Annotated in this window: 57 protein-coding genes and 2 tRNA genes (2 of these 59 only partly in view); 32 read left to right on the top strand and 27 right to left on the bottom strand. The window is 30.8% G+C overall.

Translation table 11 applies throughout. The features are described 5' to 3' along the window. The 3 genes from FHG05_RS14680 to FHG05_RS14690 form a co-directional block, all read left to right on the top strand. On the top strand, positions 1-151 hold the 3' end of the coding sequence (locus tag FHG05_RS14680; RefSeq protein ID WP_140998859.1) for a hypothetical protein. It extends 191 nt beyond the left edge of the window; 151 of the gene's 342 nt are visible here — the last part of the coding sequence; its start codon lies beyond the left edge, outside the window; it ends in the stop codon at positions 149-151. After that, positions 148-1,539 (top strand): FAD-binding oxidoreductase, encoded by a 1,392-nt coding sequence (locus tag FHG05_RS14685; protein ID WP_140998860.1) that lies wholly within the window; start codon positions 148-150, stop codon positions 1,537-1,539. The genes FHG05_RS14680 and FHG05_RS14685 overlap by 4 nt, the downstream gene beginning before the upstream one ends. Positions 1,540-1,654: 115 nt before the next feature. Further along, positions 1,655-2,350, top strand: a complete 696-nt coding sequence (locus FHG05_RS14690; RefSeq protein WP_140998861.1) for an OmpA family protein — start codon at positions 1,655-1,657, stop codon at positions 2,348-2,350. A 93-nt stretch (positions 2,351-2,443) separates the two neighbouring features. Here FHG05_RS14690 and FHG05_RS14695 read toward each other — a convergent pair whose 3' ends face one another. From FHG05_RS14695 to FHG05_RS14705, 3 genes are all read right to left on the bottom strand, one after another. Continuing rightward, positions 2,444-2,863 carry a nucleoside-diphosphate kinase gene (locus FHG05_RS14695; RefSeq protein WP_140998862.1) on the bottom strand — a complete coding sequence of 140 codons (420 nt, stop codon included), beginning with the start codon at positions 2,861-2,863 and terminating at the stop codon, positions 2,444-2,446. Positions 2,864-2,924: 61 nt separating this feature from the next. Next, positions 2,925-3,329: a hypothetical protein gene (locus tag FHG05_RS14700; RefSeq protein ID WP_140998863.1), complete on the bottom strand. Its 405-nt coding sequence runs from the start codon at positions 3,327-3,329 to the stop codon at positions 2,925-2,927. A 20-nt stretch (positions 3,330-3,349) separates the two neighbouring features. Continuing rightward, positions 3,350-4,114 (bottom strand): NADase-type glycan-binding domain-containing protein, encoded by a 765-nt coding sequence (locus tag FHG05_RS14705; protein WP_140998864.1) that lies wholly within the window; start codon positions 4,112-4,114, stop codon positions 3,350-3,352. A 153-nt stretch (positions 4,115-4,267) separates the two neighbouring features. Here FHG05_RS14705 and FHG05_RS14710 point away from each other — a divergent pair, with 153 nt between their 5' ends. After that, positions 4,268-4,837: a DUF4494 domain-containing protein gene (locus tag FHG05_RS14710; RefSeq protein WP_140998865.1), complete on the top strand. Its 570-nt coding sequence runs from the start codon at positions 4,268-4,270 to the stop codon at positions 4,835-4,837. 60 nt (positions 4,838-4,897) lie between these two features. Here FHG05_RS14710 and FHG05_RS14715 read toward each other — a convergent pair whose 3' ends face one another. From FHG05_RS14715 to bshC, 4 genes are all read right to left on the bottom strand, one after another. After that, positions 4,898-5,896: an alpha/beta fold hydrolase gene (locus FHG05_RS14715; protein WP_140998866.1), complete on the bottom strand. Its 999-nt coding sequence runs from the start codon at positions 5,894-5,896 to the stop codon at positions 4,898-4,900. Positions 5,897-5,997: 101 nt separating this feature from the next. Continuing rightward, positions 5,998-6,849, bottom strand: a complete 852-nt coding sequence (locus FHG05_RS14720; protein ID WP_140998867.1) for a sulfurtransferase — start codon at positions 6,847-6,849, stop codon at positions 5,998-6,000. A 132-nt stretch (positions 6,850-6,981) separates the two neighbouring features. Further along, entirely contained in the window at positions 6,982-7,395 is a 414-nt protein-coding gene (locus tag FHG05_RS14725) for a hypothetical protein (protein ID WP_140998868.1), read from the bottom strand. Between the two features lie 52 nt (positions 7,396-7,447). Continuing rightward, positions 7,448-9,037, bottom strand: coding sequence for a bacillithiol biosynthesis cysteine-adding enzyme BshC (gene bshC / locus FHG05_RS14730; protein ID WP_140998869.1), 1,590 nt, complete (start codon positions 9,035-9,037; stop codon positions 7,448-7,450). A 578-nt stretch (positions 9,038-9,615) separates the two neighbouring features. Here bshC and FHG05_RS14735 point away from each other — a divergent pair. The 6 genes from FHG05_RS14735 (at position 9,616) to FHG05_RS14760 (ending at position 14,784) form a co-directional block, all read left to right on the top strand. Continuing rightward, positions 9,616-11,007, top strand: a complete 1,392-nt coding sequence (locus FHG05_RS14735; protein WP_140998870.1) for an RtcB family protein — start codon at positions 9,616-9,618, stop codon at positions 11,005-11,007. A 285-nt stretch (positions 11,008-11,292) separates the two neighbouring features. Further along, entirely contained in the window at positions 11,293-11,838 is a 546-nt protein-coding gene (locus FHG05_RS14740; protein ID WP_140998871.1) for a nucleotidyltransferase family protein, read from the top strand. Positions 11,839-11,846: 8 nt separating this feature from the next. After that, positions 11,847-12,581, top strand: coding sequence for a peptide chain release factor H (prfH, locus tag FHG05_RS14745; protein ID WP_140998872.1), 735 nt, complete (start codon positions 11,847-11,849; stop codon positions 12,579-12,581). A 140-nt stretch (positions 12,582-12,721) separates the two neighbouring features. Next, entirely contained in the window at positions 12,722-13,261 is a 540-nt protein-coding gene (locus tag FHG05_RS14750; protein ID WP_140998873.1) for a tetratricopeptide repeat protein, read from the top strand. 42 nt (positions 13,262-13,303) lie between these two features. Further along, positions 13,304-14,227 carry a phytanoyl-CoA dioxygenase family protein gene (locus tag FHG05_RS14755; RefSeq protein WP_232338102.1) on the top strand — a complete coding sequence of 308 codons (924 nt, stop codon included), beginning with the start codon at positions 13,304-13,306 and terminating at the stop codon, positions 14,225-14,227. 179 nt (positions 14,228-14,406) lie between these two features. Continuing rightward, positions 14,407-14,784 carry a T9SS type A sorting domain-containing protein gene (locus tag FHG05_RS14760; protein WP_181369180.1) on the top strand — a complete coding sequence of 126 codons (378 nt, stop codon included), beginning with the start codon at positions 14,407-14,409 and terminating at the stop codon, positions 14,782-14,784. A gap of 47 nt (positions 14,785-14,831) precedes the next feature. Here the strand turns inward: FHG05_RS14760 and FHG05_RS14765 are convergent, their stop codons facing one another. Then, positions 14,832-18,890, bottom strand: coding sequence for a DUF7948 domain-containing protein (locus FHG05_RS14765; protein WP_140998875.1), 4,059 nt, complete (start codon positions 18,888-18,890; stop codon positions 14,832-14,834). A 400-nt stretch (positions 18,891-19,290) separates the two neighbouring features. Here FHG05_RS14765 and FHG05_RS14770 point away from each other — a divergent pair, with 400 nt between their 5' ends. The 8 genes from FHG05_RS14770 to FHG05_RS14805 all read left to right on the top strand — a co-directional run bounded on the left by FHG05_RS14770 (position 19,291) and on the right by FHG05_RS14805 (position 27,955). Further along, the gene (locus FHG05_RS14770) at positions 19,291-19,635 is read left to right on the top strand and encodes a helix-turn-helix domain-containing protein (protein ID WP_140998876.1); all 345 of its coding nucleotides are present in this window, start codon (positions 19,291-19,293) and stop codon (positions 19,633-19,635) included. A 23-nt stretch (positions 19,636-19,658) separates the two neighbouring features. Then, positions 19,659-21,890 carry a B12-binding domain-containing radical SAM protein gene (locus tag FHG05_RS14775; protein ID WP_140998877.1) on the top strand — a complete coding sequence of 744 codons (2,232 nt, stop codon included), beginning with the start codon at positions 19,659-19,661 and terminating at the stop codon, positions 21,888-21,890. A gap of 89 nt (positions 21,891-21,979) precedes the next feature. Further along, positions 21,980-24,088: a response regulator gene (locus FHG05_RS14780; protein WP_140998878.1), complete on the top strand. Its 2,109-nt coding sequence runs from the start codon at positions 21,980-21,982 to the stop codon at positions 24,086-24,088. A 135-nt stretch (positions 24,089-24,223) separates the two neighbouring features. Next, positions 24,224-25,180, top strand: a complete 957-nt coding sequence (locus tag FHG05_RS14785; RefSeq protein WP_140998879.1) for an aldo/keto reductase — start codon at positions 24,224-24,226, stop codon at positions 25,178-25,180. Between the two features lie 58 nt (positions 25,181-25,238). Beyond that, complete coding sequence (locus FHG05_RS14790) at positions 25,239-26,384, top strand: peptidoglycan endopeptidase (protein WP_140998880.1); 1,146 nt, start codon at positions 25,239-25,241, stop codon at positions 26,382-26,384. A 151-nt stretch (positions 26,385-26,535) separates the two neighbouring features. Then, positions 26,536-26,901 carry a DUF2200 domain-containing protein gene (locus FHG05_RS14795; protein ID WP_140998881.1) on the top strand — a complete coding sequence of 122 codons (366 nt, stop codon included), beginning with the start codon at positions 26,536-26,538 and terminating at the stop codon, positions 26,899-26,901. A gap of 15 nt (positions 26,902-26,916) precedes the next feature. Next, positions 26,917-27,465: a DUF1003 domain-containing protein gene (locus tag FHG05_RS14800; RefSeq protein WP_140998882.1), complete on the top strand. Its 549-nt coding sequence runs from the start codon at positions 26,917-26,919 to the stop codon at positions 27,463-27,465. Positions 27,466-27,517: 52 nt separating this feature from the next. Then, complete coding sequence (locus tag FHG05_RS14805) at positions 27,518-27,955, top strand: lipocalin family protein (protein WP_140998883.1); 438 nt, start codon at positions 27,518-27,520, stop codon at positions 27,953-27,955. 119 nt (positions 27,956-28,074) lie between these two features. Here FHG05_RS14805 and FHG05_RS18450 read toward each other — a convergent pair whose 3' ends face one another. From FHG05_RS18450 to FHG05_RS14835, 7 genes are all read right to left on the bottom strand, one after another. Continuing rightward, entirely contained in the window at positions 28,075-28,239 is a 165-nt protein-coding gene (locus FHG05_RS18450) for a hypothetical protein (RefSeq protein ID WP_157504276.1), read from the bottom strand. 152 nt (positions 28,240-28,391) lie between these two features. Next, positions 28,392-29,381, bottom strand: a complete 990-nt coding sequence (locus tag FHG05_RS14810) for a metal-dependent hydrolase (RefSeq protein ID WP_140998884.1) — start codon at positions 29,379-29,381, stop codon at positions 28,392-28,394. A gap of 129 nt (positions 29,382-29,510) precedes the next feature. Then, positions 29,511-29,744, bottom strand: coding sequence for a 4a-hydroxytetrahydrobiopterin dehydratase (locus FHG05_RS14815; RefSeq protein WP_140998885.1), 234 nt, complete (start codon positions 29,742-29,744; stop codon positions 29,511-29,513). A 40-nt stretch (positions 29,745-29,784) separates the two neighbouring features. Further along, positions 29,785-30,744, bottom strand: a complete 960-nt coding sequence (locus tag FHG05_RS14820; protein ID WP_140998886.1) for an L-threonylcarbamoyladenylate synthase — start codon at positions 30,742-30,744, stop codon at positions 29,785-29,787. A gap of 4 nt (positions 30,745-30,748) precedes the next feature. Then, entirely contained in the window at positions 30,749-31,585 is an 837-nt protein-coding gene (locus tag FHG05_RS14825; protein ID WP_140998887.1) for a DUF6671 family protein, read from the bottom strand. Next, positions 31,578-31,865 (bottom strand): hypothetical protein, encoded by a 288-nt coding sequence (locus tag FHG05_RS14830; RefSeq protein ID WP_140998888.1) that lies wholly within the window; start codon positions 31,863-31,865, stop codon positions 31,578-31,580. Before FHG05_RS14830 ends, FHG05_RS14825 begins: the two co-directional genes overlap by 8 nt. 234 nt (positions 31,866-32,099) lie before the next feature. After that, entirely contained in the window at positions 32,100-33,536 is a 1,437-nt protein-coding gene (locus tag FHG05_RS14835) for an NADP-dependent isocitrate dehydrogenase (protein ID WP_140998889.1), read from the bottom strand. Positions 33,537-33,631: 95 nt separating this feature from the next. Here FHG05_RS14835 and FHG05_RS14840 point away from each other — a divergent pair, with 95 nt between their 5' ends. Continuing rightward, positions 33,632-34,558: a LysR family transcriptional regulator gene (locus FHG05_RS14840; RefSeq protein ID WP_140998890.1), complete on the top strand. Its 927-nt coding sequence runs from the start codon at positions 33,632-33,634 to the stop codon at positions 34,556-34,558. Here FHG05_RS14840 and FHG05_RS14845 read toward each other — a convergent pair whose 3' ends face one another. From FHG05_RS14845 to FHG05_RS14860, 4 genes are all read right to left on the bottom strand, one after another. Next, a complete protein-coding gene (locus tag FHG05_RS14845) occupies positions 34,559-35,086 on the bottom strand; it encodes a hypothetical protein (protein WP_140998891.1) in 528 nt (175 codons plus the stop codon). Between the two features lie 24 nt (positions 35,087-35,110). Further along, positions 35,111-36,424: a 30S ribosomal protein S12 methylthiotransferase RimO gene (rimO, locus tag FHG05_RS14850; protein ID WP_140998892.1), complete on the bottom strand. Its 1,314-nt coding sequence runs from the start codon at positions 36,422-36,424 to the stop codon at positions 35,111-35,113. Positions 36,425-36,661: 237 nt separating this feature from the next. Continuing rightward, a complete protein-coding gene (locus FHG05_RS14855) occupies positions 36,662-38,170 on the bottom strand; it encodes an OmpP1/FadL family transporter (RefSeq protein ID WP_140998893.1) in 1,509 nt (502 codons plus the stop codon). 55 nt (positions 38,171-38,225) lie between these two features. Continuing rightward, entirely contained in the window at positions 38,226-39,218 is a 993-nt protein-coding gene (locus FHG05_RS14860; RefSeq protein ID WP_140998894.1) for a hypothetical protein, read from the bottom strand. A gap of 98 nt (positions 39,219-39,316) precedes the next feature. On the opposite strand from FHG05_RS14860, the gene proS reads away from it, so the two are divergent. The 7 genes from proS to FHG05_RS14895 all read left to right on the top strand — a co-directional run bounded on the left by proS (position 39,317) and on the right by FHG05_RS14895 (position 45,077). Further along, positions 39,317-40,795 carry a proline--tRNA ligase gene (proS, locus tag FHG05_RS14865; RefSeq protein ID WP_140998895.1) on the top strand — a complete coding sequence of 493 codons (1,479 nt, stop codon included), beginning with the start codon at positions 39,317-39,319 and terminating at the stop codon, positions 40,793-40,795. A 79-nt stretch (positions 40,796-40,874) separates the two neighbouring features. Next, positions 40,875-40,946 (top strand) — tRNA-Glu (locus FHG05_RS14870). Between the two features lie 16 nt (positions 40,947-40,962). Beyond that, positions 40,963-41,034 (top strand) — tRNA-Glu (locus FHG05_RS14875). Between the two features lie 158 nt (positions 41,035-41,192). Then, a complete protein-coding gene (rpsT, locus tag FHG05_RS14880) occupies positions 41,193-41,444 on the top strand; it encodes a 30S ribosomal protein S20 (RefSeq protein WP_140998896.1) in 252 nt (83 codons plus the stop codon). Between the two features lie 152 nt (positions 41,445-41,596). Then, complete coding sequence (gene typA / locus FHG05_RS14885) at positions 41,597-43,393, top strand: translational GTPase TypA (RefSeq protein WP_140998897.1); 1,797 nt, start codon at positions 41,597-41,599, stop codon at positions 43,391-43,393. 13 nt (positions 43,394-43,406) lie between these two features. Next, positions 43,407-44,594, top strand: a complete 1,188-nt coding sequence (locus tag FHG05_RS14890) for a hypothetical protein (RefSeq protein ID WP_140998898.1) — start codon at positions 43,407-43,409, stop codon at positions 44,592-44,594. Positions 44,595-44,645: 51 nt separating this feature from the next. Beyond that, positions 44,646-45,077: a hypothetical protein gene (locus FHG05_RS14895; RefSeq protein WP_140998899.1), complete on the top strand. Its 432-nt coding sequence runs from the start codon at positions 44,646-44,648 to the stop codon at positions 45,075-45,077. Between the two features lie 57 nt (positions 45,078-45,134). Here FHG05_RS14895 and FHG05_RS14900 read toward each other — a convergent pair whose 3' ends face one another. Both FHG05_RS14900 and FHG05_RS14905 read right to left on the bottom strand, forming a co-directional pair. Further along, positions 45,135-46,961 (bottom strand): chloride channel protein, encoded by a 1,827-nt coding sequence (locus FHG05_RS14900; RefSeq protein WP_140998900.1) that lies wholly within the window; start codon positions 46,959-46,961, stop codon positions 45,135-45,137. 48 nt (positions 46,962-47,009) lie between these two features. Then, complete coding sequence (locus FHG05_RS14905) at positions 47,010-47,594, bottom strand: acyl carrier protein phosphodiesterase (RefSeq protein WP_140998901.1); 585 nt, start codon at positions 47,592-47,594, stop codon at positions 47,010-47,012. 110 nt (positions 47,595-47,704) lie between these two features. On the opposite strand from FHG05_RS14905, the gene glmM reads away from it, so the two are divergent. Further along, positions 47,705-49,105: a phosphoglucosamine mutase gene (gene glmM, locus FHG05_RS14910; protein WP_140998902.1), complete on the top strand. Its 1,401-nt coding sequence runs from the start codon at positions 47,705-47,707 to the stop codon at positions 49,103-49,105. 86 nt (positions 49,106-49,191) lie between these two features. On the opposite strand, the gene FHG05_RS14915 is transcribed toward glmM, so the two are convergent. After that, positions 49,192-49,572 carry a hypothetical protein gene (locus FHG05_RS14915; protein WP_140998903.1) on the bottom strand — a complete coding sequence of 127 codons (381 nt, stop codon included), beginning with the start codon at positions 49,570-49,572 and terminating at the stop codon, positions 49,192-49,194. A gap of 226 nt (positions 49,573-49,798) precedes the next feature. On the opposite strand from FHG05_RS14915, the gene FHG05_RS14920 reads away from it, so the two are divergent. The 5 genes from FHG05_RS14920 to FHG05_RS14940 all read left to right on the top strand — a co-directional run bounded on the left by FHG05_RS14920 (position 49,799) and on the right by FHG05_RS14940 (position 54,770). Beyond that, positions 49,799-50,668 carry a T9SS type A sorting domain-containing protein gene (locus FHG05_RS14920; RefSeq protein WP_181369181.1) on the top strand — a complete coding sequence of 290 codons (870 nt, stop codon included), beginning with the start codon at positions 49,799-49,801 and terminating at the stop codon, positions 50,666-50,668. A gap of 153 nt (positions 50,669-50,821) precedes the next feature. Next, positions 50,822-51,817 (top strand): glycosyltransferase, encoded by a 996-nt coding sequence (locus FHG05_RS14925; RefSeq protein ID WP_140998905.1) that lies wholly within the window; start codon positions 50,822-50,824, stop codon positions 51,815-51,817. 5 nt (positions 51,818-51,822) lie between these two features. Then, a complete protein-coding gene (coaE, locus tag FHG05_RS14930; RefSeq protein ID WP_140998906.1) occupies positions 51,823-52,410 on the top strand; it encodes a dephospho-CoA kinase in 588 nt (195 codons plus the stop codon). A 71-nt stretch (positions 52,411-52,481) separates the two neighbouring features. Further along, the gene (locus FHG05_RS14935) at positions 52,482-54,065 is read left to right on the top strand and encodes a sensor histidine kinase (RefSeq protein WP_140998907.1); all 1,584 of its coding nucleotides are present in this window, start codon (positions 52,482-52,484) and stop codon (positions 54,063-54,065) included. A 6-nt stretch (positions 54,066-54,071) separates the two neighbouring features. After that, a complete protein-coding gene (locus tag FHG05_RS14940) occupies positions 54,072-54,770 on the top strand; it encodes a response regulator transcription factor (RefSeq protein ID WP_140998908.1) in 699 nt (232 codons plus the stop codon). A 76-nt stretch (positions 54,771-54,846) separates the two neighbouring features. Here FHG05_RS14940 and FHG05_RS14945 read toward each other — a convergent pair whose 3' ends face one another. The 5 genes from FHG05_RS14945 to FHG05_RS14965 all read right to left on the bottom strand — a co-directional run. Next, positions 54,847-55,227: a response regulator gene (locus FHG05_RS14945; RefSeq protein WP_140998909.1), complete on the bottom strand. Its 381-nt coding sequence runs from the start codon at positions 55,225-55,227 to the stop codon at positions 54,847-54,849. Between the two features lie 108 nt (positions 55,228-55,335). Beyond that, positions 55,336-56,076 carry an acyl-[acyl-carrier-protein] thioesterase gene (locus tag FHG05_RS14950; RefSeq protein ID WP_140998910.1) on the bottom strand — a complete coding sequence of 247 codons (741 nt, stop codon included), beginning with the start codon at positions 56,074-56,076 and terminating at the stop codon, positions 55,336-55,338. Continuing rightward, a complete protein-coding gene (gene miaA / locus FHG05_RS14955; protein ID WP_140998911.1) occupies positions 56,077-56,997 on the bottom strand; it encodes a tRNA (adenosine(37)-N6)-dimethylallyltransferase MiaA in 921 nt (306 codons plus the stop codon). Positions 56,998-57,001: 4 nt separating this feature from the next. Then, positions 57,002-57,463 (bottom strand): HAD family hydrolase, encoded by a 462-nt coding sequence (locus FHG05_RS14960; protein ID WP_140998912.1) that lies wholly within the window; start codon positions 57,461-57,463, stop codon positions 57,002-57,004. After that, positions 57,463-57,671: the 3' portion of an ion transporter gene (locus tag FHG05_RS14965; protein ID WP_140998913.1), read on the bottom strand. Its footprint extends 628 nt past the window's final position; the window shows 209 of its 837 coding nt (coding positions 629-837); its start codon lies beyond the right edge, outside the window; the stop codon is at positions 57,463-57,465. The genes FHG05_RS14960 and FHG05_RS14965 overlap by 1 nt, the downstream gene beginning before the upstream one ends.

Genomic DNA, 57,671 nt, shown 5'->3' on the forward strand with positions numbered 1-57,671 from the left:
ATTTTTATTGTTTTTAATTGGATCAACACTTTTTGAAAAAATTCTATTTTCAAATTTTCATAAGATTGCTATTTCAATAAATATAATATTATTATTTGTTACTTTTAGAAGATTAAAAAATTATAAGTTAAGATTAAAAATATCAAAATGAATCCCAAAATAGTTGTCGAACTCCAAAATATAGTAGGTGAGTCTTGTGTTTTTACAGATGAAGATACAAGGAAAAATTATGGTCATGATGAAACCGAAGATTATAATTTTCCACCTCAAGTTGTGGTAAAACCAAAAACACCAGAGGAAATTTCAGCTATTATGAAACTAGCCACTCAAAATAAAATACCGGTTACACCCATTGGTGCTAAAACGGGATTAAGTGGTGGTGCATTAAGTATTTATGGTGGTATTGGACTTTCCATGGAACGATTTAACTCCATTATAGAGGTAGACGATAAAAATCTTCAAGTAATTGTTGAACCAGGAGTTATTACGCAAGTTTTGAAAGATGCAGTAGCTGAAAAAGGTTTGTTTTATCCTGTTGATCCGAGTAGTTTAGGAAGTTGTTTTATTGGCGGTAATATCGCTGAAAATTCGGGAGGAGCAAGAGCTGTTAAATATGGAGTAACTAAAGATTATGTGTTGAATTTAGAAGTTGTTTTACCCAATGGAGAAATTATTTGGACTGGTGCCAATACCTTAAAAAATTCTACGGGTTATAATTTAACTCAATTAATGGTTGGTAGTGAAGGTACTCTTGGAATTATTACAAAAATTGTATTGAAGTTAATTCCTAAAGTTACCCATACTATTTTAATGCTAGTTCCTTTTTATAAAGCAGAACAAGCCTGTGAAGCAGTTTCTGCTATTTTTAGAGCTGGAATTGTTCCGAGTGCTTTAGAATTTATGGAAAGAGACGCGATTGATTGGACTATGAAATTTGTAGAGGGCGTAAGTGTACCCATAAAAGAGGAAGTTCAAGCCCATCTTTTAATTGAAGTAGATGGTAATTATCCAGAGGTTTTGTTTCAAGAAGCCGAAAAAATTACAGAAGTCTTGGAACAATTTGAAATTGACGAAGTCTTATTTGCTGATACTGAAGATCAAAAAAATGCCTTATGGAAGTTGAGAAGAGCAGTTGGAGAAGCGGTAAAATCAAATTCGGTGTATAAAGAAGAAGATACCGTTGTTCCAAGGTATGCTTTACCCATTTTATTAAAAGGAGTAAAAGATGCAGGAAAAAAATATGGTTTTCACACGGTTTGTTACGGTCATGCAGGTGATGGTAATTTACACATTAATATTGTAAAAGGTGATATGTCTGATGAAAATTGGATTACAGAAGTACCTAAAGGAATTGTTGAAATTTTCGAATTAACCGTACAATTAAAAGGAACACTTTCAGGAGAACACGGCATTGGATATGTACAAAAAGATTATATGCCTTTAGCTTTTAATACTGCTGAATTGAATTTAATGAAAGGTATTAAAAAACTTTTCGATCCTCTTGGTATCCTAAATCCTGGGAAAATATTGAATATGTAAAGAGAAAGTTAACAGTACTAAATTATCGTTAATCTTTGGTAATTAAAAGTTAATGCTTATTCAAATGTAGTTGTTTACCAAATATATTTGAGAATTAATTTTTAAAACAAAAACAATGAAAAAAATTTTAGTTGCTGTAGTTACAGTATTTACATTCACATTTGTTAGTGCACAAGAGGAAACTCAACCTCAAGAGTTTGGATTTTTACAAAAGGATATTTTTGTGGAAGGAAACATTGGTTTTTCTGGTTCAAAAAATACAGATTCAGATGTTACTGGAGATATAGGTGAGAGAAAATATAATACGTTTAATTTTACACCTAAAGTGGGTTATTTTGTTACAGATGAATTAGCAGTAGGAATTAGATTAAATTTAGGAAATTCAAAAAGTGAGTATACTCAATTTGGAAGTCCTAATGTAGTAAATGAAACTAAAGTCAATAGTTATGGAGGTGGATTATTTGCTCGTTATTATTTTCTAGAATTAGGTAAGAGATTTAAAACTTATTCTGAATTAGGAGTAAGTTATAGTTCTATAAAATCAGAAATTTCTGAAAGTGGAAATCCTATTTTAAATAGTGATAGAGAAATTAAATCTTTTAATGCGGGCTTAGATTTAGGAATTCAATATTTTGTAACTTCAAGAATGGCTATAAATTTTGCTTTGTCTAATGTTTTGAATTTTAATTCAAGTACATCAAAAGAGAAGATAGCACAAACGGAAAGCAAAAGCACTGGCTTTTATAGTAATTTAAATTCATTTACCAATTTCTTTGATACTCCAACTTTTGGTTTAACCTATAAATTGTAATGGAAAACAGTTTTTAAAAATAAAAATCCCGTTTTGAAACTACAAAACGGGATTTTTTATATAATTTTTGAATGCTAATTTTTCAACTGAAAATTAAAATTGCTCTCTACCTGCAAAATGAAAAGCACCTTCAATAGCTGCATTTTCATCAGAATCTGAACCGTGAACAGCATTTTCACCAATTGAAGTTGCATATTTTTTACGAATAGTTCCTTCAGCAGCATCCGCTGGATTGGTAGCTCCAATTAATGTTCTGAAATCATCTACAGCATTTTCTTTTTCTAAAATAGCCGCTACGATAGGACCTCTTGTCATGAATTCAACTAATTCACCAAAAAATGGTCTTTCACTGTGTACTGCATAAAATTGTTGAGCATCAGCAACTGTTAATTGCGTTAATTTCATTGCTACAATTCTGAAACCACCTTCAGTAATCATGTTTAAAATACCACCAATATGTCCGTTTTCAACAGCATCTGGTTTAATCATTGTAAAAGTTCTATTCGTTGCCATAACGTTTTTTCTATTTTTAAAATTTGGTGCAAAAGTAGTCTTTTTGTTTGGAGTTTAAAAACTATTCGATAGGATTTTTGAATTCTTCTTTTGGTTGATTCGGCATTTGAGTAAATTCAATTGCATTTAAATCATTTTTTAAGCTCAAAAGAGTTTCAATCATAAATTGATCTAAATCATCAGGTATTTGCATTTTGCTGTCTTGGAATTGTTTTATAAGAAGCAATAAATACTCAGAAATAGTCTTTTCACCATCAGCATCTAAAAACATTTCTTGGTACCAAAAGTCCATTGTCGTTGTTTTAATAGAACCTTTCTCGTCTTTATGAACCAAAGCGATTTCTTCTTTTGTAATCCACATCCATTGTTTTGTTCGAACAAAATAAAAGTCTTTTTCAGAAAATGTATTTATAAATTCGAATTCAGGAATTACGTGCTTATTTTTATTTTTAAAGAATGAAAACATCTATAAATTAAATATTAATGTTAATGTACATCGATGCCATCAAAATAAATTTCTGTGATTGCGGTATCATCATATTTTTCACCTTTGTAAACTTCTACAATTTCGAATGTAATTGTCCACCAAGGTTGTTTTTGTAAAGAATTGAAATCTTCTCTATTGCTATTCCCAAGAGGATCAAAGTAAAATGATTGTTCATTTTTCGAGTCTTCTAAATGGAGTAAAGCAAAGGGTATATCATTTAAATACATTTTTAACTTCTTAACTCTCGAATTCTCTCTCCAAATTTTATCTGATTTAACATAACCATTTACAATTATAATTTCAGTAATTCTTGGATTTTCAGGAGGAAAATGATAAGTAATTGTTTCACCTATTCCGTAGCCAGAAACCCCTTCTATCCATGCTGTTTTATAATTTAAATCATGAATGTTTTTAGGAATATAGTTAATCTCTTTATTCGTTTTTAAGGCAGACGAAGCAGAGATTGTATCCAAACCACCACCACAATACCAACTACAACCTACTCCTAAAACATCCCAATATCCTTCTCTGTCTTCTAAACAGTCTTCATATTGTTTTTTTTCTTCAGGCGTAAGACGTTCTTTTTTCTTTTGATTTATTTTTTCAAAAAGAGTCTTACAATCTTCAATGCTTTTTTCAAAGGCTAATTCACCAGCAGGACTTTTTTCAATCAAAGAACCTAATTTAGGTTTCATTTCTTTTATATTCTGACTAAAACTAATTGAATTATATAAAAAGAAAAGAGTCAAAAAAGCTATTCTCATTATCAATTATTTATATTTGGTTACCTTACAAAAATAGATTAAAAAAAGTGGTTTTGATACAAAGATTATTAAAATTGTGAATATCTATTTTTAAAATTAACAAGCTATTTTTTGATTAAAAAGTATCTTTGGCCTCCTTAAAAAATAAAGAATATGAGTGCAACTTGGTATGAATGTAAAGTAAAGTATAGAAAAATAGATGAAAACGGCGTGCAAAAAGTAGTAACCGAACCTTATTTGGTCGATGCGATTTCCTATACTGAAGCCGAAAGAAGAATCAATGAAGAAATGGCAGCCTATGTGAGTGAAGAATTTAAGATTACCAATATTAAATTTGCCAATTATTCTGAAATTCATCCGTTTGAAAAAGCGGATCGATGGTTCAAATCTAAAGTAGCTTTGGTAGCTTATGATGAAGAAAGTGGAAAAGAACGTAAAACGAATATCTATTTATTGGTACAAGCCAATGATGTAAAAGAAGCCTACGATAATACGCTTCATGCGATGCAAAATACTATGGGCGATTATACCATTCCTGCTATTGCAGAATCTCCAATTATGGATGTTTTTCCTTATTTTAGTGGAGAAGAAGCGGATTTGGAAGCCTTAGAAAAATTTAACGCTGTTAAAGCTTCAAAATTAGAAATACAAGAAATGGAAGATTCATTGGATTTTGAAGAAGCAGTGGACGAATTTGTAATTGAAGAAGATATAGACTCTTAAGAAAATATAAAAAACCTGATTTATCGTTGTTTAAATCGGGTTTTTTTTAAGCAAGCTTAATTATTTATTGTTTAACCATTTTTTTATTGCGTTAAGTGCTGTTTCGTCCATGTTATATAAAGAGTCTCCAATAACAGCATTTTTATCGGTCAACCAATGATTAAGATCTTTCAAAATTTGAACCTCAATATTTTGATTATTAAATTTTCGAAGTAAATCTATTTCTTTCTCATAGTCTATAATTTTATTTTTCGTACCAGTTAAATAAAGTACAGGAATTGAGATAGTTTCTACTACACTTTCTAAATTAGTGGTTAACATTTCAACTAAAAGATCATCTTGAATAATTGCTGAACATTTTTTATTAAACCCTTTTTCTTTTATATATTTTTTTATATTACTTTGGTTAAATAATTTATTGTTTGAAATAATTTTGAATAGGCCTTCAAGAAATACTAAAGTTTCTTCTTTAGATTTATCCTTTCTCATAATTTCAGGAATTATTTTCTCATAATCCATTTTTATTTGATTCGTAACAAAAGCACCATTTTTTATTATTGGAGTTTCAATTAAAATAATGAAATCAGGAATTGATTTATTTTGAATAATATCTAAGGTTGCAATTCCTCCAAGACTATGGCCTATTATACCTATTTTCATATTTTTATAGGAATCTTTTAAATATTTAAAGACAAAGTTTAAATCTTCTGATAAATCTTTTGCCAATTCAGAATATTTGCCTTCCGATTTGCCAATACCTCTTTCATCAAATCGATATACTGCTATTCCTTCTTTTAATAAACTAGCTGCCAATTTGAAATGGGAATTTCTTGTGTCTTTCCCACTTCCTGGAACAATAATTACTATTTTATTGAATTCTTTTTTAGGTTGTAGGAGCGTACCAGAGAGTATTATTTTTTTAATTGTATTATCAATATTGATTTCTGTGGAAATATAATTTTCAATAGAATCAACTTCTTTTTCATAAGTAAAGATATTTTGAGAATTTGCAACAATGGAAAAGAATAGAAGAAAAAGAATTTTTTTAGAGATAAACATTTTTTTTAATTATGATTTTTTTATTTTTTTGGATATAACAAATTTTATAAAAATATTTTGATACGTTTCTACAGGAATTAATTAGAAATATGAAAAACAACTTATTCTTCAGTCACAATTCCCTTCCCATTTCGAGACCATTCACTCCAAGAGCCTACATATAAATTAGGTAGAGATAAGCCTGCACTTGCAATAGCTAATAGGGTATGACAAGCCGTAACTCCTGAACCACAATGCACGATTTGATTTTCAATTGGAATATTTCCTAAAATTGCTTCATATTTTTCTTTCAATAGGGAAGGAGACAAAAACAAACCATTTTCATCCAAATTAGTCGAAAAAGGCACATTCACAGCATTCGGAATATGACCCGCAACCAAGTCTAAAGGCTCTACATGACCTTTGTATCGAGCCGTTTCTCGAACATCAATAATGATGGCATCGGGATTTGTAGTTGCTTTTTCTACTTCATCCATCGTAACTTGTGGTAATTGCCAATTCGTGACAGGATAAAGTCCCACTTTTTCCGCCTTTTCAATGCCTTTTGCTAATGGAAATCCAATAGCTTCAGCAGTACTTTTTCCACCATTCAAAACCTGAATTTTTTCATGACCAATTGCTTTTAACATCCACCAAAAACGTGCAGCAGCATTCGCTCCGCTTTTATCATCATACACCACTACATGACTTTCAGGAGTAATACCTAATGCACCAACAACTTTTGAAAATTGTTCCAAAGTAGGCAAAGGATGACGACCACCTTCAGCAACATCTTCTTTAATAGCTGCCAATTGCGTATTCAAATCGACAAACAAAGCACCTTGTAAATGACTTGCCAAGTAATTGTTAAAAGCTTCTTTACCATTACTAGCATCGATGAGTACGAGCTTTTTAGTTTCTAGTAAAGCGAGAAGTTCGGTTGCGGAAATAAGAGGAGAGAGTTGTTGTTTCATGTGGTATAGTGACTATATAAATTAAGTATTTAAATAAGATAAAATTTCAAAAATTTCCTTTGAATTTTAAAAGAATCTTTTGAATTTAATATTTTATTTTTTGATTTGAAAAAACTTTTGGATTTAGTTTTGTTATTCTAAAAACCCCAACTCTAAGCCACATTCTTTAAAATTTAAATATCTCAGTTCAATATGTGTTTTATAATATGGTAATTTTCTAAAAAGAAATTGGTTCTTTTTGAATAGAATATTTTTAATACCATTATTATCTTCGAAATTCAGTTTTAATGTGTCTGAATTTGTTTGCCAATTAAAAACATCTTTTTCTGATATTTTTTCGTATTCGACATAACCTCTTCCATTTTCATAAAAAGTAAAGGAAAAACCTTCAGGAGCTTCTTCTCTTTCAGAACAAAACATACCAGAAACTCTCCATTTTCCAACTAAAATAATATTATTTTCAGGTTTATAATTTTCTGTAAACGAAAAAAATAAATAAGTTGAAATAAACATTATTAAAAATTTAATTTGGTTTTTTGTTCTCATATCTCCTGGGTTTATTTTCTTTTGTATACGAACATAACTTATTGAAATACAATCACAAAACCACCACAGTAAACTCCTGTTCCAATGGTTGTAACTCTTCCAAAAGCGTTTCAATTAATTTAGGTCCAAAAGCTTCATAAAACGCAGCAAAATTTACTTTTCGTTCTTGTAAACTTTGACTAGGAAATAATTCATTTTGTAACAGTGTAATGCGTTCTAATTTGTCTGCTAAAACACGCTTTTCAGCTTTTAATAAACGTTTTTCTAAATTGTCTAATCCTTTCAATTGTTTTATTTCTTGTGCTTCTACAGCACCAATAAAGGATTTGTCTGTTTGTTTTGCCATTTCTTTTAACCCAACAAATTGTTGTTTCAGATGTTCTTTTTGCTCTGAAAAATCAATCGTAAATTGCGATAATTGTTTGGTTTTATTCGTTAGAAGAATGTTTTGTTTTTGAAATAAATCCGACCAATTTAAATCTAATTTAGCTGCTTTTTGGGCTTGTTTCTCGGTTGCCAAAAGCACCGAATTGCGTAACAAAAGGATAGGAAAAGGAACTTTATTTGCCTTAAAATTAGATTGCAATTGTAACCAATAGGCCAATTCGCCTCCACCACCAATGTAGCATAAATTAGGTAAAATAATTTCTTGATACAAAGGTCTTAAAATAACATTCGGACTAAATTTTTCGGGATGATTCTCTAATTCGGTACGTATTTCTTTTTCTGAAAAAGTCATTTTAGTATTCAAAACGCTGTATTGGCCGTTTTCAAAAACAATGCGTTCTCTCAAATGATCTTCAATGTAAAACAAGTTAATTTCCCTAGGATTTACCTGAATTTTATAATCACGTAATGCCTCGTTCGTTTGTAAAACTTCAGTACTGGAGGTTTGATGCAACAACTCTTCTTTTGCATAGGGAACGAAAAGTTGTTTCAAGTTTTTATCGTCACCGTCTAAAATAACTAAACCTTCTTCTTTAAACAACTCATTGGCTAAATAACGGGTAGCATCGGCTAAATTGGAATGCTCTAAATAGGCTTTTTGAAACACTTTTTTCAAGTAATTGGCATGCTCACTAATCCCAATAGCTTTTGAAAATTCTTCAAAAACAGTTTCTAATCCTTTCGTATCTAAGCGTCCTACGGGTCCAAAACTCTCTTTTTTCCATTGGATTTTCTTACCATTTAGGTTGAAATAATTGATTTCTTCAAAATCATGATCCTCAGTTGCCATCCAATAAATGGGTACAAAATTATTTTCTGGATATTTTTTTTGTAATTCTTTACATAAATTGATAGTAGAAATAATTTTATACAAAAAATACAACGGACCTGTAAATAAATTCAATTGATGACCGGTTGTAATGGTAAAAGAAGTAGTGTTTTTTAAAAGCTGAATGTTGTTTAAAGAGGCTTCAGAAATTTCAAAATTCATATATTGTTTTTCTAAAGCTGAAACTAAAATTTTTCTATTTTCTAAAGTAAAACTATTCTGTTTTTCAAGGAGTTGGTCTTTAAAGTTTTCCAACTTTGGAAAGCGATGGTACAGCGGCCTCAAAGCATCTTTTTCATTTAAATAATCCATCATTAAGTCTGAAAAATATCCTGAGTTTTGGTAGCTGATACAGTCGGTTGGCATAGGTTAAAATTTTTGTAAAAATAGAGAAATTTAAACAAGTTGTTAAACGCTTTAACATTCACTTAATATAGTTTTTCTACTACAAAAAAATATTTTTTTTAAAATAAATTTGGAAATGTGAAAAATAATTACAAAAATTTGTCCCAGAAAAAAATAACATTAAAAACGAAGAAAAAATGACATTATTCAATTTATACTTTCAAAGCAACCCATCAGTAGAGACTGGTGCTGCTTTTCTTCGTGGTTTATTTCATTCCTAAAATCAGAATCAAAGATATGAAAAAGCCCGAAGCTATTTAGATTCGGGCTTTTTTAATTCTAGACCCTTCAAAAATTCCCGAAATACACGAACTTTTACATTATCATTTTGATAATGCGGTTTTACCTAATTCATTGTGCTGTATTCAAAACCGTCAATTCGAGTACTTTTTCAAAGAAAAAGTGTATCGAGAATAGGTTTTGAATCACTCAAATTCTTCTTTTAAAGCTATTTCGCCAAATAGTTAGGATACTTTAGCGATGACATTTAAGAATAGAATAATTATTGGGTAATTAATTATAACATTATTAAAAATTTCATGGGAAATAAATTATCAGGAAAAGACCTAATCAAATTAGGCTTTCCAAAGAATAACGCCATCAATATTGCTTTAGGGCAAATTAATAGATACAGAAAAAGAGAAAAAAAGGAAAGTATTTTAAATGAAGCCAAAGAGGTTTTGTTGCATCCAGAAAAGTTTAAAATGCACGGTACTTGGGGAAAAGTAGCAGAAGGATTGGTAAACCCGGTTCAAGTGAAATTCAACCAATTGAAAAATACAAGAGCTCCTTTTTCCATTTTTGGAGAAAATGAAATCGATGAACAAGCAAAGTTTCAATTGTATGACGCTTTAAAATTACCTGTAGCCGTTAAAGGGGCTTTAATGCCCGATGCACACTCTGGTTATGGTTTGCCAATTGGAGGCGTTTTGGCAACCGAAAATGCGGTGATTCCTTATGGAGTAGGTGTCGATATTGGTTGTAGAATGAGTTTGTCCATTTTTGATTTACCAGCTTCTTTTTTAAAAGGAAAAGACCACCAATTAGAATCGATTTTAAAAGACCATACTCAATTTGGGATGTATGAAACACATAAAATCAAAGCAGATCATGAGGTGTTTTATCGCAACGAGTTTGATACGATTCCTTTACTGAAAAAGTTAAAAGATAAAGCGTATAAACAATTGGGTACATCTGGTGGAGGGAATCATTTTGTAGAATTTGGTATTGTAAAATTAGAGCAACCCTTATCCGAATGGAAATTAGAACCTAAAGAATATCTAGCGGTATTATCACACAGTGGTTCGAGAGGTTTGGGAGCCAATATTGCCAAACATTATACGTATTTGGCAACCAAACAATGTCCGTTGCCTAAAAATGTACAGCATTTAGCATGGCTCGATTTGAATACACATGACGGACAAGAATATTGGTTGGCTATGAATTTAGCAGGTGATTATGCCAAAGCGTGTCACGATGACATTCATCGCAGAATTGCCAAAGCTTTAGGAAAAAGAGTAGTGGTTACGATAGAAAACCATCACAATTTTGCATGGAAAGAAATGGTTGACGGTAACGAATGCATCGTGCATCGAAAAGGAGCAACTCCAGCGCAAAAAGGAGTTTTAGGTATTATTCCTGGTTCCATGACTGCACCTGGATTTATCGTTATGGGAAAAGGCAATGAAGCCAGTTTAGATTCTGCTTCTCACGGAGCTGGACGTTTGTTCTCAAGAGCCAAATGCAAAGCAAATTTTACGCAAAGTCAGATTAAAAAAGAGTTGGCTGCACAAGATGTAAAATTAATAGGAGGCAATGTAGACGAAGCTCCAATGGCCTATAAAGACATACACAAAGTAATGGCTTTACAATCGGAATTAGTGGAGGTTTTAGGCACATTTACCCCTAAAATAGTACGAATGGATCGCTAATATTTTTTTGTAGGAGCGAATGGTTTGGGCATTTTTGGCTCACCATTTTCCCGCTTTTCGAAGTAGTCCCGAAATATCGGGAGCTACTTCCTACAATCGGGACTAAACAGGAAGCCAATCGAATTTTTGGAAAGAGAAATTAAGTAGTTAACTCTAGTTACTCGTCAGTTCGGGTGTTTTTGTGTAGTGAAAAGGAACAAAAAAGTATCGAGAACATTCTTATAAGGAATGAATTTTTAAATGAAGCATGTTTTAATAGTGACATGTTTATAATAAATAATAAGTATGGGAGCACCACATAATAAAAACAGATATGGTGAACTATGGAATCAAAATAGAATCGATGAAAGTTTGAAAATCTTACATCTTTTAAAAGAGTACATCGTTCTCTCAGGAGGTTGGGCCTGGCATTTTATGAGCATACCCAATCATATAGAGTATAAACACGCTCACGATCATAAAGATATCGACATTTTTGTACATCCTAAAAATGTAGCGAAAGTGATGGAAGTGTTATTAGAAAATAATTTTGAAAAAGTTTGGACAAGATATGATCATTTGTATAGCGCAGAAAACTTTAGGAGATATGAAAAAGTAATTGCAATAACTAATGAAAAAGCATTTCGAATTACAATTGATTTTTTTGAAAGAACCGATTTACAAACGGAAATATGCAATGGTTTCACAGTCGTTTCTCCACAAATGTTATTGCGTTTTTATTCTAATATACATTCCAGTGATAAATGTTGGGCAGTAATTAAAGCAAAGGAATTTTTAGAGAAAGGAATCAATCCAATAGGAAGAAAAGAACTCTCTGAAATACCAAAATAGAAAGAAGTATGGGGCATTATAACAAACATATATTTTCAGAAGAAGCGCATAATAATCAAGCTTTAAAAATAATACAAATCACCTCAGGAAGAGGTCCAGCAGAATGTACTTGGGTAGTGGCTCAGGTTGTAAAAAAAGTGTTGGAGGAAGCTCATGAAAAACAGCTAAAAGCAACTGTTGTGCAACGAGAAGCCGGTCAGGAAAATGGTACTGTAGAAACAGCTATTATTCAACTGGAAGGTAAAAATGCTAACACTTTTGTTGCTTCTTGGGTAGGCACCATTCAATGGATTGGTAAGAGTACGTTTCGAAAGTTCCACCAACGTAAGAATTGGTTTGTGGGTATTTTTGAAATTGAACAATCAAAAGATACTGCATTTCATGAAAAAGACGTGCAATACCAAGCCATGAGGAGTTCTGGAGCAGGAGGGCAACATGTAAATAAAGTGAGTTCTGCAATTCGAGCGACACACGTTCCTACAGGTATTGCCGTTGTTGCTATGGATTCAAGATCACAACATCAAAACAAAAAATTAGCTACAGAACGGTTAAAGCAAAAGATTGAAGAAAATAATTGGAACCAATTTAAAAATCAGGAGCAAAATGCTTGGTCGAATCAAATGCAAATAGAACGTGGTAATCCTGTTCGAGTTTTTGAAGGTTCCGATTTTAAGAAGCAAAAAGAGGATAAAAGTTATAAAAAAGAGCGATTGAAATTAAAACGACAAGATTATAATGAGTAGTACTTTTTTGCGTGAAGGATTGCAGCGAAAAGCCCACAATGAGGAACGAATGAGGACTTGTAGCGCAAAGCCTGACCTGAAAGGGCACGCCCTAAAAAAGAGTTTAGAAATTTGAGTTTAGAATTTAGAAAATTAAAAAAATGAAATCAATAGATAAATATTTGTTTCAAGCGATGGATAATTATCCGTATTGTTTGGAAGAAACCATAGAGTCTTTAGACTATGCCTTATCTTATGACGATAAGAATACAACAGCTTTATGTTTGTATGCGAGAATACAAGCAGAGCAATTGTTTCATTATGAAGAAGCGAAAAATTATTACCAACAAGCCTTAGGTATAAATATTAATGCGATTGAAGTGTATCCTTTTTACATTCAAACCTTGTTGTGGAATGAAGATTTTGAGGAAGCAGCCACGTTGATTGACTTTGCTTTAACGGTAAAAGGAATCAATAAGGTAGAAATTTTGATGAAGAAAATTCAGTTTTTAGAGATAAAAAGAGAATTCAAAGCAATCAAAAAAATATTAAAAGAGCTTCAGTTATTAGTCGTTTCAAATGAATATACATATTATTTGGAAGAAACTAAGAAAAGAATCAATGAAAAACTAGCGCTTCTAAAACCTAAAAAGAAAAAAGGTAAGAAATCTAAAAAAGACAAAAAAAAGAAAGGATGCTAAAAGGCATCCTTTTTTTGTTTACCAAAAGAAAATCAAGTATTTTTGAGAATAACAATCGTAGAAATGGAGGAGATTATACTTTCAAATTTTTGGAGAAGAACCTTGCAAAATGAACCTAATCAAACGACAACTTGGGATGAAGAAACGGGTTATTTGTATCGTTTAGGAATTAGTATGGAACTTACTTTGCAATTTATATATGAATCAAAACCTAGTTTAGAAGATTTTAAGCAATGGATTAGTACCAATAGTAAAGCATTTGATTCTGAAAAGTATGAAGAAAATGTACTTACTGCTGAAGATTTGCAATTTTGGGAAACCAATGGTTATGTGATTGTAAAAAATGCTATTCCAATTCAGGATTGCTTAGAGACACAACAGGTAATTTGGAATTTTTTACAGAAAGATCCTGAGGATAGTACTACTTGGTATACGTTTCACGAAGCTCAAAAAGGACTCATGGTGCATTTTTTTAATCATCCCATTTTAGAAAAAAACAGAGCGTCTTTGAAAATTAAAAAAGCATACGAACAGTTATACGGTACAGATGCAATTTTTAAAACAATTGATAAAGTAAGTTTTAATCCGCCCGTTACAGACAACTATGCTTTTTTAGGAAGTAATTTACATTGGGATGTGAGCTTGCAACAACCGATTCCTTTTCGTTTACAAGGGTTGTTGTATTTGTCAGATTGTGGTGCAAAGGATGGTGCTTTTCATTGTGTTCCAGGTTTTCATCATAAAATTGAAAATTGGATGCAATCTTTAGGGCCTAATGAACATCCTAGACAAGTAGCATTAGAAACTTTAAAACCTGAACCTATAATTGGAAATGCTGGTGATTTTATCATATGGCATCAAGCTTTACCGCATTGTGCCACACCAAATAGAGGTAGTAAACCGAGATTGGTACAGTATTTAACCTATTTTACTGAAAATTATAAAGAAGCAGAAGAATGGATTTAATATATTGATTCATTTGTGTTAATTATAACTTCATAATCAAGTCTTTTTTTGGCAATTTATTAATGAAAAGTTAAACTTATTAACAAATTTTCTTAATAAAAAAATAAACTAGAAGATTGTTTCGTTATCCTAAAAAGATATTTTTGCAAGCGCAAACAACAACTATAAAAAAAATGATTATGAAAAAAGTAAAATTAGGCCTTGTTATGGCAATGGTCGCGTCTTCTTCGATGATGATGGGTCAGCAGTCGGTTTCTCTAGAGAAGAATAAATTTGAAATGAAAACAATTGTTGCTAAAAACAATCAAGAGAGCAACGATAAAGGGTTAGTAATTAGTGATATTAAAATGTTTCCTAATCCTGCAAGTGATTTAGTTACACTTCAAGGTGTAAAAGTAGATGACCAAATTAGTATTACAGACAATAAAGGTAAAACGAGACTTCAAATTAAAGCGAAAGCTGAAGTTGAAATTATTCCAATCGACTTTTTAGAATCTGGTATTTATTTATTAGCAATCAATGGTGAAAAAAGAAGGTTGATTGTAGAGAATAAATAAAAAAGTATTTTAAATAAAAAAGGCAATGCATTCGCATTGCCTTTTTTTTATCTCTTCAAACTAAAATGTCCTTTGTAAACTTTTCCATTTTCTCGAGTTACAGTAAACCAATAATCAGTAGAAGGAAGCATTTTGCCTAAATAAGTGCCATCCCAACCTTGAGTATTCGAACCTAATTCTTTTATGAATTTTCCATAACGATCAAAGATTTGAACTCTTAAATGGGGCTCGTTTTCTGAAAACTGAATTTTCCAAAAATCATTGTACCCGTCTCCATTAGGGGTAAAAAATTTTGGATACATGAATACGTATACAGTTTCTTTCACTTCACCACAACCATTTTTATCGTTAATGTATACGGTATACATCCCACTTTGTAGTCCATTAAAAACATTGCTTTCTTGGTAATGTATTCCGTCTAATGAATATTCATAATCACCAGTGCTACTTCCCGATAATAAAACAGTAATTGTATTTTCAGTATCGGTCCAATCAGAACTGATAATTTGAGTAATAGAACCAATATTAGATTGAACTACAGTAAAGTCTTTAGTGGTTGTACAGACTAATGTACCATGATTTTGAGTAACAGTAACTGAATAACTTCCAGGTTGAGAAACTACAATAGAAGGAGTCGTTTCATTAGTAGACCATAAATAAGAATCATAACCATTTCCAGCAGTAATAGTTATGGAAGAACCTTCACAAATAGGCATAATATCCGTAATGTTTACAATAGGGTTGCTATATAATGTAAGTTCTAATTCTACGATTTGGTGACACGTATTTGGGGAATCGATGCGTACATAAATGATTTGACTTCCAATAGTTAAATTATAATTACTAAAATTTATAATTTCTTCCTGATTCATTTCATTTTCAGCAGCATTTTCTGAAGTATAATACCGAAAAGTATTTCCAGTGGAACCAATTAAATAAGTATTGTAGTTCGCTAAGTTGAGTACTTCATGTCCATCATTTTGTGCATCACATAAGGACTCGGAATAATTCGTTGCATTTAAGGTATTAATTAAACTAATATGTATGGGTCTTTTAGGACTTTCACAACCATTAATAGTTTGTGTACAATAATATATTGTTTCATGTTGAAGAGGTGTTGAACTAGGTATTATTGTTCCACCCACAAAAGAATCATACCAAATTAAATTTACTCCTGTAACTTCAATATCATCGAGAGTTAAATTAGCAGATGCACAAAATGTTTGAGTAAGATACGCACCTGGTATTGCTGGAGAATTAACAATAGTTCTTATTCCAATTCTTTCACTTTCGCATCCATTAATAGTTTGACTCGCATAATAAGTCGTTGCATTATAGATAGAGGTAGAAGGAGATAAAGTTGTTCCACCAACTGAAGCACTATACCAAGTAATATTTTGACCCACAATTTGAATGTCGTTGATTGTTGGGTTATCTTGGAAACAAAATTGTTGTGCTAAATCGGCTACTGGTGGTGCTACTGATGTAATAACTATGTTTTGAGTTTGTGAACTAGTATTTCCATTGCCATCATCATAAAGCCAAGTAATAGTGTAATTTCCTGGATTGGTGTAACTAAGTGGATCAGTAGTAGTAGCTGTAATTGTTCCTGCACAATTATCTGTGGCAGTTGGATTAGTTAAGGTTGTATTACAATCTCCTGTTACAGTAGGTAAATTTTGAAGAGTAGGAATTGGAGCTTCCGAGTCACCAACTCTAACATCAATAATTATTGTATCATCACATCCTGTCGTAGAACCAGTAATAGCACAAGAATATTGACCGTTGTTTGCAATAGTTGCATTTGGGATAATTGGATTTTGTTCAGTTGAGGTAAAGCCATTTGGTCCTGTCCATGAATAGTTTATTCCGCCAGATGCTGTTAACTCTAAGTTTTCACCAATACAAATGGGTGCGTTTGAATTTGCAATTGTTATAGATTGACAATCTCGAAATTTTGCCAGAAATGAATCTAAATAATTGTTTGTATAAGGATTAGGTTGATGAGAATTTGTAGTTGAAATGCCCGTATTACTACCAGTTATTCCGTATAAATAAATGTCATTATTAGTATCTAAATATAATCGTCCTATTGTGTCTGGTCCAAGACCACCATAGTAAGTCCCCCATATTTTTTGTCCGAATGGGTCCAGTTTTATAATGTATGTGTCATGATTAGAGCTACTTATATTGGGTAAAAAGCCATTAGGAGTTGCTATATCTGAATTTAAATTAGTTTGACCTGAGAAAAAAACTTCATGGTTGTTATTCATTTTAACATCAGAGATATAACCATAAAAATAGGTGCCCCATATTTTTTCTTGAGTAACGTGGTTAAAATTTATTATAAATGGAGATTCACTAGGAGAGGTAGGGCTAGTTACTAAATTTTGAAAAATAGGGACTAATGAGTTTGTTGTAGCAATAGATGTTTGATTTTGTGTTAGCCCAAAAATACAAATAATATCACCTTTTAATTCGGCATTAAAAACAGAGCTATTGTCTGCTATATAGGTGCCCCAAATTCTATTTCCATCTAAATCAAATTTCACTATCATCCCTCCAAAAACTCCATTATTTGTGGTTTGGTATGTATCTGAAGTAGCAATATTAGTTTGACTACTATGAATACCAGTTGCAAATAAATAATCATCATTTGAAATTGATAAATTGGTAAAACTATCTGAACCTTCACCTCCGTAAAATGTGCCCCATATCCTATTTCCAGAGCCATTAAATTTAGCAATAAAAGCATCTGAACGATTTACGTTAGAATTATTTGAACTTTGATGCGCTCCAGGAGTTGAAAGTGCATCAGTGCTAAATGTTTCTCCTGATATATAAATATTATCATATGAATCAATACAAATAGCAAAGACTCGTTCACGTCCATTTCCTCCGTAATAAGTTCCCCATTGTTTAATTCCAAAATCATTTAATTTTACTAAAAAAAGATCTAAATTTGAATTTTTTATTGGTTGGAATGTTCCAGGAGTGCCTATATTTGTATTATATAGTTCTCTTCCAGCTAGATAAACATTGTTTTGACTGTCAACTTTTATATACGGAGATTGAATATTAGTTTGTCCAAAGTCGCTATAAAAATACGTCCCCCAAATTCGAATACCATTGGTGTCGAATTTTGTGATAAAAATATTCCAGCTTGCTATTAAACTTGATTGATGAGTTCCTAAAGTAGCAATATTTTGTATACTATTTGTAGTGCCAGAAATGTATACATCATTGTTTTGATTTGTGGTTAAAGTGGAAGGTAATTCATCTCCACTTCCTCCATAATAAGTCCCCCAAAGTCTTACAGGAACAGGGTCAATAACAATCACTTTATTAGAATGATTTATGTCACCATCAAAACCAAAAACATTCTTCTTAATTTTTTTATAATGTAATGCGATCTCTTTTTTAGCGTTTTTATCTTCAATCCAACTCAAAGGCAGCGTTTCTTCCATTTGTCCAAACCGTAGATGCATTCTAATCTTGTTATCAATTAATTCGGTTTTTCCGCCCTTAAATTGTAATTGAATATCAGAAACTTTTCCTCCAGGTTTTACAATAAAATTATACTCTACTACTTTTGTACTATCTTTTGGAATAAAAAAAACAACATCAATGTTAGTGTAAATGTTTTGATAGGTAACTTTTTGATATTTATGTACTTGGGTTTTCCCATCTGGAGCATGAGCCACATTGTAGTAATTGTCATAATCAGCAGATTTTTCCTCAGAAACGAGAGTAACGTTTTTATTCGAATTCAAAAAGTCAATATCAATTCTGTGAAAATTATACTTTAGGGAGTAATCAGGATTTTTTATTCCAGTATCAAAACTTGGGTTAGAACCTTTAAATTCTTTATCTTTTTTTGTTAATGGTAGGCGCTCTGTTTCATAAACATCATATGAAAAGCCCTTTTCTCTTAATTGAACATTTAATCCATTAGTATTTAATAGATATTTTACTTGAGAATTTTCTTTTCCTTTTTGATCAACAATTTGCCCTTTGTTTTCAATAAAACCAATAGAAGTTGTTTGTTTCTGAGCAAAAACAATACTTGTATTAATTAAAAAAACCAGAACATAAAATGCTTTCATAGACTAAATTTTAAAAACAATCTTGCAAAAATAGGGTTTAAAGAATAATAAATGAGGATCAAATAATTATTTTTAAATAATGAAGAAAAAAAAAGTAAAGAATAAACAATTGTAGGAACTCAATTTTAATTACACTACAATTATTTTTTATATCTTGCTATTTTATTTTTATATCTTACTATTTATTTTTTGTATCTTATTAGTAATTTTTCAGATATTAATTGGTATTTTTTATTTTAAATTATTTTGTATTTATAACTTGTTTTATTATTACTATTACTTAGTGTTTTATTAATGAAACTTGTTGTACTATTTTAAAAACAGGTTAATTTATTTCTATTTCTTGTTACTATAATACGATATCATATTATTTTTTTATTACTTTTGAAATAAAAACAACATGATTTATTTCAATTTTGCTCGCATTTTTAAACTGAAAGGTATAGCAAGACCTTTTACATATCTAACAAAGAACGGTTACTCAGCAGGATACGCCACCAAACTTACAAATAATAGAGTACAGGAAATAAACTTAGAGCGTCTAGAAAAGTTTTGCCGAGATTTTAATTGCACTCCAAACGATATTTTAGATTTTAAACCTTCTTCTAAAGACCCTATTCCAAAGGATCATGCACTACATACTCTTACCAAAAAAGAGATTGATAACGAGTTAATTAGTAAAATAAATGCTTTACCAGTAGATAAAATCCAACAAATACATAATATTCTAAAAGAGATGGAGTAATTTTGTCTTCTTTTTAATTGATAATGAAAGACATTCTTCTCATAACACCTCCTTTTACCCAACTGAATACACCGTATCCAGCAACAGCTTATTTAAAAGGATTTTTGAATACTAAGGAGATATCTTCTTTCCAAATGGATTTAGGAATAGAAGTGATTTTAGAATTATTTTCTAAATCTGGATTGACCAATATTTTTCAATACGCTTCCAAACAATCTAAAAAAGATTGGTCAGAGAATGCCCAACGTATTTTTACTTTACAAAATGAATATGCTAAAACCATAGATGCGGTGCTTGCATTTCTACAAGGGAAAAATGCTTCTTTGGCAAGGCAAATTTGTAGTGGTAATTTTTTGCCAGAAGCTTCACGATTTAACGCTTTTAATGAAGATGAAGAGGGTTTTACTTGGGCTTTTGGAGCCATGGGTATGCAAGATAAAGCCAAACATTTGGCTACGCTTTATTTAGAAGATATCTCAGATTTTATAGTGGAATGTGTCGATGCTAATTTTGGTTTTAGTCGCTATGCAGAACGATTAGGTAGAAGTGCCAATTCTTTTGATGAATTATACAACGAATTGCAAAAAGAACTTACTTACATCGATACTATAACTTTAAAACTTTTAAAGGAAAGAGTAGTAGCAGTAGACCCAAAATTAGTCTTGTTTTCTGTCCCTTTTCCAGGTAATTTGTATAGTGCTTTTCGATGTGCTCAATGGATTAAAAAAAATAATCCTGCTATTAAAATTGCAATGGGTGGAGGTTTCCCAAACACAGAACTAAGAGATGTAAAAGACAAACGCGTTTTTGAATTTTTTGATTTCATAACATTAGATGATGGGGAATTACCAGTAGAATTATTATATAATTTTGTCAGTTCGAGCGGAGTCGAGAACCAATTCAAACGTACCTTTCTTCTAGAAAAAGAGGAAGTAGTTTATAAGAATACGACTTTAAAAAAGGACTATAAACAAAGTGAAATTGGTACTCCTGATTATACAGATTTATTATTGAACCAATATATTTCAGTCATTGAAATTGCCAATCCCATGCACAGCTTATGGAGTGATGGTAGATGGAACAAGTTAACCATGGCACACGGTTGTTATTGGGGAAAATGTACATTTTGTGATATATCGCTTGATTATATTAAAGTGTACGAACCCATTGCTGCTAAACTTTTAGTGGATCGAATGGAAACATTAATTGCACAAACTGGAGAAACCGGTTTTCATTTTGTGGATGAAGCGGCGCCACCCGCTTTAATGCGTGAAGTAGCATTAGAAATCTTGAAGAGAAATTTGGTGGTAACCTGGTGGACAAACATACGCTTCGAAAAAAGTTTTACTTCCGATTTATGTTATTTATTAAAAGCTTCGGGTTGTATTGCAGTTTCTGGTGGTTTAGAAGTGGCTTCTGATCGTTTGTTGGAACTCATAAAGAAGGGTGTAACGGTAGAACAAGTAGCACAAGTTACTCGAAATTTTACGGTAAATGGCATTATGGTTCATGCTTATTTAATGTACGGCTATCCTACGCAAACCGTTCAAGAAACAGTAGATAGTTTGGAAATGGTGCGTCAACTTTTCGAATTAGGAATTATTCAATCGGGTTTTTGGCACCAATTTGCCATGACAGCTCATAGTCCTGTTGGACTCGACCCAGATGCCTTTGGAGTTATTCCACAACAAAATGGCACGAGCTTTAGCGAATTGGCGAAGCAAATTACTTTTGCAAACAATGATATCGCATTCAAAGATAAAACGGGTATTGATCATGAAAAATTTAGCTTTGGATTGAAAAAATCATTGTTCAATTATATGCATGGTGTTTGTTTTGATTATGAGTTGCAAGATTGGTTCGACTTTAAAATTCCAAAAACGACAATTGATCCTAATTTTATTTCCAATTGTTTGGAAAAAGAAGAAAATTTTGCTTTAAAATTAAACGCTAAAGTGATTTGGTTAGGAAATTTACCTGAAATAAAGCATTTTACCAAATCCAAAAAAGGAAAATCTTGGAAAATGATACAGTTCCTTTTTCACGATAAAAGCACTTCATTTGAAATCGTATTAGAAGAGGAAAAAGGGTTATGGTTGTATGATTTTTTTCAAAAAAATACACCTCAAAATAGTAATAAATTAACTTTAAATCAAATGAAATTGGATTATGAAACTAATTTCGATGACTTTGAGTTATTTTGGTATGCCAAATCCATGCAAATTATCCGAAATAATGGCTTATTAGTGTTGTAATTTCTTTTTCAATGTAAATTGAGATAATTTAGATATTTCTTTTTGAAATATTTAATTTTTTAACTAAGTTTATTGATTAAATTGATTATATGTCATTTACAACTGCTAGAAAAAACCTAAGAGTTACCACTTACTCTAAAGTAGTCTTTGTATTACTTGTAGTGTCGTTTGGATTTATCCTTCTTTTTACAGCATTGTTCTATTTTAATCAAAAGCAAGAAAAAGAATTTTATCAAACATCATCTTTAGGTTTAGAAAGAGAAATTAATGGCTTAATAGATTTAAATTCCGATTCCTATATTTCTTTAATTAATGAAATAACGTATTGGGATGATTTAGTGGATTTTGTACATACGAAAGATATCGAATGGTTTGATAATTCGGTTGTTTATTTAATTGATTCTTATAAAGTTGATTATATTGATGTATATACCATACAAGAAGAATTTGTAAGTAAGGCTTCTACAACCAAAATCAATTCTAAAAATTTTATTCCAAAAGAAGTATTTCCCAAACTTAAAAATGAAAAACTAATTAAATTTTATGCTAAAATTCCGGAAGGTATTGTAGCAGTTTATGGAGCTACCATTCACTCTTCAATAGATCCTTTTAAGAACAAGACCGCACCACAAGGCTACTTTTTTATTGCTAAATTATTAGACAAAAAATACTTTTTAAATATTCAAAATGTTAGTAGTGCCAAAGCAGAATTTTATGATCCTCAAAAGAAAATAGAAGCGAAAACGATTTACTATATTAAAGATTTAAAAGATATAAATGGCAACAAAATTACTTCTTTGTTTTTTCAAAGAGACGCTAAAGTAGATTTTTCAAATACAAGAAAGATACTTTATATTATGCTGATAGCGTTTTGTCTTTCCATATTAATTTTTTTCTATTATGCAAAAAAATGGGCGCAAAGACCTATACGTTTAATAAAAGAAGTTTTAGAAAAAGGCAATGTTTCAGCAATTGATTCTTTAAAAAGAATTAGAGGGGAATTCAGATACATTGGAAAACTCTTTGAACAAAATTTCAATCAGAAAATTCAGCTAGAGAAGACCAAAAAGAAAGCAGAAGAAAGTGATAAACTCAAATCGGCTTTCCTAATGAATCTTTCTCATGAAATACGAACTCCTATGAATGCAATTATGGGATTCTCGGATTTGTTATTAAAGAAAGATTTAAAAGAAAATGAAAAAGAGGAGTATCTGAAAATTATTCAAAAAAGCGGCAAAAATCTAATTGATATTATTGATGATTTAGTAGAAATGTCAAAAATAGATTCCGATTTAATCGAACCTAAATACAGCAGTATCGATTTAAAAAACATGATTCAAGCTACCTTTGAATCTATAAAAGTGACTGTTCCTTCTTATAAAAATATTGACTTTAAATTAATTACTCCCAAAGGGACTACAACTCAAAATGTAGTAACAGACGTAGTGAAATTGAACCAAGTAATTACAAATTTACTCACAAATGCCATTAAATTTACTGAGGAAGGTTTTATTGTATTGGACTACGAATTTGATTTAAAAAAGAATCAAATTCATTTCACGGTTAAAGATTCTGGAAAAGGAATTCCAGATGACTTACAAGAAACTATTTTTTCCAGATTTAATAAAGTCGATTTTATTTCGGATCAAGACAATAAAGGTTTAGGTTTAGGATTAGCTATTTCTAAAGCCTATATAGAAATGTTAGGAGGAAAAATTAGTCTAAAATCAGAAGTTGGAGTAGGTTCCACCTTTTCTTTTTCTATTCCTTTGTTATTTGATTCTGAAACGGTACATGAAGCTGAACCAATTTATGAAAATATAAGTCTTGGTGATGAAGAGATTATCTTAGTTGCTGAAGATGATAATATCAATTATTTGTTGATAGAAAAATTGTTAAAACTGTTGAATTTTAAAGTGGTAAGGGCCAAAAACGGACAAGAAGCTGTTGAGATATGTAAACAAAATAAGGAAGTGGATCTAATTTTAATGGATATCAAAATGCCAAGCGTAGATGGTCATGAAGCATTTACCAAAATTAGAGAGTTCAATAAAGACATTCCTATAGTAGCGCAAACATCTTATTCTTTTCCTGAGGAAATTGAAAAAATTAACAAAACAGGCTTTAATGACTTTATTTCTAAACCTATTGATAAAGATAAACTCTACATCATTATTCGAAAATACATTCAAAAATAAGTGAGAAATCAAAACAAACAATCTTTTTGTTTCTTTTTTACCATTTGATTCCTAAATTTGTAAAAAGGATGCTCACTACTAACAAGTTTAATTTGTTAAGATGTTATTGAAAATCCATGTATTAAAATTACTTGCATGAAATACAATAGGTGTGGTAAAAGTGGTTTGTTATTACCTCAAATTTCTTTAGGATTGTGGCATAATTTCGGTTCTGTAGATCGTTTCGAAAATGCTCAACATATTGCTTTAACCGCTTTCGATAAAGGAATTACTCATTTTGATTTAGCCAATAATTATGGACCAGTTCCTGGTTCAGCTGAAGAAAATTTTGGTAAAATAGTTCAAAATAACTTCAATGGATTCTTAAGAGACGAATTAGTCATTACGACCAAAGCTGGATTTAAAATGTGGGAAGGCCCTTATGGAGAATGGGGCTCTAGAAAGTACTTAATTTCAAGTTTAAACCAAAGTCTAAAAAGAATGAATTTAGAATATGTCGATATATTCTATTCTCATAGACCAGATCCTAATACTCCAATAGAAGAAACCATGTCTGCCTTAGATTATGCCGTTCGTTCTGGAAAAGCTATATATGCAGGTATTAGTAATTACAATGCGGAAGAAACGAAAAAAGCAGTGGCTATTTTAAAACAACTTGGAACACCTTGTATTGTTCACCAAGCAAAATATTCATTATTGGATCGTTGGGTTGAAGATGGATTGCTCGATATTTTGGATAGCAAAGGAATGGGTTGTGTTGCTTTTTCTCCTTTGGCACAAGGTTTGTTGACTACTAAGTATTTAAAAGGGATTCCTGAAAATTCAAGAGCAGCAAATCCTAATGGACATTTGCAATCTTCAGAAATTACAGAAGATAAAATCAAAAAGATTAATGCGTTACATGAAATAGCTTTAGAAAGAGGACAAACTTTAGCACAAATGGCTATTGCATGGCTGCTCAAAAAAGAAACGATTACTTCGGTAATTATAGGTGCCAGTTCCGTAAATCAATTGTTGGATAATTTAGGAAGTTTGGATAAATTAGCCTTTTCTAATCAAGAGTTACAACAGATAGAAAATATATTAAAATAAATCACGTTACTATTCGTTGACAAACAGAAAGAACAGAAAGTATAAAAGGTCATAAAAGATGAATAAATTAAAAGTAGTTTTCTTTTTTTTATTACTAATACATAATTTAGCTTTTGGACAAGCTTCATTTGAGCATAAAGTAGCTTCGGGTGAAACCATGTATGCTATAGCGAGAAAATACAATACTACTGTTGCTGTTCTTTATCAACTCAATCCTAAATTAAAAGACAAAACCTTACAGGTTAATGCAGTAGTAAAAGTGCCTTCCAAAAAAGAGATCGAGAAGGATGTTAGTACAACTCAAGAAGAGAGTGTTGTTTCAGAATTTCATACTGTTACTAAAGGAGAGTCTTTTTACAGCATTTCAAAAAAATACAATTTAACCCTAGCCGATTTAGAAGCTTTAAACCCAAAAATAAAGCCTAAAAAACTCAAAGAAGGTGTTGTTTTAAAAATAGTAAAAGAAGATCCAAAAAATCTCGGAGAACAGCAAGAAACTACAGTAATTGTCGTTGATGTGAATCAAGAAAATGAAGAAGTTATTCCAAAAAATATTCCTTTAGAAATTAAAGATAATGCTTCGTTTACGATTTTGCACACCATTAAACGTAAAGAAACGAAGTATGGCGTTGCTAAATTATATGGAATTAGTATTCGTGAATTAGAAGCGTTAAATCCTAATTTACCCTCCGATTTTCCTGTTGGTTATGAATTAATCATCAAAAAAGATGCGGTAAATGAAACAACAGTAGCTTCCAATACGGAATTATCTTATGAGGAAGAAGATGCTGTCGATAAAATGTCTAAAGATTTTATGTCAAAAGCAGATTTGTTAGTAGAAAAAGCTTCTGAATATATTGGAATACGTTATAAGTATGGTGGCGATACACCTAAAGGGTTTGATTGTTCCGGATTAATGTGTACTACTTTTAAAGAAATAGATTTAAGTTTGCCAAGAACTTCTTCTGCACAAGCTACTTATGGAGAAAAAGTTAAAATGAAAGATTCTCAAAAAGGAGATTTGATTTTTTTTGCAACCGGAAGAAAAAATCGTATTTCTCATGTGGGTTTAATCACAGAAGTGAATGAAGATGAAATTAAATTCATACATGCGTCAACTTCATCAGGTGTAATGATTTCTTCTAGTAAAGAACCGTATTATGCTTCTAGAATTATTCAAGTAAATCGCGTTTTAAACCAATAATTTTACATTTTCACGCTATTAATTTTTTTCTGAAAAGGGATACATGTCTTATCTTTTTTTTCAGGTTATCTCTTTTTACATTTTATATAAAGTTGTAGCTTTGATAATGTGCTATCATTTTCCAAAATTGAAATTATAAAATAAATTTTCTATGAGTACTTCACCAGAACACGATCAAAAAATTGCCAAATTAACTCTAGCTTCTGTTTGGCCACATTATATTACAAAAGTTGAAAAAAAAGGGAGGTCAATTCAAGAACTTTACGAAGTGGTTACATGGTTGACTGGATATTCCCAAGAAGAGATAGACCAGCGCATGGCGGAAAAAGAAACTTTTGAAATTTTTTTTAAGGAAGCCAAATTAAATCCGAATGCCAGTTTGATTACAGGTGTAATTTGTGGGTATCGAATTGAAGAAATACAAACTCCTTTAACACAGCAAGTACGCTATTTGGATAAATTAGTGGATGAGTTAGCGAAAGGTAAGAAAATGGGAAAAATATTGAGAGTTAGCTAATGTAATAAATAATTTATGGATCCAGATATCGAAAATTTGCTTACCGCTGAAAATGAGCATATTGTTAAACTTCAAGAAATTGTAAAAAAAACGATGGAAGATGAAAACCTAATCATTCAAAACCTATTAAATCCACCCAAAGAGATTGTCACCAGAGGACAAAATATTTCAGATAAAGTAGCACGTTTTGGAGGTAGTTGGGTTTTTATTATTTCCTTTTTATTGCTTTTGACCGTTTGGATACTCTTTAATGTTTTGGTACCAAAAGGAGACGAATTTGATCCTTATCCATTTATTCTAATGAATTTGGTCTTGTCTTGCGTCGCTGCTTTACAAGCACCCATTATCATGATGAGTCAGAATAGGCAAGAAGAAAAGGATAGAAAAAGAAGTGAAAATGATTATCTCATCAATTTAAAAGCAGAGTTAGAAGTAAGAGCTTTAAATCAGAAATTAGATGTGTTGGTGCAAGAACAAATTAAAGTGCTTTTTGAAAGTCAAGCCAAACAAATGGAAATTTTAAAAGAAATACAAGTTGAAATAGTGAAGAGAAAAGAAAAATAATATTTTTTACGCAACCTTTTATAAAAAACAAGTCTTATAAGAAACATTAAATATGAAAAAAATAGTTCTTATTGTGTTGTTTACTTTATCCTCACTACTTTTTTATAGCTGTTCTAAAAATGAGGAAGTTATTGAGGTTTCAGATTTTAGTTTAGAAGGAACTTGGGAATTAGTTGAAATATATAGAGATTCGGGTAATGGTGTAAGTACATGGGATTCTGTTGATGAGGGCTATGAGTATACTTTTTTTGCAGATGGAAGCTTTCAATCTAACAGGTTTACATCTTGTTTTAGCGGGAATTACACTTTATTAGGCGACGAATTAAAATTAATTTATGATTGTCCAGGTTTTAATACACAACTGGGAAATACAGAAGATACATTCATTGAAACTATTTCTTGGGAAGCTAATACAATTATTTTAGTTCCAACTTATTTAGACTGTACTGAAGGATGTGGATGGAAATTCAAAAAAACAATTATTCCATAAACGAATAGTTAAACTTAAGGTTATTAAATAAAAATCCTATTATTCCAAAGAGTAATAGGATTTTTTAAAAAATGGTTAGTTATTACAGTAAATTAATCCTTATGTAGACACACAGAGATTTATATTTTAACATTATTTAATGGTGAAATTCCTTGACTGGTTGATTTAATATCTAAAATTGAATAACTATATGGAGTAATAGTTTCTATACCAATTTGAGAAAAGAACATAATAGTTACTAATAAAACAAATACATTTAGAAGAATTACTTTGTATGGTTTCATATGTTTTAAAAACTTGGGTTCTTATTTAATTTATTTGTGGTTAAAAACAGTAATTCGGTGTAAATATATAAAAAAAAGTGAATGAAATGTTAAAAAAGTACATTTTTTCTGTAATGAATTTATATCAGCGTTTGCAAAAAAGGAGCTTTTAATTAATTTCCTTTTATTCTTATGAAAAGTTTTTCTAATAATTCTGCGTAATTATCAGGTTGCTTTTGAGCCAAAGTATAAGTACCGTCTTTTTCAAATTCTAATGGGAAGAAAAATTCTGCTTGTTCATTTTTTATGGAGATGGGACCAAATTTTGTTCCGTAAATCATCATTTTTCCATTTTCTTCACGAGCCAATGCATAACCTTCCGTAAAATTAAAGAAAGGTTCTAATGCTTTAATTTTTTGTTTGCTTTCTAAAAAAGAGACATTACTTTTCTCGTAATGAAAGTCCAATGTGTTTTTTGAATCTAACAAACTATAATCTGAAAAATAAAAGCCTTCATTGGTTTTAACAATGCCTTGCCAAAGAATGGTGTTAAAAGGAGTGGGAACAATTTTTAATTGAGTATAGTCTATGTTTTGTCTTTCCAATTCTTTTTTAAAATGATGACGCACATATAAATTGGTACACAATCCAAATACTAAATAAGCGGTAGATAGTAGCAAAGACCATTGAATCACTAAAGTTCTTTTAGGATTCGAGTTTTTCATGAAGAGCAAAACCATACATCCAATTAATAACCAAATGGTGTATAATGGATCAATCACAAAAACATTATCTAAACTGTAAAAAGATTTGCTTAAAGGATATAAAATACGCGTTCCATAGGTAGTGCAAATATCTAATAGAGGATGTGTAAATAAAGCCAAAAATGATGCCCAAAACCAAGAAAGATAAGAGGTTTTATATTTGTAAGAAAACCATTTAGCGAAGAGTAAACTCAAGACCAAGGAAAAAAATATAGAGTGTGAAAAAGCTCTGTGAATGGCTAATTGTTGAATAGGGTCAAAAAAGGAATTCAGTAGCACATCTAAATCAGGGATGGTACCTAGAATAGCACCATAAAGTAAAGCTTTTTTGCCAATTTCTTTGTCTTTTACCAATGCAAATGTTGCTGCTCCTAAAACAATTTGTGATAATGAATCCATAATCTGGAGTTAGTAATTATACTTTTTCAATTTCACAAATGTAAGGCAATACCTTAATATGCCCTAGTTTGTCATTGACAAATTAAAGTTAAAATTATAATAGTCAAAAATAATAAAAGGTAGCGGGTTTTAAGCTACTAATTGATGAATCTGTTCCGCTAATTTTCTGTCTTTTTCTGTAATCATGTTTCCTGCATCGTGAGTGGTAAGCGTAATCTCAACTTTATTGTACACATTTTTCCATTCAGGATGATGATTCATTTTTTCTGCTAAAAAAGCCACTTTAGTCATAAAAGCGAAAGCTTCTATAAAATTTTTAAATTCAAAGCTTCGCTGTAAACTATTGTCAATTTCTTTCCACATGTTTTTGTTTTTTGGTATTATAAAAATAGTTATTTATTTTTTAAAGTTTGCATGAAGCCCTTTTTAATCGGTCATTAATAGCTTTACCTTGTTCTTTTTCAGGAAATAAATGAGTTATAATAGCATCATACTTTTTAGAATCTATATGAATTAATGTTCTATATAAGTTTTTTGCTGCTTCATTTAAATCCCTTTTTTCTGAAAGTAAGTAAGAAGTTTTAATTTTAGGATGTCTATTTTTTTTATTAAAGCCTAAATAAGCAATACTAGATAAAGAAGTTTCTTCTAAAAAAGTATTTAAATTATCAATTATATACAAAGGAATTTTTGGTGCATAATGTTTGGAAAACATACCTGGTGCAGCCGGTAAATTATTTGCATTATTTTTGATTTTAATTTGACCAACAACTTTTTCTATTGTTTCAACTGATAAAGCACCCAATCGATACAAAACAGGCTCCTTATTTTCAAAACCAATTATAGTAGATTCAAGCCCTTTTTTACATTCACCACCATCTAAAATAAAAGGGATTTCACTCTCAAAATAACCTTTAACGTGATTGGCATTTGTTGGACTAACTCTATTAGAAGGATTAGCACTTGGAGCTGCAAGAGGAAAAGATAAGCAATTTAATAATTGTAAAGTCATCTCATGTGCTGGAACACGAAGTGCAACAGTATCTTTATAGGCACTAATATAAGAAGGAATTTTTTCAGATTTAGGTAAAACTAAAGTTAAAGGTCCTGGCCAAAATCTTTCTGCTAGTAATAAAGCTTTTTCTGATGCATCAAAAGTATATTGAGCCAATTCATCTTTAGACTTAATGTGAACTATTAAAGGATTCGTTAAAGGCCTCTTTTTAATACTATAAATGGAACGTATAGCAGATTCATCATAAATATTCGCAGCTAACCCATAAACCGTTTCTGTAGGAATAGCTATAATTTTGCTTTGTTCTAGATACTTTTTAGCTTCAAGAATGTTGGTACTAATTTTCATACTATTAAGGATTACAATAATTACAGTACATAGGTACTTCTACTTCTTTTTGATGAGGAAAAAAAGATTCTTTTTCAAAAGCACATTTTTTACATTTATAAACCCAGGATAATGTAGATTTCGTAGGTAAATTACAAGAAGAACAACGCAAACCAGGTTTTACAATCGCAATATCAAATCCAGGTGTTTTACAAGAAGGACAACAAGATTGTATTTTAGAAATTAATTGTTGAGTGGCTTTTTTGATTATTTGCATCCTGCTAGGATTCATATGAGCACGCATATCAGTTTCTACATGAACTTTTGAAAAATTATCTTTTAAATATTCAAATTGGTTTATTAAATCTTTTTCTGACTGAATTCCTTTATAGATAAGTGTGGGCTTTTTCTCGGAAGATTTAAGAATTAAAGCATGTGTTGGAAAACAAGCTTTTTCAGCAAAAGCAAGTAATTCTTGCAAATTAGTAATTGTTTCGCCTCCAAAATTAGTAGCAGTAGACAACTCTTTAGCTACAATTTCTAAGTTGTTCTTTAAATCTAATAGCATAATAAACTCTTCATCAGCTGCTGAAAAAAACAAAGTAGGATGCATTCCAAAAGATCCTTCACTACCAAGAACTAAATCACATTGATGTAATTTTGCTGTTCTAATACATTTTTCTCTTAAAGTATCTAATGCAGTTGATGTTCTTTCTATTTCACCAGAAAAAGTACCTAAGGAATCAGTATTAAATAAAGTATTAGTGAAACAAGTTACTCCTATTTCTTTTTCTAAAATAGGAGCTATAACTTGTTCTTTTTTATGCTGAGTGGCAATAACTAATTTTCTTCCTTTAAACATGATTCTGCATCACTTTAATACTAATTATACCATCTATTTGAACGGAATTACCTTCTTCAAATTGTTGATTCATAAATTGAATTACTTTTTCTCTAGCTTGATTGAGTTCTTCAATTCTATTTTCCGAATAGGTAATACTTCCAGCATTTCTTTCGCTAATACTAAATGCTTGTTGTTGATGGTATTTTATTTTACTATTCAATAAACTGAAAAGCACTTCTTTAGCTTCTTCTAGATTAAATGTTCCTTTTACTAATTGGAATTCAATAGCTTCTTTCATTGTTTTGATTTTTTGGGATTGTTAGAAAAAATCATGATTATGTTTAAATTGTATAAAATCAATAAACTAATAATGAAATGTTCTTTAATGGTTTTTGTAACATTGGATTGGATGCCAACTATGGATACTGACAAGATTACCAAAGTCAAGATTATTATTTTATATTTCATATCATTTTTATAATTTGTATCGATAACTACCCGACTATAAATTAGGAGTCGGGTAGTTTTAGTTTTATTGACCTTGGCCTAAAGAATAAGCTTGTATACCATCAAACTCATACAAATTTTCTGTTTTAATAACATCTATCTTAGCTTCGTGTGCACGTGTTAAAAGTGTAAGAATTTGATTTTTAAACATCACTTTGCCCTTTGTCGGTTTAAATCTACATCTCCAATGATCTGTACAATAAGTTTCTTCAAAGCCATTGGGCCATACTTTGATACCTCTATTTGTTATCATTGTTAATTCTTTGTTTTCCGTATTAATTCCTTGCATAATTCTAGCAATTTCATTTGGATCAGTTCCATTCCAATGCACAAACAAATCAATTCCGACTAATACTTTTTCTTGTGGTGTTTTTTTAATGTATTTTGGGAGATGAAGTACAGCATCTTTTGCATAGTTGACTGCTTTTAATTGTATAGGACGTTTGCCTAGATTTTCGATTACTGCTTGAGCAAATTCTTTTGTTCCTACCTTTTTTGTACTTACATTTTCGTTAAAGATGTCATAGGTGTGAATCCCATCTTCAATAGTTTTCAACCAAGCATTTTGAATTTTTTCAGCAATTTCGGTTTGTCCAATGTGCGACAACATCATGATGGCACCTTGTAGAAGACCTGAAGGGTTTGCCATATTTTGACCTGCTCTTCTCGGTGCCGAACCATGAATTGCTTCAAACATAGCACATTCTTCGCCTATATTTGCAGAACCTGCTAATCCTACAGAACCTGCTATCTGTGCCGCTACATCTGAAAGCACATCACCATACAAATTTAAAGTAACTATCACATCAAAAACGTCAGGGGTATCAGCCATTTTTGCTGCACCTATATCAATAATCCAATGTTCATTTTCAATTTCAGGATATTCTAAAGCAATTTCATCAAATACTTTGTGAAATAAGCCGTCAGTTTGTTTCATAATATTGTCTTTAGTGAAGCAGGTAACCTTTTTTCTTCCATTTACTCGCGCATATTCGAATGCGTATCGAATAATTTTTTCACAACCTGGTCTGCTAATTAATTTCAAGCATTGTACTACTTCATCTGTTTGCTGGTGCTCAATTCCAGCATATAGATCTTCTTCATTTTCTCTTACAATTACGATATCCATATGCGGATGTTTCGTTTCAACAAAAGGATGTAAGCTTGTGCAAGGTCTTACATTGGAATACAATCCTAAAAATTTACGAGTCGTTACATTTAGACTTTTATAGCCACCACCTTGAGGAGTAGTTATTGGAGCTTTTAGAAAAATTTTATTTTTTCTAATGATATCCCAAGATTCATTGGCAATACCTGAAGTATTTCCACTTAAGTATACTTTTTCGCCAATTTCGATTTCGTCAATTTCTAATTGAGCTCCTGCAGCTTTTAAAATGTTTAAGGTAGCATCCATAATTTCTGGACCAATTCCGTCTCCTTTTGCAACTGTAATTCGTGTCATAATAAATTGTTTTTTTAAAATTAACAGGGCAAATGTCGAAACAAATAATTATAAATTTTTATTTATATTTGTAATGTTTAATATAAAAAATATTTATGAATTATACTTTACATCAGTTGCAAATATTCTTAAAAATTGTAGAAACAAAGAGTATCACTAAAGCAGCTGAAGAATTGCATTTGACACAACCAGCGGTTTCTATTCAATTGCGTAATTTTCAGGATCAATTTGAAATTCCATTAACAGAAATTATTGGAAGACAACTATACATAACTGATTTTGGGAATGAAATTGCTACTATTGCCAAAAGAATTAATAAGGAAATTCAAGAGATTTCATTTAAAACACTAGCTTATAAAGGGTATTTAACTGGTACATTAAAAATATCAGTAGTTTCGACAGGAAAATATATCATTCCTTACTTTTTATCTGATTTTTTAAAAAGACATCCTGGTATCGAATTGCAATTGGATGTTACTAATAAGTCTAAAGTTATTCAAAGTTTAGAAAATAATGAAGTAGATTTTGCATTGGTTTCCATTTTACCAGAATCAATATCTGTCTTTAATGAAGAATTAATGCAGAATAAATTATTTTTAGTTGCCAATAAGGATTTTAGTATTCCACAAAAGGGGTTACAAATTAATGATTTGACAAAATATGCAATTATTTATAGAGAGAAAGGTTCGGGTACACGTTTTACCATGGAACGTTTTTTTGAAAAGCATAATATTATCATAAATAATACATTAGAATTAACTTCAAATGAAGCTGTCAAACAAGCTGTTATAGCAGGTTTAGGGTTGTCTATTATGCCGTTAATTGGTATAAAAAACGAGCTTCAAAAAGGAGATTTACAAATTATTCCTTTAAAAAAATTGCCTTTAATGACTACTTGGAATCTAATTTGGCAATCTCAAAAATCGATATCACCTATTGCCAAAGAATATCTAAAATTCATAAAAGAAGAAAAACAAAAAATTATCCATGCAACTTTTAATTGGTATGAAGACTACAGCTAATTAGCGTAACCAAAAATGAAATTCACGTTCCATTTCTTGTTTGAAATGTTTTACAGAAGATTTAATTATAAAAAAGGGAATACCTATCATAAATGCAGCGTGTACAATAAGAAAAGGAATAGGTAAAAATGCGAAATTAGTATCTTTAAAGGATATCACTAAAAGTATAGTAAAACCGAATAAATATGAAAATACGATAAATACAAAGAAAAATTTCATAAAAGGAGTGATGCCATTTATTTCAATATCTAATTTGATATCGTTTATATTCTCTATTATTTTACCAGTTGCAATAGGGCTTTGTCTTCTATTATTGAAAAGTTGTTGTTTCTTTTGAATTTTAAAAGTTGAATTATCAAGGTTACCTTTGTATAATTTTGTACCGCCTGAAAAAGCTTCAAAAGGACTAAAAGACAAATTTGATGGTTCAACATTTTCTTTAAACTTTTCAATAAATGTAGCTTTATTACAATTTAATTTCAAGCTTAAGGTATCAATAAGCATGTATTTTCTTAGAAATGAATCCATTAATTTTATATTTTGTACAAATTATTAATTGACGGGTTCTGCATACAAATCAAATTCTGTGGCATCCGTAATTTTTAATTGTACAAAATCGCCTGTTTTTAAATAGTGCTTTGAAGCTTCAACTAATACTTCATTATCAACATCTGGACTATCAAATTCGGTTCTACCAATGAAATATTCACCTTCTTTTCTATCAATAACACATTTGAAAACTTTACCAATTTTTTCTTGATTTAATTCCCAAGAAATTTGTGCTTGAATATCCATAATTTCCATAGCACGTTGTTGTTTTACCTCGTCTGGAACATCGTCAATTAGACTATAAGCATGTGTGTTTTCTTCATGAGAATAGGCAAAACAGCCTAAACGCTCAAATCGCATTTCGGTTACCCAATCTTTTAAAATTTGAAAATCTTCTTCCGTTTCACCAGGATAACCCACAATTAAGGTAGTACGAATTGCCATTTCTGGAACGGCTTTTCTAAAGTCTTTTAAAAGGTTGGTCGTTTTTTCGTAAGTAGTTCCTCTTCGCATTGATTTTAAAACACTATCCGAAATATGTTGTAGTGGAATATCAATATAATTACAAATTTTAGGCTCTTTCTTCATTAAATCTAAAACTTCCATTGGAAAACCTGTTGGGAAAGCATAATGCAAACGAATCCATTCGATACCTTCTACTTTTACTAAAGCTTCTAATAGTTCTGCTAAGTTTCTTTTTTTGTAAATATCTAAACCGTAATACGTTAGGTCCTGGGCAATTAAAATTAATTCCTTAACTCCATTTTTAGCTAATTTTTCCGCTTCAATAACTAATTTCTCAATTGGTGTAGAAATATGTTTTCCACGCATTAGAGGAATCGCACAAAAACTACAAGGGCGATCACAACCTTCTGATATCTTTAAATAAGCATAATTTTTTGGAGTAGTGGTTAAACGTTCTCCAATTAATTCATGTTTGTAATCAGCTCCTAATGCTTTCAATAAAAGGGGAAGTTCTGTAGTTCCAAAAAATTGGTCTACATTTGGAATTTCTTTTTCTAAATCAGGTCTATATCTTTCCGATAAACAGCCAGTAACAAATACTTTGTCTACTAAGCCTTGTTCTTTTTTGTCAGCATATTCTAAAATCGTATTTACAGATTCTTCTTTTGCATTGTCTATAAAACCACAAGTGTTAATTACAATGATATTGCCTTCGTCTTTTGTAGCTTCATGAGTCACTTCTTTGCCATTAGCTTTGAGTTGCCCCATTAAAACTTCACTATCATAGACGTTTTTTGAACATCCTAGTGTAATTACATTGATTTTATTTTTCTTTAACGATTTGGTTCTCATATACTTAAAATTCATCCAAAGATTTAGGGCGCAAAATTACATAAAATTATTCATTAGAAGCATTAGGCTTGTGAGTTTTTTAAAAGTTTGTTTTTTTTTGAAGCCAAAGTTTAAATCTTCTTTATCTTTTGTTTTGGTAGTTATATGTTTAAATCTGGTCATACCAGAAAAGAATTGGTGAATAAAAAAATCCTTCGGTTAAGAAGGATTTGAATAAATACTCACTGCTTTATAATTTTAAAAATTAATAGAGTAGGTAAGTGTAACGTTATTTTGTAAGGCTCTAACTCTAGCTGTGTCAGTCATACCTGAAGAAATGAATCTTTGATTGTAATTTCTATAACTGTAGGAATAGGCTAAATCTAGTTTGCTATCTCCAAAGTTATAACCTAAACCACCTGAATAGCCTGTTAAATCACCCATAGTATAATCTACTTTATACGGACTCTGTTCAAAACGATATCCAGCTCTTAAACTAAATTCTTTAATTCGATATTCACCACCCATTCTTATCTCATAAGCTTCTGTTAAATTTTCGCTTAAGCTTTGATTAATACCAGTATAATCACTAACGGGTTTGAATTGTGTGCTTGAATAATCTTTTCTAGAGACATCAACACTGAATAAACCTTTTTTATCAAAAATATAAGCACCACTTACTGTCCATTTGGATGGAGTAGTTAGTTTATAAGGTGCGTATTCAATAGTAATGTTAGGATTGGTTACTTTGCCTATAAAATCATTATCGTTTGGAGCTTCAGTTCTTTCAGTATATAAGTTTTGAGATAGTTGGTCAGTTAATCTATGCCAAGTAGGAGTTTCATAAGTTAAACCTATTCTAAAAGCTTCCGTAATTTTTGCAATAGCTCCAAAATTCATTGAAAATCCATTTCCAAATGTGTATTGTTCGTTATTAAACTCAATGTAGCTTACACTAGCACCTGTTGGATATAATCCATTATTTGTCTCAATTAATTGATAGGTATTAACATAGTCGGTAAAATGAAAATTCAAATTCATTCCAAAGTAAACCTTGTCTTGATAGGAGGTTGCAAAATTTGCTGTAAACTTACCATTGTATCCTGTAGCTTTAGAATACCTTGATTGTTGATAAGTGGTGTTATTAGGAACGTTACTATAGTAAATATTATTAGTTGAATCGTATTCAACAATGTAGGAATTGTATCCTAACCAAGCCTGTTGGTCAATAAAAGATAAAGATTCAAAAGGACTGTTAGCACTATCTACATTGAAAACACCTTCATTTCCTATTCCATTAGCAAAACGTAAAAAATATTGATCAATTGAGTTGGTGCTATTTCCAAAAAAATAATTTGTATTGTCAAAATTTTTCGAATTTTCATAATTTAGACCAATGGAAATCTTTCTCCAATTATTTGTTTCGTTATTATCGACAAATACAAAAACAGCTCCTAATTGATTCAAGTCTAGGGTGCTGTTATTCTGTGTTCGACTTGTTCCATAATAATTGGATTTATTGTTAGTATTGAAACTACTAGCTGTTACAGTTGCCATGTTATGATTGAAAATGGCAGTACCTGCAGGGTTTACATTAATAGAAGATAAATCTCCGCCTAAAGCACCAAATGCGCCACTCATAGCTCTAAATCGTGCTGTTCCTGTTAAGTCTTCAGTGGCATAACGTAAAGCGTCTTGAGTGGTTATTTCTTGACTAATTCCATTAATAAAAGTCAATACTAAGGGGATTATATAAAATTTTTTCATAGCAATTCTATTCTAAATATATAGATTTAATTTGTCTTTTTAAATTGGATTTAGATTAACCTCTTCCGCCTCTTCCTCCGCTTGAACGTCCACCGCCGCCGCCTGAAGATCTACCACCTCCATAAGAACCTCCTGAACTTCTTGAGGGAGAGTAACTGCCAGAAGAACGGGTAGATGAAGAACTTCTTGGTGTAGAATAATTAGTGTTTGATCTTGTAGAACTATTTCTAGGTGTAGAATAATTATTTCTTGTTCCAGAAGTTCTAGGAGAAGAATACGTGTTTCTAGTTCCTGATGAGGTTCTGGTATTAGTGTATGTGTTTCTATTATTTGAACTTCGGGTAGAATTGAAATTTCTAGTAGAAGTTGCTCTATTGCTATATCTGTTTCCATTAGCAACATAATAACTAGAACCTCCTCTTGTGCCAGCATTATAAGCTACATGTCTTCTACCGCCTCCATAATATCCGTAATAATTAGAGTAATAAGGACTATAGTATCCACCCCATCCTGGACCGTACCATGAATTCCATCCCCATCCCCAACTAGGACCATACCATGAATTCCAACCCCAAGAAGAGCCATAATAGGGATAACCCCATCCCCAGCTTGATCCATACCAATTATTCCATCCAATTCCCCAATATGGAGAATACCAATTGTTCCAACCCCAATTGTCATAATAATTCACCGTAACATTACTTGAGTTATTTCCCCAACCTGCATATTGTGAATTGGTTTCATAATTTCTATAAACCGTTACAACTGTATCGTTGTTTTCCGATGAATAATCTTCAACATCTGTGAAGTAGGTGTAATCATCTTGCATGTCTCTAAATTGTTCTGAATACTTATTGGATTTTTCAATATTTTGTTCAGAATATTTATTATCAACATTACCTTCGTATCTCTGATTGGACCCATAAACGCCATCATTATCGTAATAGGATGAGTTTTGGTAGGAACCACAAGAAACGAGTATTGCGCTTATTCCTCCCGCGAGAAAAAATAAGCGAAATTTTCTTAAAAATGGTAAATTAGTTTTCATAACGTTTTTTTTTATTGTTGGACATCACAAAAATAGTTAGTTTTGCGTTACATTTAGTTAAAATAAATATAAACAAAATTTATGCCAAAACCTAGATAATGAGCAAAAACTTAACAACAAGAGCAGAAGATTATTCAAAATGGTATAACGAATTAGTAGTTAAAGCTGATTTGGCCGAGAATTCAGGAGTTAGAGGATGTATGGTTATCAAGCCTTACGGATATGCAATTTGGGAAAAAATGCAAGGAGAATTAGACAGAATGTTTAAAGAAACAGGTCATACCAATGCATATTTCCCCCTTTTCGTTCCTAAAAGTATGTTTGAAGCAGAAGAAAAAAATGCGGAAGGCTTTGCGAAAGAATGTGCTATTGTAACTCATTATAGATTAACCAATGATCCAGAGAAAAAAGGGAAATTAATTGTTGATCCAGAGGCGAAACTAGAAGAAGAATTAATTGTTAGACCTACAAGTGAAGCAATTATTTGGAGTACATATAGAGGTTGGGTGCAATCTTATAGAGATTTACCATTATTAATCAATCAATGGGCAAATGTAGTGCGTTGGGAAATGAGAACTCGTTTGTTTTTAAGAACGGCTGAATTTTTATGGCAAGAAGGGCATACTGCTCATGCAACTCGAGTAGAAGCTATTGAAGAATCTGAAAGAATGATGCATGTATATGCAGATTTTGTTGAAAATTTTATGGCTATTCCTGTTGTAAAAGGACTTAAGACAGAATCAGAACGATTTGCAGGTGCAGATGAAACGTATTGTATTGAAGCTTTAATGCAAGATGGAAAAGCGTTGCAAGCAGGAACTTCTCACTTTTTAGGACAAAATTTTGCTAAAGCTTTTGATGTTAAATTTACTAGTAAAGAAGGTAAATTAGAACATGTATGGGGTACTTCATGGGGTGTTTCTACACGTTTAATGGGAGCTTTAGTGATGACTCATTCGGATGATAATGGTTTGGTTTTGCCTCCAAATTTAGCTCCTATTCAAGTCGTTATTGTTCCCATTTATAAAACGGATGAACAATTTGATGCTATTTTGGAAGAAGTAAATAAACTTGTAATTGCTTTACGAAAGCTAAATATTTCAGTTAAGTTTGATAATAGGGATACTCATAAACCAGGTTTTAAATTTGCGGAATGGGAATTAAAAGGAGTGCCAGTGCGTTTGGCTATTGGTCCAAAAGATTTAGAGAATGGAACTTATGAAGTGGCTAGAAGAGATACATTAAGTAAAGAAGTTGTAAGTAAAGAAGGAATTGAAGTTTATCTTCAAGATCTATTAGAAACAATTCAAAAGGATTTGTTTACAAGGGCAGTGGATTATAGGACAGCTCATACAACTGAAGTAAATTCATTTGAGGAATTTAAAGATGTTTTAGAAAACAAAGGAGGATTTGTTGCAGCGCACTGGGATGGAACAGCAGAAACGGAAGAAAAGATAAAAGATGCAACAAAAGCAACGATTCGTTGTATTCCATTAGATAGGGTTGATGAAGTCGGAAAGTGTGTATTTACGGGGCTTCCATCCAAAGGAAGAGTGCTGTTTGCTAAGGCATATTAAAAAAAAATAAAAATTTTTCGAAAGTTACTTGCAGGAATAAAAAAAAGTTGTAGTTTTGCATCCGCATTCGAGAAATAATGGTCCGTTCGTCTAGGGGTTAGGACGCCAGGTTTTCATCCTGGTAACACGGGTTCGATTCCCGTACGGACTACAAATTTAAGCTCAATGGCCCGTTCGTCTATCGGTTAGGACGCCAGGTTTTCATCCTGGTAAGAGGGGTTCGATTCCCCTACGGGCTACAAATTAGTTGTGAAATAGTTTTATGAAATAAAACTTTAGTGTCTCAAAGTCTTATTTTATTAGTTAAAACCAAAGTGATTATTAAATATAATTGTGGGAGGTTTTTCTTTTTTAACTAGTAGTTTATAATAATTATTACAATTAAAAAAAGTACAAAATGGCAAATCATAAATCTGCTTTAAAGAGAATTAGAAGTAACGAGAAAAAAAGAGTGTTAAACAGATACCAACACAAAACAACTCGTAATGCAATCAAAGCTATTCGTTTAGCAACTGATAAAGCCGATGCTTCTGCTAAATTATCTTCAGTAATTTCAATGATTGACAAATTAGCTAAGAAAAATATTATTCATAATAATAAAGCTTCTAATTTAAAATCAAAATTAACGAAGCACGTAGCATCATTATAATTTAGATATTATAATTTTTGAAAATAATAAAAGCTCTCCTATCGAGAGCTTTTTTTTATATTATATTTATGTTATTTGTAATTTACTTATTTCATATGTAGTGTTTTATCCAAAAAAATACCTTAATTTTGCACCTTCAAAAAAATAGTTAAATGACGTCTATTAGAAACATCGCAATTATTGCACACGTTGACCACGGTAAAACAACTTTGGTTGACAAAATTATGTATCACTGTCAATTATTTCGTGAAAACGAAAACACAGGTGATTTAATCCTTGATAATAATGATTTAGAGCGTGAGAGAGGGATTACAATTACATCTAAAAATGTATCTGTAATTTATAAAGGAACCAAAATTAATATTATTGATACACCAGGTCACGCCGATTTTGGTGGAGAAGTGGAACGTGTACTTAATATGGCTGACGGTGTTTGCTTATTGGTAGATGCATTTGAAGGGCCTATGCCTCAAACACGATTTGTATTACAAAAAGCAATCAGCTTAGGTTTAAAACCATGTGTAGTAATCAATAAAGTTGATAAAGAAAACTGTACTCCTGAAGAAGTTCATGAAAAAGTTTTTGACTTAATGTTTGAATTAGGAGCTGAAGAGTGGCAATTAGATTTTCCTACAGTTTACGGTTCTGCTAAAAACAACTGGATGTCAGATGATTGGAAAAATCAAACTCAAAATATTGAACCATTATTAGATATGGTTTTAGCGAATGTGCCTGCACCTAAAGTTTCTGAAGGAACGCCTCAAATGTTGATTACTTCTTTAGATTTCTCAAGTTTTACTGGACGTATTGCTATTGGACGTTTGCAAAGAGGTGTTTTAAAAGAAGGGATGAACATTTCTTTGGTAAAAAGAGATGGGAAAATTATAAAGTCTAAAATTAAAGAATTACATACTTTTGAAGGTTTAGGACGTAAAAAAGTTACAGAAGTTGTTGCTGGTGATATCTGTGCTTTAGTTGGTTTAGAGGGATTTGAAATTGGTGATACTGTTGCTGATTTTGAAAATCCAGAAGCTTTGGAAACCATTGCAATAGATGAACCAACGATGAGTATGTTGTTCACGATTAACGATTCGCCATTCTTTGGTAAAGAAGGAAAATTCGTTACGTCTCGTCACATTAAAGATCGTTTAACTAAAGAATTAGAGAAAAATTTGGCATTACGTGTACAAGAAACTGATAGTGCTGATAAATTCTTGGTTTTTGGTCGTGGTGTACTTCACTTATCGGTTTTAATTGAAACCATGAGAAGAGAAGGATATGAGTTACAAATTGGGCAACCTCAAGTAATTATTAAAGAAATTGATGGTGTAAAATGTGAACCAATTGAAGAATTAACTATCGATTTACCAGAAAATTTATCAGGTAGAGCTGTAGAATTTGTGACCATTCGTAAGGGAGAAATGTTAAGTATGGAACCAAAAGGAGAGCGAATGATTATTAAATTTAACATTCCTTCTCGGGGAATTATTGGATTACGTAATCAATTGTTAACGGCAACTGCAGGTGAAGCTATTATGGCACACCGATTTATTGAATACCAACCCTACAAAGGTGAAATTCCAGGACGTTTAAGTGGTTCTTTAATTTCAATGGAAAATGGTAAAGCAATTCCTTATTCAATTGATAAGTTGCAGGAACGTGGTAAATTCTTTGTGGATCCTAATGAAGATATCTACGAAGGTCAGGTAATTGGTGAAAACTCTCGTGGTGATGATATGGTGGTAAACGTTACAAAGACTAAAAAATTAACGAACGTACGTTCTTCTGGAGCTGATGATAAAGCGAGAATTATTCCTGCTATTAAATTCTCTTTGGAAGAAGCATTAGAATACATACAAAAAGATGAGTATGTAGAGGTTACTCCAAAATCGTTACGTTTGCGTAAGATTTATTTAAATGAGAACGACAGAAAACGTTTTAAAATGTAATTGAAATTTATTTATGAAAAATACAATTTTTGTAACTTTAATAACTTTAATAAGTTTTTTAGGATTCAGTCAGAAAATAAAAATTAAAAAATCTGAAATTAAAATTAACGAAACCACCATTGGTAAAGTTACTCCTGTAAAAAAAGGAGAAAAATATGATTATCAGGATGTAAATGGGAATCATTTGTTTTTTGGAAGTTATTTTACAAAATCATTAAGTGGTTCAGAAGATAAAGTTAATTACATTGAAATTAAAATTAATGAAAATGATGAACCCGCTTCTTTTAATGCTGAATCAGATATAAATGATTTGAGTTTAGCTTCTTTTTCTTTCGATAATTCTAGAGAAATTGTACAACAATTATTCAAGAAAGGCTTTGTGAGTGAAGAAGGAGGTTTCGATATGGATAAAATTACTGCATTTGCATCTTCTAAAGGACAAGCAGATTTAACTCAGTCTTCAACAGTAGAAAGAAAACCTACAGACATTGGCACAAATTCAAAAAGTGACGGTACGGGTTTAAGTGCTGCATTAATTGAAAATTTTATAAACGAAAAAGGGGTTTTCACAATTGATGGAGTTGAATATAATGGCTGGGTAAGTATTATATTTAATCCTTTATCAATGAAAGATGAAGAAAAATTAGAAAATGCTGATTCTAGATTAGTTAATTATATTAAAAATATAAAAGAAGAAGAATTTGGAAGAAGAGCCATTCTTCATTATACAAAAACTAATTCTAGTGGAGAGAAGCAAGAAGAACTTGTTAGTATAAAATCTAAAACAGGTTTTAAAATTGCTATTACAAAAGAAGATGGTCAAAACTATGTGTTTACTAGTTATGAATTTGAAGATAATAACCTAATCGGTGAAGGGCTTAGTGTTTTAAAAATGGCTACTAAAAAAGTTGATGATTCAGCTTTAAGTACAAAAAATGCAGAACCTGTAGTGTTTTTTAATATAATTTCTACTATTGGTGATATTTTAATTTTGCAAGATCCTGTTACAAATACTTTAGCGGTTAAAATTCCAGCTAATAAAAAAGCTATGTCAATTAACGACATGTTTGTAGGAACGTATCAACCAAAAAATTTAAAACGTTACTTAGATTGTAAATCTTTAAATAATGAGATTGATACTTTAAAATCAATTTCAGATTTAGAAGCCTTACTGAAAAAATATCAATCTGAATGTAAATAATCACAAAACTGCCTTGAAAAAGGCAGTTTTTTTATATTATAATTTATAACTATGAAAGTAAAATTAAAATATGGTGTAGATCAATTGTTGTTTGGAATGAAGCAAAAAGATGTGGAAGCCATATACGGTAAACCAAACAAACAGTATATTGATGAAGAAGATAATATTGTGTATATGTATAATGCCTATAAAATGCGTTTGACTTTTTATGATGAAGAAGAATTACGTTTGGGATATATTACTTCTACCAATGAAAATTTAGAGTTATTTGACACTAAAATAATTGGTAAATCTTGGAATGAAATACATCAATTATTGCAAAATAACAAGTTGAAGGATTTTGAAACTGAAATTGTAGATGGAACTGAAAATTATTTCTTTGAAGACTCTTGGCTTTTTGTAAATGTGGATTATAATCAGGTTTTTAAAATAGAAATTGGTGCGGTTTTCACCAATCAAGATGAATTTGATTGGAAATTCTAATGAAATATATTTAAAAGTATAAAAGCCCTATTAAAGGGCTTTTTTTATGGTTTAAAATTATTCGATTACCATTTCTTTTAATTGACTTCGATATTTTTCTAAAATCATGGTTTTGTTAACGAAGCCAATAAAAATACTACCCTTAAAAACAGGTAAAATAGTCGTATCGGTTCTTTCAAATTTATCTAAGACACATTCAATACTTTCATTATGCATTATAATTTCTTTTGGAGCCTGCATAATTTCATGAGTGGAAGTATATTTGACTTTAAAAGCTGAAAAAATTAAGGTTCTTATTTTGGTATCATCTAAATTAATCAAACCTAATAACTCTTTCTTTTCATTAAGTACTGGAAAAATAGTTTCGTCAGAATATTTAATCACTTCCACTAAATTTTCAAGAGAATTTGATTCTGAAATTGCCTTATAATTGGTTAAGATGAAATTAGAAATGTGTAAAGAGGTCAATATGTTTTTGTCTTTATCATTGGTAAAAACTTCTCCCTTATCAGCTAAATGCTTAATGTCGAAAGAATAGGGTTCAAATCGTTTTGAAATTGCAAAACTTACCGAAGAAACAATCATTAATGGTACCATTAAATTATAACCGCTCGTAATCTCTGCAATTAAGAAAATTGCCGTTAATGGAGCATGGAACAAACCACTTAATACTCCTGCCATTCCTACAAGTGTAAAATTACTTACCGATAAATGTTTAGTAATTCCTAACAAATTTGATAATTGAGCGATACAAAAACCTAAATAGGAACCTACAAATAGAGAAGGTGCAAAATTACCACCATTTCCACCAGATCCTAATGTTAAACCTGTTGCATATACTTTAATCATCATAGTAATACCTACGAAAAATAACAATATCCAGCTATTGGATTTATAATCACTTAACAAGGTGTTTTCTAATATTTTACTCGGATTTGCATTTGCTAATGTTTTAATACTTTCATATCCTTCACCAAATAAAGACGGGAAAAGGAAAATTAACCCTGCTAAAAGAGCAGCACCATACAAAGCTCTGCGATATTGACCCATTTTTAAATTAGAAAAATGATGTTCTACTTTTCTAAAAATTCTAGAATAATAAATCGACATAAACCCAGATAAAAGGCCTAAAATAATGTACTGAGGAATGTTATGGTAATCAAAGGCTTCTCCTTGTTTAAAAACCAAAAGAATGTCTTCATTTAAAATAATTGTCGATACAAGTGCACCGGTAGCTGCACTAATCATAATAGGGATGAATGCAGTAATACTAATTTCAGCTAGTACCACTTCAATAGCAAACAGTACGCCAGCAATTGGTGCATTAAAGGCAGCTGCAATACCAGAAGCTACACCACAAGCTAATAGTAAAGAACGATCTTTATAGGTTAATCTATAATTTTGGGCATAATTACTTCCAAAAGCTGCTCCAGTTATGGTAATGGGCGATTCTAATCCTGCGCTTCCTCCTAAACCAACAGTAAACGAGCTGGTTAAAATTTGTGAATACATTTGCTTAATAGGCATGATGCTTCCTTTTTTGGCAACTGCATACATAATATGAGAGGTACCTTTTTGTATCGAACCGTCTAGTAATTTTTTTACGATAATAACAGTAACCAGTATCCCAATAATTGGTAATATACTATTACTGTAAGGTAAGTGAAGGAGATTGTTAAGATATTGAGCAAAATTATATACTAAATGGGCAAAGGCTTTTAATATGATTACAGCTAATGCAGATGAAATACCAACCAAAACACATGAAAAATAAATAAATTGTCTTGGGGTTAATAGCGATTTTAGAATAAAAACGAATCGTTCTAATTTTTTGAAGCTTTTGCCTAAGAATTGAATAATTGATTTTTTTTTCTGTGCTGACATTAGAAAATTTAAAATTTATGCGAAGTTAGGGTATAAATGAAAAATACACTAATCATTCTTGATTTTTTCTACTGCCATTTTCTGGATATCTTCAAAAAAAAGAGTAAATTCTTCTTCAAATTCTTTGTAATGCAGCTGTAATTCTTCCGTAGCATATTGCATTTTTGAAGTAAATTTAGTTCGATAATCCATTTGATATAAAATTTTAGCTAAACCCTCTATAGTAGCATAACTTAATAACCAATTTTCTCTTACCATGGAAGGAAACATTTTTTGAATTCGTAAGGTAAGAATATCAAAATTTTGTTCTAATAATTGGTAAAAATTGAAAACATATTTTTCTAAAGGTATATTGTTATAATTTGACCAATTTTTAGCTAAAAAATGATCGTAAAAGATATCCATAATTACTCCAGAATAATGACCATAACGATCATGTAAACGATGCTTGCTTTTTCGAAATACTGGATGTAAATCTGTAAAAGAATCTATAGATCGATGTAATAATATTCCTTTTCGTATATATTCAGGATAATTATTATAGTGATCACCTTTGATACTATCGGCCATAAAATTTCCAATTTTAATGAAATCATTGTCTCCTGAAAGGTATATATGGGCTAAAAAATTCATGGGCGTAATATGGGATAGTATTTATTATTCGTAAATATAGTAAAATTACTTAAGTTTTTTTTTCATAGTGAACTCTCTTATCTTTGTGCATCTAATATTAAAATTTCGATATGACCTTAATAAAATCAATTTCAGGAATTCGTGGAACTATTGGAGGAAAGGTGGGTGATAACCTTACTCCAGTGGATGCTGTTAAATTTGCATCGGCTTATGGTACTTTTTTAAAGCTAAACAATAGTGCTGTTATTAAAGATAGAAGATTAAAAGTTGTAATTGGAAGAGATGCACGAATTTCAGGTCCAATGATTCATAATTTAGTTCAAAATACATTAATAGGTTTAGGAATTGATGTGATTGATTTAGGATTATCTACAACACCAACTGTAGAAATAGCAGTGCCTCTTGAAAAAGCAGACGGTGGTATTATCTTGACGGCCTCTCACAATCCAAAACAATGGAATGCGTTAAAATTACTAAATAACAAAGGAGAATTTTTAAATGGTACAGACGGAGCAATTATTTTAAAAATTGCTGAAGATGAAGCTTTTGATTTTTCTGAAGTGGATTATTTAGGTGAAGTAACGGAGAATTCTTCCTACATGGATATACATATTGACGAAGTTTTAGCCTTACCTTTAGTGGATGTGGAAGCGGTAAAAGCCAAACAATTTAAAGTAGTAATAGATGGTGTGAATTCTTCTGGAGGTATTGTTATTCCTAATTTATTAGAACAAATGGGAGTGGAAGTTGTAAAATTATATTGTGAGCCAAACGGCCATTTTCCTCATAATCCAGAACCCCTAAAAGAGCATTTGGGAGACATTTGTAAATTGGTTGTAGAAGAAAAAGCAGATTTTGGTATTGTTGTTGATCCAGATGTAGATCGATTGGCTTTTATATCCAATGATGGAGAAATGTTTGGGGAAGAATACACTTTGGTAGCAGTGGCTGATTATGTTTTAAGTAGGACCAAAGGGAATACTGTGTCCAATATGTCTTCTTCTAGAGCACTACGTGATATTACTGAAAAACATGGTGGAAAATACCAAGCAAGTGCTGTTGGTGAAGTAAATGTAGTTACCTTAATGAAAGAAACCAATGCTATTATTGGAGGTGAAGGAAATGGTGGTATCATTTATCCTGAAAGTCATTATGGTAGAGATAGTTTAGTTGGTGTGGCTTTATTTTTAACGCATTTAGCAAAGCAAAACCTTTCAGTTGCTGAGTTACGAGCAAGTTATCCTCATTATTTTATGAGTAAAAATAAAATTGAATTAACGCCTCAAATAGATGTAGATTTGATTTTAAAATCAATGACAGATAAATATAAAAATGAAGACATTTCAACGATTGATGGAGTAAAAATAGACTTCCCAACGGAATGGGTACATTTGAGAAAATCCAATACGGAACCAATTATTCGTATTTATACGGAAGCTCCTTCTCAAAAAGAAGCAGATGTGCTTGCGGAACGATTTGTAAAGGAGCTCAAAGAAATAGCTGGAATTTAATAATAGTATAGCAAAGCCGTAGTTTCTACGGCTTTTTTTCAAAACCTTTACTTGTCATTTCACCCCAAGAATGATTTCTTTTTTTATTAATGCTTAGGACCTTTTCCTTTTTTTTCTTTCTTTACCTTTTTAGATTTTTTATAGGTTATTTTGTGTTGTTCATTATACTGATAGGGAGTATGACCTCCAATTTCTAACTCTACCTTACGTGCTGTGTTTAAATTAATAGTTCCAAAAACAGATGGAATTGAAGCAGAAATGGACCAACTACCATTGTTTAAATAAAGATATACACGTTTTTCTAGGTCAAAATAAAAATTTTGATCCGGGAAATAAATGTGTTTCGTTTTAGCTCTATAACCATGTGCTGGAGCCCAAGGTGGAGGACCTTGCGAAAACAGATCTTGTGGTGTAATAAATAGCAAGAATAAAGTGATGATAACTAGTAGTTTTGGGAATGTTTTCATAATGTTTTTTGTTAATTATTGGATATAAATATATTTAAATAACTGAATCGTACTGTACAATATTGTGTCTTCTTTATACTATTTTGATAAAAAAAATATAAAATAAAAAAAGAGGAAAATCGAGGTAGGGTTTTCTTTTTGTCAACTGTTTTATTAGAACATGTAAACAAAAAAAAGGCATTTTTTAATGCCAAAAAACAAAACAAAACAAATAAAACAAACAAGTATGAATGTAAGATTATTCTTATGTGTTACTATTGCCTCAATTTTTAGTATTACAAATTTAACCGCACAAGATTGTTCCGGATTTAAAACCTTTACCATTGGTGGTTGGGGAACCAATTGTCATGGACAAAATCCAGGTTGTTACCGAGATGCCATGTTTGATTTAGCATTTCCAAATGGTTTAACTATTGGTTGTGGAGAAAACCAATTGGTTTTTACTTCTTCTCAAGCCATAAATGATTTTTTACCTTCGGGTTCAACACCTAGAGCTCTAGAAGAGGGAATTTTAGTAAATCCAGGAAGAACGTATAAAAATGTATTAGCAGCTCAATTAGTTGGTGTTACACTAGCCATGGGTTTTGATGAATATGATGAAGAGTTTGCATTAAGTTCACAATACTTTGGAAATTTAGTAATTACAGAAGGGGTTTTTGAAGGGATGAACGTTTATGACTTTTTAGAAACAGCGAATGGTATTATTGGGGGGTGTTTAACAGGTTACTCTTTTAGTGATTTAAATGCAACTGCTACAGCAATTAATGAAAATTTTGATGGTGGAAATTCAGATAATGGGTTTTTATCTTGTCCAGATAATATTTATACGGAGAGAACTGCTGCGGTTAACATTTATCCTAATCCAATAGCAAGTCAAGCAACTCTTGAATTTTCTTTCAAATACGATTCACCAATTAACATAGAATTGTATAATGTAAACGGTCAGTTTCTAAACGAAATTTATAATGGTGATATAAAATCAGAGAAGAAGTATCGTGTAAGTATGGACGCAAATGCATTAAAGCCAGGAGTTTATTTTGTTAAGTTGATAACGAACCTTCAAGCTTACACGAGAACGATAACTATAACGAATTAAAATAGATACATTTTATCTATTGTGAAGAATTTTTTTTTCATGTTTAGAGGATATGTCTAAAAAGATGTTTGTTTGTATGCATTTTTTTAAATAAAAATAAATTAGATGTATTCTTGAGTTTTTTTAAAGAGTATCTTTGCCTAAAAAACAAAGATGCTTTTTTCTTTTATAATACCTGTATATAATAGACCTGAAGAAATAGAGGAGTTGTTGCAAAGTATGACTCAATTTAATTTTGAAGCTCCTTTTGAAGTTGTAATCGTAGAAGACGGTTCTTCTATGCCTTGTGAACACATCGTTGAAAAGTATAAAAATACGTTGCAAATTTCCTATTATTTTAAGCCCAACTCAGGACCTGGAAATTCGCGTAACTTTGGTATGCAAAAAGCGAAAGGTAATTATTTTATTATTTTAGACTCCGATTGTATCCTACCTAAAGAATATTTAACTGTTGTTTCTCAGTCTTTACAAAATCATTATGTAGATTGTTTTGGCGGTCCAGATAAAGCTTTACCTACATTTTCTAACATTCAAAAGTCCATTAATTTTTCCATGACTTCTTTCTTAACTACAGGAGGAATAAGAGGAGGAAGCGAAAAAGTGGATAAATTTCAACCGAGAAGTTTTAATATGGGCCTTTCTAAAAATGCGTTTGAAATTTCAAAAGGCTTTGGAAATATTCATCCTGGAGAAGATCCAGATTTATCCATACGATTGTGGGAATTAGGTTTGCAAACCAAATTAATTAAAGAAGCGTATGTGTATCATAAGCGAAGAATCGACTGGAATAAATTTTATATTCAAGTGAATAAATTTGGAAAAGCCAGACCTATTTTAAATTTTTGGTATCCTAAATACACAAAATTAACCTTTTGGTTTCCTTCCTTTTTTCTTTTAGGCTTTATTTTAAGCCTTATTTTAATTGTATTTTCATTGCCTATATTATTTTATTTGTATTTAGCCTATTTTGGAATGATTTTTGTAAGCTCATTAGTACAAAATAAAAGTGTTACAATTGCCGTTTATTCAATTATAGCTACGGCAATTCAGTTTTATGGGTATGGTATTGGTTATTTAAAATCATTTACAAATGTATTTTTCTTAAAGAAAAAACCTCAAGAAGCACACCCAGAATTGTTTTTTAAATAAATAGTATGACTAAAATTATTGGTTTAACAGGAGGAATTGGTAGCGGTAAAAGTACAGTGGCAAAATATATTGCTTCAAAAGGAATACCCGTTTATATTGCTGACGAGGAAGCCAAAAAAATAATGACTCAAGAAGTTGTCATTAGAGAGATCCAACAACTTTTTAAGGAAAATATCATTTTAGAATCAGGTCAATTGGATCGAAAAAAAATAGCGTCTATCGTTTTTCAACATCCAGATTTATTAAAACAATTAAATGCAATTGTACATCCCAAAGTAAAGCAACATTTTGAGGCTTGGTTACTGAAAAATAAAACGGCTCCATTTATTATCAAAGAAGTTGCTATTTTGTTTGAAACGAAAGGAAATGAGGCTTGTGACAAAGTGATTTTAATAACAGCACCAGAAGATGTTAAAATTGAAAGAGTGATGAAACGAGATAATGTGAGTCGAGAGGAAGTAGTAAAAAGAATGAAGAATCAACTTTCTGATGTTGAAAAAGCAAAGAAAAGTGATTTTATTGTAACAAATGTTAAAATTGACGACACATTTTTAGAGATTGATGAAATTCTTAATTTTTTAAAAATATCGTAAAAAATGCTTTGAATGTTAATCTTTGGTTAATGTTTTAATAGGCTAAATGTTAAAATACTAATTTTGTATTGATGAATAAAAAGAGGTTTCGACTATTGGTTTTCTTAATGAGTGTGTCGCTTATTGGGATAATTTTAGTACAATTATACTGGATAAATACATCTTTAAAGAAAAGTGAAGAAGAATTTAAGCTTCACGTTCAACAAGTTATTGGTCGTGTAGCAGAAAGGATTAACGAAAAAGAGTTCTACTCTTTTTACAAAAAATACAATGCTATTAAAGATAGTATTGGTAAAGAACCTGAAGAAAAAACATTAAAAGAATTTTTCTTCATGGAACGTAATAAAAAGACTAATGAAACCATTATTTACACCAGTTCATTGGTTTCACAAGATTATGGAATTAATGGATCGTTCTTTGATAAAAATGCAGATACAATTAAAGTAGGCAATATTTTAGCCAATAGAAAAACAGAAATTTATGCTGGTACGCCTTTAGATAATAATTCGGTTGAACTAAACAGAAAGCCAGATATCACGATAGAAAAGAAAGGAAGTTTATCTTCAATTGATAAAGCGAACTATCAATTATTCTTTAGAGATATTGTTTCTCAAAGGCCTATTCAAGATCGAATTAGTAAAGAGGAATTAGATAAATATCTAAAGAATGAATTGGAACGCTATCAAATTAAAACCCCTTACGAATATGCTATTTACAGTAATGGTTTAGCCACTAAAATTCGTTCAGATCGTTTTAAATATGATAAAAAATCTACGTATGGAATACCTGTTTTTCAGGATAATGAAGGCATGAGTCAATATCAGTTATTGGTAACTTTTCCTCAAAAGAGTAAATTTTTCTTTTCTTCGATTCTAGGGATTACGATGTTATCGATATTATTTACTTTAATTATTGTATTAACGTTTTCAAGTGCATTAAATCAGTTAATAACTCAGAAACAAATTTCAGAGATTAAAACTGATTTTATTAACAACATGACTCACGAATTTAAAACACCTATTGCTACTATTAATCTAGCTTTAGATGCGATTAAAAATCCTAAAATTATTGAAGATAAAGATAAAGTACAACGTTATCTTCAAATGATTAAAGATGAGAATAAAAGAATGCATGCACAAGTTGAAAATGTACTGCGTATTTCAAAATTAGAAAAGAAAGAATTAGATATATCAAAAGAACCAACGGATGTATTAGGAATAATTGATGATGCTGTAGAACACATTGGTTTGATTGTGGAAGATAGAGAAGGACAGATTACAAAACATATCGACGCTAAAAGATCTACTATTTTATTAAATGAAGTTCATTTTACAAATGTACTAGTAAATATTCTAGATAACGCGGTAAAATATTCACCAGGTCCTCCTGTAATAGATATTTATGTCGAAAATATAAAAGATTATATAGTTATAAAAATTAAAGACCAAGGTGCTGGGATGAGTAAAATAGCTCAAAAAAGAGTATTTGAGAAATTTTATAGAGAGCATACCGGAGATTTGCATAATGTTAAAGGTCACGGATTAGGCTTAGCCTATGTGAAACAAATTGTAGAAGATCACAACGGACAAATTTTTGTTGAAAGTGAAAAAGGTAAAGGAAGTGTCTTTATATTAAAAATGCCCTTAATAAATTAAAGAAATATGGAAGCAAGAAAAATTTTATTAGTTGAAGATGACCCCAATTTTGGCGCAATATTGAAAGATTATTTAATCATAAATGATTTTGATGTTACCCTTGCGAAAAATGGTATGGAAGGTTTTGAAAAATTTAAAAAGGATATCTATGATTTATGTATCCTAGATGTTATGATGCCTTACAAAGACGGGTATACTTTAGCTAGAGAAATTCGCGAAAAAAACCAAGAAGTGCCAATTATTTTCTTAACTGCTAAAACTTTAAAAGAAGATGTTTTAAAAGGCTATAAAGTTGGGGCAGACGATTATTTGAATAAACCGTTTGATTCTGAAGTTTTATTGATGAAAATAAAAGCAATTATTCAAAGAAAAGCTTCTGAAGTAAAGCCAGATAATACTAAATTTGAATTTGAAATTGGTAAATTTCATTTGAATTCTAAATTGCGTTTCTTGTCTTTCCAAAACGAAGAACCAATTAAGTTATCTCCTAAAGAGTGTGAACTTCTTAAAATGTTAGCATTACATGAAAACGATTTAATGCCTCGTGAATTAGCTTTAACTAAGATTTGGAGAGATGATAATTACTTCACTTCAAGAAGTATGGACGTTTACATTGCTAAATTGAGAAAATACATGAAACGTGATGAAAACGTTGAAATTTTAAACATTCACGGTGAAGGATTCCGATTAGTTGTGAAAAAATAAAACCAAAAGAATAAAAAACCTAAAAATATTAAACCTAAAAAAAAGCTTCGAAATTTTCGAAGCTTTTTTTTGAATTTTAACTTAAAATATCTCCTAAAATGTTAGAAGATAAAGGTTTTGAAATATAATCTTTCACTAAGAAGTGATCTTTCGCTTTTGTAATGTCTTCGTCTTCTGTAGAGGAAGAAAGCATGTACAATTTAATAGTTGTTGCATGGTTTTCAAATTCTTGTTGAAATTCTTCTAAAAAATCCCAGCCACTTTTTATAGGCATGAAAATATCAATAAAAATAACATCAGGTATCCAATAGTTTTTATTTTCTCTTAAGAAAGTGATAGCATCGCTAACACTATTTACGGTTTTTACTTCTATAGGAGTGCTACTTTGTTCTATTAATTTTCGATTAAAAAAATTGGTGACTTGATCATCATCTATTAAGAGTATTTTTTTTGTCATTTGCTATCCAGTTTAAAATAAGGTTAGTTCCTATAAAGTTAGTGTAAAATTTGCATTAAATTATAGTTAATAGCTTTGTTGTAAACACATTTATTAACAATTAGTACCTTATTGGTACCAATTTATTTCTAATGCATAAACTTTTTTATCTTCCTTAGCAATACTGTATAAAGTACTATGGTTATTTGTTTCTTTTTGAAGCACCGCAACATCGTTCCAATTTAATTCTTTAATAAAATTAATGTCTAAAGTTGCAATTTCTTGATGGAGTAATCGTTTCGGATCTTCAAAATCGAGACACCATTCCATATATTTTACATTATTTACATGGTTTACCACATCTAAATCAGACAAAACTACATTTCGATTCGCTATTGTTGTTGCATTTATACTAATGTCAATTTTTTTAGTAGAAGCTATGGTAGCATCCTTATCAAATTTCTGAAAATGATCGTGAGGTAAAGCCAAAGCTTCGGGCCTTCTTGTTTGGGTGTTAATTACAGCCCAAAAAGTTTCACAACCTACAATTTTTTCATCGTTCAGATACATTTCTAAACAACGAACCGAACGGGAATTCTCTAATGATTTTACCCAAGTTTTAATGGTAACGATATCGCGCCATTTAGGAAGTTTTTTTATTTCCAAACGCATTCTGATCATTACCCAAGCTTGGTTAAAGGCTTGCATATCTGTAAAACTGATACCCCCTAAATCGGCATGACGACCAGCAGTTAATTGAAGTAAATTACACAAATCGGTATACTTCAAATACCCATTAGGATAACAATGCAAAAATGTTATTTCTTGTTGTTGTTCTAAAATAGAGGTAAAGTTGGATGAAATAGGCATTTATAGTTGTAATTTTATGTAATTAATAATTTCCTGAACATTGGTTTGGTATGGAAACCATTTGGCATTTTCGGTTCGTTTAAACCACGTAATTTGCCTTTTAGCAAAACGACGTGTATTTTTCTTGATTTCTTCAATGGCAAATTCCAAAGTTGTTTTTTTATCAAAATAATCAAATAATTCACGATATCCAACAGTCTGCAACGCATTTAAGTTTTTATACGGTATCAATTCCTTTACTTCATCTAATAAACCTTCTTCTAACATCAAATCGACTCGTTTATTAATACGTTCATACATTACCGCTCTGTCTGCTTCCAAACCAATGATAATAGGCGTAAAGTTTCTCTTATTTTTTCGTTTACCAATAAAACTCGAATAAGGTTGGCCACTTCCTAGACAAACTTCTACAAATCGTTTCATTCGTTGCGGATTTTGTAAGGTTTGTGGGTTTTCTGTTAACAATGTATGGTAATAAGTAGGGTCTAAGGTTTGTAATTGTTCTTGTAAATAGGAAATGCCTTCTTTCTCATACTTTGCGTTAATTTGGTCACGAACCGAAACTTCAATGTCTGGAAAAGTATCAAAGCCTTTTAAAACAGCATCTACATATAAACCCGAACCACCAACGATAATTTGGATAGGATTTTTTTGAAAGAGGGTATCTAATTTTACTAAAGCTTCTTCTTCAAAGTCACCCACAGAATAGGCTTCTTGTATGCTTATATTTTGTATGAAATGATGCGAGGCAGCAGCTAACTCTTCTGTATTGGGAACAGCAGTGCCGATTCTCATTTCTTTAAAAAACTGACGGCTATCACAAGAAAGAATTTCGCAATTAAAATAGCGCGCCAATTGAATGCTTAAGGCAGTTTTTCCAATAGCAGTGGGTCCTATGATAGTGATGAGGTAGTTGTTCAAAGTATTACTCTTTATTTGTAATTAAAAACTGTATTTTGTTTTCTATAGTTTTGTACCAATGATTATCGTTTGTGTATATAATTATAACTTCGAAATTAAATTTTTCACTTTCTATTTTTACGCCTTCTGAATCGTCTATATGTACATCAAAATTAAATGCTTTAGGATATTTAGAACTTGAAATGCCTAATTGTTTTAACTTTTTATTATTTTCAATCTGATTTACTATTTTTTTAATTTTTATACCATAAAACCAGAAAGTCATTCTAATTTTGAACTTTGTTCTGTATGAAGTAGTATAAATGTGAATGTGATGTCCTTCATTTTGTAAACGATGCATTAAATTAGGAGTTCCTTTTCTAATTTTTTCAATGCCAATATACTTTGCAAACCAATTTCTTTTCTCTGTTTTAAATTGGTCAGAATAGGGTATTAAAGTATTGTCTAAATCAAAACTAATATTCATTAATCATCTAATAAATTATTGCCACATTGATGACAAAATTTAGCATTTTCTTGATGACCTTCAGCACCACAATCGGCACATGGATTTTTATCTATAAGTGCTAATTTTTGATCAGTTTTAGCTAATTCAGCTGAAACAATTCCTGTTGGTACAGCAATAACACCATATCCTAAAATCATGACCAAGGAAGCCAAAAATTGTCCTAAAG

It is taken from the genome of Flavobacterium profundi, assembly GCF_006491645.1.
Classification (GTDB): Bacteria; Bacteroidota; Bacteroidia; order Flavobacteriales; family Flavobacteriaceae; genus Flavobacterium; species Flavobacterium profundi.

Bases quoted from the DNA above. Each gene is read 5' to 3' on its own strand.
- FHG05_RS14715 (WP_140998866.1), bottom strand. From the start codon at position 5,896: ATGTTTATCTCTAAAAAAATTCTTTTTCTTCTATTCTTTTCCATTGTT.
- typA (WP_140998897.1), top strand. From the start codon at position 41,597: ATGACGTCTATTAGAAACATCGCAATTATTGCACACGTTGACCACGGT.
- FHG05_RS14925 (WP_140998905.1), top strand. From the start codon at position 50,822: ATGCTTTTTTCTTTTATAATACCTGTATATAATAGACCTGAAGAAATA.
- FHG05_RS14765 (WP_140998875.1), bottom strand. From the start codon at position 18,890: ATGAAAGCATTTTATGTTCTGGTTTTTTTAATTAATACAAGTATTGTT.
- FHG05_RS14940 (WP_140998908.1), top strand. From the start codon at position 54,072: ATGGAAGCAAGAAAAATTTTATTAGTTGAAGATGACCCCAATTTTGGC.
- FHG05_RS14690 (WP_140998861.1), top strand. From the start codon at position 1,655: ATGAAAAAAATTTTAGTTGCTGTAGTTACAGTATTTACATTCACATTT.
- FHG05_RS14820 (WP_140998886.1), bottom strand. From the start codon at position 30,744: ATGAAAATTAGTACCAACATTCTTGAAGCTAAAAAGTATCTAGAACAA.
- FHG05_RS14830 (WP_140998888.1), bottom strand. From the start codon at position 31,865: ATGAAAGAAGCTATTGAATTCCAATTAGTAAAAGGAACATTTAATCTA.
- FHG05_RS14905 (WP_140998901.1), bottom strand. From the start codon at position 47,594: ATGAATTTTTTAGCCCATATATACCTTTCAGGAGACAATGATTTCATT.
- FHG05_RS14725 (WP_140998868.1), bottom strand. From the start codon at position 7,395: ATGAGAACAAAAAACCAAATTAAATTTTTAATAATGTTTATTTCAACT.
- FHG05_RS14705 (WP_140998864.1), bottom strand. From the start codon at position 4,114: ATGAGAATAGCTTTTTTGACTCTTTTCTTTTTATATAATTCAATTAGT.
- FHG05_RS14915 (WP_140998903.1), bottom strand. From the start codon at position 49,572: ATGAAAACATTCCCAAAACTACTAGTTATCATCACTTTATTCTTGCTA.
- proS (WP_140998895.1), top strand. From the start codon at position 39,317: ATGAGCAAAAACTTAACAACAAGAGCAGAAGATTATTCAAAATGGTAT.
- coaE (WP_140998906.1), top strand. From the start codon at position 51,823: ATGACTAAAATTATTGGTTTAACAGGAGGAATTGGTAGCGGTAAAAGT.
- FHG05_RS14700 (WP_140998863.1), bottom strand. From the start codon at position 3,329: ATGTTTTCATTCTTTAAAAATAAAAATAAGCACGTAATTCCTGAATTC.
- FHG05_RS14950 (WP_140998910.1), bottom strand. From the start codon at position 56,076: ATGCCTATTTCATCCAACTTTACCTCTATTTTAGAACAACAACAAGAA.
- FHG05_RS14855 (WP_140998893.1), bottom strand. From the start codon at position 38,170: ATGAAAAAATTTTATATAATCCCCTTAGTATTGACTTTTATTAATGGA.
- FHG05_RS14710 (WP_140998865.1), top strand. From the start codon at position 4,268: ATGAGTGCAACTTGGTATGAATGTAAAGTAAAGTATAGAAAAATAGAT.
- FHG05_RS14845 (WP_140998891.1), bottom strand. From the start codon at position 35,086: ATGGATTCATTTCTAAGAAAATACATGCTTATTGATACCTTAAGCTTG.
- FHG05_RS14900 (WP_140998900.1), bottom strand. From the start codon at position 46,961: ATGTCAGCACAGAAAAAAAAATCAATTATTCAATTCTTAGGCAAAAGC.
- FHG05_RS14860 (WP_140998894.1), bottom strand. From the start codon at position 39,218: ATGAAAACTAATTTACCATTTTTAAGAAAATTTCGCTTATTTTTTCTC.
- FHG05_RS14780 (WP_140998878.1), top strand. From the start codon at position 21,980: ATGTCATTTACAACTGCTAGAAAAAACCTAAGAGTTACCACTTACTCT.
- rimO (WP_140998892.1), bottom strand. From the start codon at position 36,424: ATGAGAACCAAATCGTTAAAGAAAAATAAAATCAATGTAATTACACTA.
- FHG05_RS14720 (WP_140998867.1), bottom strand. From the start codon at position 6,849: ATGAAACAACAACTCTCTCCTCTTATTTCCGCAACCGAACTTCTCGCT.
- rpsT (WP_140998896.1), top strand. From the start codon at position 41,193: ATGGCAAATCATAAATCTGCTTTAAAGAGAATTAGAAGTAACGAGAAA.
- FHG05_RS14805 (WP_140998883.1), top strand. From the start codon at position 27,518: ATGAAAAAAATAGTTCTTATTGTGTTGTTTACTTTATCCTCACTACTT.
- FHG05_RS14735 (WP_140998870.1), top strand. From the start codon at position 9,616: ATGGGAAATAAATTATCAGGAAAAGACCTAATCAAATTAGGCTTTCCA.
- FHG05_RS14740 (WP_140998871.1), top strand. From the start codon at position 11,293: ATGGGAGCACCACATAATAAAAACAGATATGGTGAACTATGGAATCAA.
- FHG05_RS14800 (WP_140998882.1), top strand. From the start codon at position 26,917: ATGGATCCAGATATCGAAAATTTGCTTACCGCTGAAAATGAGCATATT.
- FHG05_RS14685 (WP_140998860.1), top strand. From the start codon at position 148: ATGAATCCCAAAATAGTTGTCGAACTCCAAAATATAGTAGGTGAGTCT.
- FHG05_RS14895 (WP_140998899.1), top strand. From the start codon at position 44,646: ATGAAAGTAAAATTAAAATATGGTGTAGATCAATTGTTGTTTGGAATG.
- FHG05_RS14790 (WP_140998880.1), top strand. From the start codon at position 25,239: ATGAATAAATTAAAAGTAGTTTTCTTTTTTTTATTACTAATACATAAT.
- FHG05_RS14775 (WP_140998877.1), top strand. From the start codon at position 19,659: ATGAAAGACATTCTTCTCATAACACCTCCTTTTACCCAACTGAATACA.
- FHG05_RS14935 (WP_140998907.1), top strand. From the start codon at position 52,482: ATGAATAAAAAGAGGTTTCGACTATTGGTTTTCTTAATGAGTGTGTCG.
- prfH (WP_140998872.1), top strand. From the start codon at position 11,847: ATGGGGCATTATAACAAACATATATTTTCAGAAGAAGCGCATAATAAT.
- FHG05_RS14960 (WP_140998912.1), bottom strand. From the start codon at position 57,463: ATGAATATTAGTTTTGATTTAGACAATACTTTAATACCCTATTCTGAC.
- glmM (WP_140998902.1), top strand. From the start codon at position 47,705: ATGACCTTAATAAAATCAATTTCAGGAATTCGTGGAACTATTGGAGGA.
- FHG05_RS14770 (WP_140998876.1), top strand. From the start codon at position 19,291: ATGATTTATTTCAATTTTGCTCGCATTTTTAAACTGAAAGGTATAGCA.
- FHG05_RS14810 (WP_140998884.1), bottom strand. From the start codon at position 29,381: ATGGATTCATTATCACAAATTGTTTTAGGAGCAGCAACATTTGCATTG.
- FHG05_RS14840 (WP_140998890.1), top strand. From the start codon at position 33,632: ATGAATTATACTTTACATCAGTTGCAAATATTCTTAAAAATTGTAGAA.
- FHG05_RS14945 (WP_140998909.1), bottom strand. From the start codon at position 55,227: ATGACAAAAAAAATACTCTTAATAGATGATGATCAAGTCACCAATTTT.
- FHG05_RS14750 (WP_140998873.1), top strand. From the start codon at position 12,722: ATGAAATCAATAGATAAATATTTGTTTCAAGCGATGGATAATTATCCG.
- FHG05_RS14920 (WP_181369181.1), top strand. From the start codon at position 49,799: ATGAATGTAAGATTATTCTTATGTGTTACTATTGCCTCAATTTTTAGT.
- FHG05_RS14785 (WP_140998879.1), top strand. From the start codon at position 24,224: ATGAAATACAATAGGTGTGGTAAAAGTGGTTTGTTATTACCTCAAATT.
- bshC (WP_140998869.1), bottom strand. From the start codon at position 9,037: ATGCCAACCGACTGTATCAGCTACCAAAACTCAGGATATTTTTCAGAC.
- FHG05_RS14890 (WP_140998898.1), top strand. From the start codon at position 43,407: ATGAAAAATACAATTTTTGTAACTTTAATAACTTTAATAAGTTTTTTA.
- FHG05_RS14815 (WP_140998885.1), bottom strand. From the start codon at position 29,744: ATGTGGAAAGAAATTGACAATAGTTTACAGCGAAGCTTTGAATTTAAA.
- FHG05_RS14795 (WP_140998881.1), top strand. From the start codon at position 26,536: ATGAGTACTTCACCAGAACACGATCAAAAAATTGCCAAATTAACTCTA.
- FHG05_RS14825 (WP_140998887.1), bottom strand. From the start codon at position 31,585: ATGTTTAAAGGAAGAAAATTAGTTATTGCCACTCAGCATAAAAAAGAA.
- FHG05_RS18450 (WP_157504276.1), bottom strand. From the start codon at position 28,239: ATGAAACCATACAAAGTAATTCTTCTAAATGTATTTGTTTTATTAGTA.
- FHG05_RS14695 (WP_140998862.1), bottom strand. From the start codon at position 2,863: ATGGCAACGAATAGAACTTTTACAATGATTAAACCAGATGCTGTTGAA.
- FHG05_RS14835 (WP_140998889.1), bottom strand. From the start codon at position 33,536: ATGACACGAATTACAGTTGCAAAAGGAGACGGAATTGGTCCAGAAATT.
- FHG05_RS14760 (WP_181369180.1), top strand. From the start codon at position 14,407: ATGAAAAAAGTAAAATTAGGCCTTGTTATGGCAATGGTCGCGTCTTCT.